The organism is Bartonella sp. AP150HLJHH (genome assembly GCF_042196385.1).
Classification (GTDB): Bacteria; Pseudomonadota; Alphaproteobacteria; order Rhizobiales; family Rhizobiaceae; genus Bartonella.
This window is the reverse complement of the sequence record NZ_JBHIQC010000011.1, coordinates 1-57,671: the sequence shown is the minus strand read 5'-3', so window position 1 is coordinate 57,671 and position 57,671 is coordinate 1. Positions and strand designations below refer to the sequence as shown.

41 protein-coding genes, 3 tRNA genes and 1 pseudogene are annotated in these 57,671 nt (G+C 36.8%); 23 read left to right on the top strand and 22 right to left on the bottom strand.

Features of this window, described 5'->3' with window-relative positions; genetic code table 11:
• Window positions 1–954 precede the first annotated feature (954 nt).
• From ACFING_RS06050 to ACFING_RS06030, 5 genes are all read right to left on the bottom strand, one after another.
• Window positions 955–1,031, bottom strand: a tRNA-Arg gene (locus ACFING_RS06050).
• 39 nt (window positions 1,032–1,070) lie between these two features.
• On the bottom strand, window positions 1,071–1,376 hold the full coding sequence (locus ACFING_RS06045) for an ETC complex I subunit (protein ID WP_375611556.1): 306 nt from the start codon (window positions 1,374–1,376) through the stop codon (window positions 1,071–1,073).
• An 89-nt stretch (window positions 1,377–1,465) separates the two neighbouring features.
• A tRNA-Pro gene (locus ACFING_RS06040) sits at window positions 1,466–1,542 on the bottom strand.
• Between the two features lie 712 nt (window positions 1,543–2,254).
• Entirely contained in the window at window positions 2,255–2,944 is a 690-nt protein-coding gene (hdaA, locus tag ACFING_RS06035) for a DnaA regulatory inactivator HdaA (RefSeq protein ID WP_375630183.1), read from the bottom strand.
• The gene (locus tag ACFING_RS06030; RefSeq protein ID WP_375630182.1) at window positions 2,941–4,152 is read right to left on the bottom strand and encodes an AI-2E family transporter; all 1,212 of its coding nucleotides are present in this window, start codon (window positions 4,150–4,152) and stop codon (window positions 2,941–2,943) included. The genes hdaA and ACFING_RS06030 overlap by 4 nt, the downstream gene beginning before the upstream one ends.
• Before the next feature lie 158 nt (window positions 4,153–4,310).
• Here ACFING_RS06030 and purM point away from each other — a divergent pair, with 158 nt between their 5' ends.
• Both purM and purN read left to right on the top strand, forming a co-directional pair.
• The gene (gene purM / locus ACFING_RS06025; RefSeq protein ID WP_375630181.1) at window positions 4,311–5,420 is read left to right on the top strand and encodes a phosphoribosylformylglycinamidine cyclo-ligase; all 1,110 of its coding nucleotides are present in this window, start codon (window positions 4,311–4,313) and stop codon (window positions 5,418–5,420) included.
• Entirely contained in the window at window positions 5,417–6,028 is a 612-nt protein-coding gene (gene purN / locus ACFING_RS06020) for a phosphoribosylglycinamide formyltransferase (RefSeq protein WP_375630180.1), read from the top strand. The genes purM and purN overlap by 4 nt, the downstream gene beginning before the upstream one ends.
• Before the next feature lie 282 nt (window positions 6,029–6,310).
• On the opposite strand, the gene ACFING_RS06015 is transcribed toward purN, so the two are convergent.
• A complete protein-coding gene (locus ACFING_RS06015) occupies window positions 6,311–8,845 on the bottom strand; it encodes a response regulator (protein ID WP_375630179.1) in 2,535 nt (844 codons plus the stop codon).
• A 218-nt stretch (window positions 8,846–9,063) separates the two neighbouring features.
• Between ACFING_RS06015 and ACFING_RS06010 the strand changes: the two genes are divergently transcribed.
• Complete coding sequence (locus ACFING_RS06010) at window positions 9,064–9,540, top strand: hypothetical protein (RefSeq protein WP_375611550.1); 477 nt, start codon at window positions 9,064–9,066, stop codon at window positions 9,538–9,540.
• 52 nt (window positions 9,541–9,592) lie between these two features.
• Here ACFING_RS06010 and dksA read toward each other — a convergent pair whose 3' ends face one another.
• Window positions 9,593–10,009, bottom strand: coding sequence for an RNA polymerase-binding protein DksA (gene dksA / locus ACFING_RS06005; RefSeq protein WP_015856486.1), 417 nt, complete (start codon window positions 10,007–10,009; stop codon window positions 9,593–9,595).
• A 315-nt stretch (window positions 10,010–10,324) separates the two neighbouring features.
• On the bottom strand, window positions 10,325–10,864 hold the full coding sequence (locus ACFING_RS06000) for a flavin reductase (protein ID WP_375611549.1): 540 nt from the start codon (window positions 10,862–10,864) through the stop codon (window positions 10,325–10,327).
• A gap of 146 nt (window positions 10,865–11,010) precedes the next feature.
• Between ACFING_RS06000 and rpe the strand changes: the two genes are divergently transcribed.
• From rpe to ACFING_RS05950, 10 genes are all read left to right on the top strand, one after another.
• Complete coding sequence (gene rpe, locus ACFING_RS05995; protein ID WP_375613084.1) at window positions 11,011–11,697, top strand: ribulose-phosphate 3-epimerase; 687 nt, start codon at window positions 11,011–11,013, stop codon at window positions 11,695–11,697.
• Complete coding sequence (purB, locus tag ACFING_RS05990) at window positions 11,697–13,004, top strand: adenylosuccinate lyase (RefSeq protein WP_375613148.1); 1,308 nt, start codon at window positions 11,697–11,699, stop codon at window positions 13,002–13,004. The genes rpe and purB overlap by 1 nt, the downstream gene beginning before the upstream one ends.
• Before the next feature lie 68 nt (window positions 13,005–13,072).
• Window positions 13,073–13,621, top strand: coding sequence for an RBBP9/YdeN family alpha/beta hydrolase (locus tag ACFING_RS05985; protein ID WP_375611547.1), 549 nt, complete (start codon window positions 13,073–13,075; stop codon window positions 13,619–13,621).
• A 173-nt stretch (window positions 13,622–13,794) separates the two neighbouring features.
• Complete coding sequence (gene purC, locus ACFING_RS05980; protein WP_273791179.1) at window positions 13,795–14,559, top strand: phosphoribosylaminoimidazolesuccinocarboxamide synthase; 765 nt, start codon at window positions 13,795–13,797, stop codon at window positions 14,557–14,559.
• Window positions 14,560–14,637: 78 nt separating this feature from the next.
• On the top strand, window positions 14,638–14,877 hold the full coding sequence (purS, locus tag ACFING_RS05975) for a phosphoribosylformylglycinamidine synthase subunit PurS (protein ID WP_375611546.1): 240 nt from the start codon (window positions 14,638–14,640) through the stop codon (window positions 14,875–14,877).
• 11 nt (window positions 14,878–14,888) lie between these two features.
• On the top strand, window positions 14,889–15,560 hold the full coding sequence (gene purQ / locus ACFING_RS05970) for a phosphoribosylformylglycinamidine synthase subunit PurQ (RefSeq protein ID WP_375613086.1): 672 nt from the start codon (window positions 14,889–14,891) through the stop codon (window positions 15,558–15,560).
• A gap of 293 nt (window positions 15,561–15,853) precedes the next feature.
• Window positions 15,854–18,064 carry a phosphoribosylformylglycinamidine synthase subunit PurL gene (purL, locus tag ACFING_RS05965; protein ID WP_375630178.1) on the top strand — a complete coding sequence of 737 codons (2,211 nt, stop codon included), beginning with the start codon at window positions 15,854–15,856 and terminating at the stop codon, window positions 18,062–18,064.
• A gap of 58 nt (window positions 18,065–18,122) precedes the next feature.
• Window positions 18,123–18,356, top strand: coding sequence for a BolA/IbaG family iron-sulfur metabolism protein (locus ACFING_RS05960; RefSeq protein ID WP_375611543.1), 234 nt, complete (start codon window positions 18,123–18,125; stop codon window positions 18,354–18,356).
• Window positions 18,357–18,454: 98 nt separating this feature from the next.
• Entirely contained in the window at window positions 18,455–18,787 is a 333-nt protein-coding gene (gene grxD / locus ACFING_RS05955) for a Grx4 family monothiol glutaredoxin (RefSeq protein ID WP_375606638.1), read from the top strand.
• Between the two features lie 71 nt (window positions 18,788–18,858).
• The gene (locus tag ACFING_RS05950) at window positions 18,859–20,115 is read left to right on the top strand and encodes a multidrug effflux MFS transporter (RefSeq protein WP_375611542.1); all 1,257 of its coding nucleotides are present in this window, start codon (window positions 18,859–18,861) and stop codon (window positions 20,113–20,115) included.
• A gap of 467 nt (window positions 20,116–20,582) precedes the next feature.
• Here ACFING_RS05950 and parC read toward each other — a convergent pair whose 3' ends face one another.
• Together parC and aspS are read right to left on the bottom strand one after the other, a co-directional pair.
• Complete coding sequence (gene parC, locus ACFING_RS05945; protein ID WP_375630177.1) at window positions 20,583–22,832, bottom strand: DNA topoisomerase IV subunit A; 2,250 nt, start codon at window positions 22,830–22,832, stop codon at window positions 20,583–20,585.
• 777 nt (window positions 22,833–23,609) lie between these two features.
• Entirely contained in the window at window positions 23,610–25,403 is a 1,794-nt protein-coding gene (gene aspS / locus ACFING_RS05940) for an aspartate--tRNA ligase (protein WP_375630176.1), read from the bottom strand.
• A 132-nt stretch (window positions 25,404–25,535) separates the two neighbouring features.
• On the opposite strand from aspS, the gene rnd reads away from it, so the two are divergent.
• Complete coding sequence (gene rnd, locus ACFING_RS05935) at window positions 25,536–26,690, top strand: ribonuclease D (RefSeq protein WP_375630175.1); 1,155 nt, start codon at window positions 25,536–25,538, stop codon at window positions 26,688–26,690.
• A gap of 643 nt (window positions 26,691–27,333) precedes the next feature.
• Window positions 27,334–27,518 (top strand): annotated as a pseudogene (locus ACFING_RS05930) (DNA-binding protein).
• A gap of 273 nt (window positions 27,519–27,791) precedes the next feature.
• On the opposite strand, the gene ppx reads toward ACFING_RS05930, so the two are convergent.
• Together ppx and ACFING_RS05920 are read right to left on the bottom strand one after the other, a co-directional pair.
• Window positions 27,792–29,309 (bottom strand): exopolyphosphatase, encoded by a 1,518-nt coding sequence (gene ppx, locus ACFING_RS05925; RefSeq protein ID WP_375611538.1) that lies wholly within the window; start codon window positions 29,307–29,309, stop codon window positions 27,792–27,794.
• A 6-nt stretch (window positions 29,310–29,315) separates the two neighbouring features.
• Complete coding sequence (locus ACFING_RS05920) at window positions 29,316–31,496, bottom strand: RNA degradosome polyphosphate kinase (RefSeq protein ID WP_375630174.1); 2,181 nt, start codon at window positions 31,494–31,496, stop codon at window positions 29,316–29,318.
• Between the two features lie 325 nt (window positions 31,497–31,821).
• Here ACFING_RS05920 and ACFING_RS05915 point away from each other — a divergent pair, with 325 nt between their 5' ends.
• Both ACFING_RS05915 and ACFING_RS05910 read left to right on the top strand, forming a co-directional pair.
• On the top strand, window positions 31,822–32,070 hold the full coding sequence (locus ACFING_RS05915; RefSeq protein ID WP_375611536.1) for a zinc-finger domain-containing protein: 249 nt from the start codon (window positions 31,822–31,824) through the stop codon (window positions 32,068–32,070).
• Window positions 32,071–32,122: 52 nt separating this feature from the next.
• The gene (locus ACFING_RS05910; RefSeq protein WP_375630173.1) at window positions 32,123–33,370 is read left to right on the top strand and encodes an FAD-binding protein; all 1,248 of its coding nucleotides are present in this window, start codon (window positions 32,123–32,125) and stop codon (window positions 33,368–33,370) included.
• Window positions 33,371–33,561: 191 nt separating this feature from the next.
• Here ACFING_RS05910 and dnaE read toward each other — a convergent pair whose 3' ends face one another.
• Window positions 33,562–37,029 (bottom strand): DNA polymerase III subunit alpha, encoded by a 3,468-nt coding sequence (gene dnaE, locus ACFING_RS05905; protein ID WP_375630186.1) that lies wholly within the window; start codon window positions 37,027–37,029, stop codon window positions 33,562–33,564.
• A gap of 402 nt (window positions 37,030–37,431) precedes the next feature.
• Here dnaE and recG point away from each other — a divergent pair, with 402 nt between their 5' ends.
• Window positions 37,432–39,540 (top strand): ATP-dependent DNA helicase RecG, encoded by a 2,109-nt coding sequence (recG, locus tag ACFING_RS05900; protein ID WP_375613094.1) that lies wholly within the window; start codon window positions 37,432–37,434, stop codon window positions 39,538–39,540.
• A gap of 356 nt (window positions 39,541–39,896) precedes the next feature.
• Here the strand turns inward: recG and glmS are convergent, their stop codons facing one another.
• The 5 genes from glmS to ACFING_RS05875 form a co-directional block, all read right to left on the bottom strand.
• The gene (glmS, locus tag ACFING_RS05895; RefSeq protein WP_375611533.1) at window positions 39,897–41,720 is read right to left on the bottom strand and encodes a glutamine--fructose-6-phosphate transaminase (isomerizing); all 1,824 of its coding nucleotides are present in this window, start codon (window positions 41,718–41,720) and stop codon (window positions 39,897–39,899) included.
• A 173-nt stretch (window positions 41,721–41,893) separates the two neighbouring features.
• A complete protein-coding gene (gene glmU, locus ACFING_RS05890; RefSeq protein ID WP_375630172.1) occupies window positions 41,894–43,243 on the bottom strand; it encodes a bifunctional UDP-N-acetylglucosamine diphosphorylase/glucosamine-1-phosphate N-acetyltransferase GlmU in 1,350 nt (449 codons plus the stop codon).
• A gap of 14 nt (window positions 43,244–43,257) precedes the next feature.
• On the bottom strand, window positions 43,258–44,046 hold the full coding sequence (locus tag ACFING_RS05885) for a cytochrome c biogenesis CcdA family protein (RefSeq protein WP_375630185.1): 789 nt from the start codon (window positions 44,044–44,046) through the stop codon (window positions 43,258–43,260).
• A 43-nt stretch (window positions 44,047–44,089) separates the two neighbouring features.
• Window positions 44,090–45,079: a carboxypeptidase regulatory-like domain-containing protein gene (locus ACFING_RS05880; protein WP_375630184.1), complete on the bottom strand. Its 990-nt coding sequence runs from the start codon at window positions 45,077–45,079 to the stop codon at window positions 44,090–44,092.
• A 39-nt stretch (window positions 45,080–45,118) separates the two neighbouring features.
• Entirely contained in the window at window positions 45,119–45,442 is a 324-nt protein-coding gene (locus ACFING_RS05875) for a HesB/IscA family protein (RefSeq protein WP_375613096.1), read from the bottom strand.
• Between the two features lie 108 nt (window positions 45,443–45,550).
• Here ACFING_RS05875 and ACFING_RS05870 point away from each other — a divergent pair, with 108 nt between their 5' ends.
• From ACFING_RS05870 to ACFING_RS05860, 3 genes are all read left to right on the top strand, one after another.
• Entirely contained in the window at window positions 45,551–46,753 is a 1,203-nt protein-coding gene (locus ACFING_RS05870; RefSeq protein ID WP_375630171.1) for a deoxyguanosinetriphosphate triphosphohydrolase, read from the top strand.
• A gap of 30 nt (window positions 46,754–46,783) precedes the next feature.
• Entirely contained in the window at window positions 46,784–48,541 is a 1,758-nt protein-coding gene (gene argS / locus ACFING_RS05865) for an arginine--tRNA ligase (RefSeq protein ID WP_375630170.1), read from the top strand.
• A gap of 151 nt (window positions 48,542–48,692) precedes the next feature.
• Complete coding sequence (locus ACFING_RS05860; protein ID WP_375630169.1) at window positions 48,693–51,209, top strand: SPOR domain-containing protein; 2,517 nt, start codon at window positions 48,693–48,695, stop codon at window positions 51,207–51,209.
• Between the two features lie 180 nt (window positions 51,210–51,389).
• Here ACFING_RS05860 and ACFING_RS05855 read toward each other — a convergent pair whose 3' ends face one another.
• A complete protein-coding gene (locus tag ACFING_RS05855; RefSeq protein ID WP_375630168.1) occupies window positions 51,390–51,665 on the bottom strand; it encodes a hypothetical protein in 276 nt (91 codons plus the stop codon).
• A gap of 304 nt (window positions 51,666–51,969) precedes the next feature.
• Here ACFING_RS05855 and ACFING_RS05850 point away from each other — a divergent pair, with 304 nt between their 5' ends.
• The gene (locus ACFING_RS05850; RefSeq protein ID WP_375630167.1) at window positions 51,970–53,076 is read left to right on the top strand and encodes a branched-chain amino acid aminotransferase; all 1,107 of its coding nucleotides are present in this window, start codon (window positions 51,970–51,972) and stop codon (window positions 53,074–53,076) included.
• A gap of 105 nt (window positions 53,077–53,181) precedes the next feature.
• On the opposite strand, the gene glpX is transcribed toward ACFING_RS05850, so the two are convergent.
• Together glpX and ACFING_RS05840 are read right to left on the bottom strand one after the other, a co-directional pair.
• Window positions 53,182–54,168, bottom strand: coding sequence for a class II fructose-bisphosphatase (gene glpX, locus ACFING_RS05845; protein WP_375630166.1), 987 nt, complete (start codon window positions 54,166–54,168; stop codon window positions 53,182–53,184).
• Between the two features lie 141 nt (window positions 54,169–54,309).
• Window positions 54,310–55,626 (bottom strand): homoserine dehydrogenase, encoded by a 1,317-nt coding sequence (locus ACFING_RS05840; RefSeq protein WP_375621331.1) that lies wholly within the window; start codon window positions 55,624–55,626, stop codon window positions 54,310–54,312.
• Window positions 55,627–56,967: 1,341 nt separating this feature from the next.
• On the opposite strand from ACFING_RS05840, the gene ACFING_RS05835 reads away from it, so the two are divergent.
• Window positions 56,968–57,042: transfer RNA gene (locus ACFING_RS05835), tRNA-Glu, on the top strand.
• Window positions 57,043–57,131: 89 nt separating this feature from the next.
• Here ACFING_RS05835 and ACFING_RS05830 read toward each other — a convergent pair.
• Window positions 57,132–57,524 carry a helix-turn-helix domain-containing protein gene (locus ACFING_RS05830; RefSeq protein WP_375611592.1) on the bottom strand — a complete coding sequence of 131 codons (393 nt, stop codon included), beginning with the start codon at window positions 57,522–57,524 and terminating at the stop codon, window positions 57,132–57,134.
• Window positions 57,525–57,671 lie beyond the last annotated feature (147 nt).

Sequence of the window (57,671 nt, the reverse complement as noted above, 5' to 3'; positions counted from 1 at the left end):
AGATCTTCAGAGCTCATCTGCATAACATTTTAATGTGATTGTTATCCAATATTAAACTACTTTTCACATGATGTACAAACTATAAAGAAATAAGAAAAAACATTTGAAAATGTAAATATGAAATCTAAAAGTTTAACTCTAAGATACAATCTATCTTCATTCATATAAATATACAGTATACATTCTTAAACCTATAAGACTAAGAAAACCTAAACATTGATGAAACCTATAACCCTACCTGAGAAACAGTGACAATCATGTTAAATCAAATTGTCCGCAAGTGTCTCTCATTGAAAAAAACAATATCTTATCTGGACGGCACATATAACATCTTTTTATACGAAAAAACTATAAAGAAGTAATTCGTTATGAATCACAGCTTCCAAGACAAGAAGATATTTTCCACCTCTTGTGCCATCTGTAAATTCTCATCATAAACAGATATCGTTTTTATTCTTCAATGTTTCATAAACTGTTCTAAATCGAATCCATCATGCCTTGTATCTAATCAAAATCGATCTTACCAAAGATCATGCTAAAAAACGTAATAATATTATTCATAAAAAATAAAAAAATCACAATAGATGTTTTTTGGCAATTTCACCAGCATTAACCGCAATGCTTAAATCTAATCCAAGAAATAAAATATTAATTTTCAGAAAGATGAAAAGAAGCTCATAAAAAAGAGTTTTTGTAATCTGTTTCCTAAAGCATGTGATATAGTAGCAACATGCGGCAAGAATATGCAATGCTAAAGTTTCAGCAATCAAAAGCAATTTTTACTGAAAAAAGAGAAAACAGCATCATTTTATACTAAAACAGTCAACAGAAAACGTGTAGCAACAAAATAAACCAAAAAACATCAAAAAGGTTCGGGATTATACAGAAAAATAAGCTAATAGAATAAAAGGAAAACTCTCTAACTTTTTATAGCCTATAAATATCATTTAAACATGGTGATCCCGACAGGATTCGAACCTGTGACCCACGGCTTAGAAGGCCGTTGCTCTATCCAGCTGAGCTACGGGACCCAACTGATTATTTTCTCAATTCAAAATAGCATCTTCAATTCAATGTGTCCAAGAATGCTGCCGATCACTGCGAAAATTATCAGAATAAGAAATAGCACGTCGAATCGATGTATGTTTCTTTTCTACACGGTAAGAGATAGCATTCTTACGTGCAAAAGCAATCGCTTCTTCCTTCCTATTAAATCGAATCTTTACCTGATTATTCATATCAGACGTTGCCGTATAGCCCATAAGAGGTTCAAGCATTTTTGCTTTCATTGGCTCATACTCTAGAATCCAAAAACCTGTATTCCCCTTACCTGACTGCATAGCTGTCTTAGCAGGACTATAAATACGTGCGATCATGCCTTTTTCCTTCAGATTACACAACGCTTGGATGATAGTTTCTCACCACACGTACCCAATTGGGTCATTCTCACACACTCAATCAAATATGGTCGGAGCGATAGGATTCGAACCTACGACCCCCTGATCCCAAATCAGGTGCGCTACCAAGCTGCGCTACGCTCCGCCATTTACATTTACTTGATGCACATTTCCTAAAATTTTCACAACAGAAGTGCAAGAGAAAAACACACTTTTTTTAAATTTTGTTGCATTTCTTTACAAAAAAGCACATTTTTTAATTTTTTCCCCTACTCAATAACAAATTTATTGACAAATAGTAGAAAATAACCTCCGTAAAAAATCCAATCTATATTAAAAAAGAATGAATTTCTCTATAAGGACTTCATAATTTTTATCCTGTTTTAAGCAAGCTCTCACTGTATCAAAACGCATTTCACAGATACAGTTTTAGAAAAAAACGACTTAAATATCATAGATAAATTTTCCCAAAGAGAACATAAGCCAAAGAATTCAGCTGTATTAAGCTTTTTTCCCCTCTTTTTCTATCTTCCCAAAGACTCTTTTATTAAAAATTCTAGAATCTTCTACAATCCAAATCCATAAACAACAAACATTTTTTCAAAGCACAAAGGTTTTATTATAAATAAAATAAAGCGCTCTTTTTAGAAAAATTTTCAAATGCGAAGATGGTAAGAATTCAACATCATACAATAAAATCTCAAAGCTATTTAAAATAAAAATACGACAAGAGTAAAAAAACACTATTTTTTACTCTTATATAGATATCCCAAAAGAAGAAAATTTAAATGACTTGTCTTTTCACATATTGAAACGATAATAGAAAAACAGAATAAGTAAGCCATGATAAGGAGTATTTACGGTTTTCTTCTATTTAAAACTTCAGCAATAACAGCACGTGTTATTTTTCTTTTTCTTTGTAATGCCAACTGATCAACAGAATCAATAACACGCTTCAATGAAAATAAAGAACGTTCACAACGGCTTACAAGATAATAAACCGTATCTGGATGTACAATAAGTTGCCTATCGGAAAAAAGCTTAAAAGCAACAGCTGTTAACAATGCATCATCAGGCTGATTAATTTCAACGAACATCACCGAATTAAGACGACTTTTTAGATCATTTAACGTTAAATTCCAAGCGGAAGGAAGTGTTCGTGCCGTCATCAATAAAGTAGCTTGTCGTGCATCAAGATTTGCTTGCTTAATACTGTTAATTAAATGAAAAAGTTCTGTCTCATTGATTTCACCTGTATCAATATCCTCTATTAAAAATGATCTGCCTAAAGAAGCCATAGTAACAGCCTGATCAAGTTCATTGTGCTGAATCCTGAAAGCATCTGCTTTTTGGAGCCATATATTAGAAAAATGCGTTTTTCCAGATCCTTCTTTACCAACCAAAACTGCAATAGGTAAGCTCCAATTGGGCCAGTGATCAATAAGCTGAAAAGCCATACGATTGCTTTCCGTTACCACTAAATCCTCAAATTGAAAAATCGGATCATAAGGAAAATTTAAAGATAATTGCGTTTCACGCCCATTCATTTTAGCGGCTCCGAATTTCCGCTTCGCGAATACATCTGAGAACTCAGATAAGTATGAAGAGCAAAACGAACTAAAACGCCAACAGCCGCTGCCGCAGGAACAGCAACAAGCATACCAGTAAAACCAAAGAGTGAAGAAAAAGCAAAAAGTGAAAACATCAACCATACGGGATGTAATCCCACTGATGAACCTACAAGCTTGGGTTGAAGAATATAACCTTCAATAAATTGACCAATTAAAAAAAGTGCCATCACAACAATGATTCCCCCCCAATTATTGGGATAAAACTGGACCCATGCAATACCAACAGAAAGGACCAAACCACTCATTGTGCCGATATAAGGAACAAAGCTAATAAGACCAATAAACATACCAATCAAAAGACTAAAATTGAGTCCTGCAATCGTTAAACCAATAGCATAATAGCCTCCCAATATGAGACAAACTGTTCCTTGTCCACGAACAAAGCCTGCAATAGCTCTATCCATTTCATGAAAAATACTACGGACGGTTTCAAGATGATCACGTGGTATTAACGAATCGATTGCTGTTACCATACGTGGCCAATCTAATAACATATAAAATGCCACCACAGGTGCCACAACAAATAGGCTAACGATATTAACGATTGATTTTCCTGACTTTAAAAGTGAATTCAAAAGAGACGTGATAAAATCCGAACCTTCTCCCAAAAATCCTTTAATATTATTCCGTAATTCATTTGGATCACTTCCAAAATAGCGCCTTAACCAATCAAAATCATGCTCAACAAAAAAGGTTTGAATACGATTAATGTAAACAGGTAAACCATCACTCATAAATTGCTGTATTTGCCAACTAATAACAGGAATCAAAATAATTAAAGCAGCAACAAAGGTAATAACAATAAATAGGGTGATAAGGACAGTCCCAAACACACGACGAATACCAAATTTTTCAAGTAATTGAACAATGGGATTGAGAAAATAAGCCAACACAATCCCTGCCACAAAAGGAAGCAAAATTGATCCAAAAACAAACATAAAAAGAATGAAAAAAATCAGCGTACCAAGCCAAAAAAAGATTTGTCTTTTCATATTATTCGGCAAAGGTAATTGAGTATACGCTGGCACATAAGTCTTATAACGATCACGAGATGTATTCTCACTCACTTTCTTTCTCATAAGCTGCCAAGAGGACTGTCCGTGATTATCTGATATCTTGCTCATAAAATATCCTAAAAAATTCTTCACAAAAAATTATAAACAACTTCAAAATAAGGTACAAGAAAAGTTGCTTATTTTCTTATCAATATCTCTTGCAGAGAGAACTCTATCATGGCATTGCATAATATCAAAACCTGATTTTCCATTAAAGGAAGGCTCCAATGAGCAATCAAGATCTTACAAATAATAAATCCAAGGCTGGGGATAAATCCAAAGCTGGTCTTACCTACGCAAAAGCCGGTGTAAACATCGATATGGGTAATGCCATGGTAGAAAAAATTAAACCCTTTATACGCGCAACAAAACGAGCCGGAACAGATGCAGAAATTGGCGGTTTTGGTGGACTTTTTGATTTAAAAGCAGCAGGCTTTACGGATCCTATCCTAGTAGCAGCCAATGATGGTGTGGGAACAAAATTAAAAATTGCCATTGAAGTAGGTCACCATAACACTGTAGGTATTGATCTTGTAGCTATGTGTGTCAATGATTTACTCGTACAAGGGGCTGAACCTCTCTTTTTTCTGGATTATTTTGCAACTGGAAAGCTTGACCCTGAACAAGGAGCTGCGATTGTTTCCGGTATTGCAGAAGGATGTAAACAAGCCGGTGCTGCCCTTATTGGAGGAGAAACTGCAGAAATGCCAGGAATGTATGCAGAGGGAGATTATGATCTAGCTGGTTTTGCTGTTGGAGCATGCGAACGTAGCAAGCTACTCCCTTCAAAAGATTTGACAGAAGGTGATATTATATTAGGTCTAAGCGCCTCTGGAATTCATTCCAATGGCTTTTCGCTTGTTCGACGAATCATCCAGCAAAATTATCTCAAATGGAATGACCCTGCCCCTTTTTCCCCCGAAAGCAGCCTTGGTATAGCACTTCTTACACCAACACGCATTTATGTAAAATCGCTTCTTCCCATCATGCGAAAATATGAAGGGATTAAAGCTCTTGCTCATATTACGGGTGGAGGTTTTCCTGAAAATATTCCACGTGTCCTTCCATCCTCTCTCTGCGCTGAAATTAATCTTTCTAGCATCAATGTTCCAGCAGTATTTTCATGGATTGCCAAACAAGGTAAAATAGAAGAAACAGAAATGTTAAGAACATTTAATTGTGGTATTGGCATGATCATTATCGTAGCACAGCATGCAGCTGAAACGATTACGCAAGCGCTTGAAAAAAAAAGAGAAACGGTGACTCCACTTGGCATTTTAACAAAACGCCAAGATCAAAATAAAGGGATACTTTATCAAGGAGTACTGAATTTATGAAACAAAAAATTGTCGTTTTTATTTCTGGTAATGGGTCCAATATGGTCGCCCTTGCTCAAGCAAGCCAACAAAAAGAATATCCTGCTGAAATTGTCGCTGTTATTTGCGATAATCCGCATGCAAATGGTATTGAAAAGGCCCAAAACTATAACTTACCCATTCATATTGTTGATCGTAAAATCTACAAAACAAAAGAAGAGCATGAAGAAGATATTTTTACGATTTTAGATCAATATAAGCCCGATTTTCTTTGCTTTGCAGGGTATATGCGCCTTATCTCATCGCGTTTCGTAAAACTTTACGAAGGACGGATTTTAAACATTCATCCTTCTCTTTTGCCTTCATTTAAAGGCTTAAACACACATGAAAAAGCTTTACAAGCAGGTGTAAAAATCACGGGTTGCACTGTTCACCTTGTTACAGAAGACATGGATGCAGGAAAAATCCTCGCCCAAGCAGCCGTCCCCGTCTGTATCCATGATACCGTTGAGTGTTTAGCACAGAGAGTTCTTAAAGTAGAACATAAACTCTACCCTGAAGCTTTAAAAGCATTTATTGAAGGAAAGAGCAAAATGATAGATACGCAACAACAGCTTTTATCTTTTTGAGTGTATCAACAATCTATTAATCAGCATATTTCAATGCTTTACACATAGTTTCTGCTCAGTATCTACAATTGAAAATCTCTATGAAATGTTGACATAATAGAGCCCATCTCTTCATAAATTTTTGCACAAAACATGTGATTTTTTGAATTTTATTTCATTTTCAAAATTCTTCTTCTTTATTTAGTTCTATGACATTATCATAAGCTCTATTTATCAAAATGCTCTCGTCTTTAGCCTAAAAAATCTTAAAATACGCAATTTTTCTATTGCATAAATTTTTTCTCATGATGAAAGTGTTTCTTTAACTGTTACAGCTAACTGTTTGAGTGTAAAAGGTTTAGATAAAAAACCAAAAACAGCATCTTGTGGAAGATTTTTAGCAAAAGCATCTTTTGCATATCCAGAAACGAAAAGAAATTTGATACCAGGATAGTTTTTACGGACTTCCTTCAATAAAGTGGGCCCATCCATTTCTGGCATCACCACATCGGAAACAATAATATCAACATCTCCTTTTTGTTCCTCAAGAATAGAGAGTGCTTCCGCCCCACTTGCTGCCTCTAAAACCGTATATCCTCTCATTTGAAGAGCTCTTACCCCCCCCATTCTGACCGCATCTTCATCTTCAACCAATAAAACAGTCGCAGATCCTGTTAAGTCTATATTTTTATCTTTCTCTTCATCTTTTTCAATCTTTTGAGAAATTTCTCCTTTTATATTGGGGATATAACGGGGAAGAAAAATATGAAATGTTGCTCCTTCACCTTCTTTACTTTCACAATAAATATACGCACCGCTCTGCTTGATAATTCCATAAACCATTGATAAACCAAGTCCTGTTCCTTTTCCAACTTCTTTTGTTGTAAAAAATGGCTCAAACATTTTTTCTTGTATAGCAGCAGATATACCAGCCCCTGTATCTGAAATAGTCAATTGCACATACTCGCCAATTGCTAATCCAAGATGATTAAATTCAGCACTTTGTTGCTTTGTAATATTATTTGTTGCAATCGTAACAATACCTCCATCTAACATGGCATCACGCGCATTAATAACCAAATTCATAATAACACGCTGAAAAGATGCTTGATCAACTTCAACGCTCCACAAATCTCTTCCATGGATAATTTTTAACTGAATATTATTCCCCAAAAGTGGTAAAATAAGATTGCGGATATCTGATAAAAATTCAGTAAAATCGACTTCTTCAGGTCGAAGTGTTTGCTTTCTAGAAAAAGCTAATAATTGCTGGACAAGAGCAGCTGCACGATTAGCATTGTTTTTAATATTGATCAGATCAGCATGAGCAGGATCAGAACTACGATGCGTATTTAAAAGAAGATCACACGACATTAAAATTGCTGTTAAAACATTATTAAAATCATGAGCAATGCCGCCAGCCAATTGTCCTACAGCTTGCATCTTCTGACTTTGCATCATTTTATCTTCAAGAGTTTTTTGTTCGGTTGTTTCAATCACAGAGATAATAAGCAAATCTTGCAATGCATCACCGTGATAGGGCGGTACAGACATAATATGGAGCCGTAAATGGCATTCTTCATTTTTTTCTAAAACAGTTTCTAGAGAAACAAAATAATTTTTATTTGTCGCAATTCTCTGAAAAGAACGCTCTAACTGCACACAATCACGACGAGAAATAACATCATAAAAATTGACAGCTTTGTCCATACATCCCGTGAGTGATGAAAAAGCTTTATTCATATGAACCAATTGCCCTGCATGATCCACCACGGCTATTGCAAAAGGACTCGCATCAAAATATTCTCCTAATATACTGGGTAATTTTAATTGATCATCCTCTTCTTTTTGTATTTGTTGTGGAATGATCACAACACGATAAATGGCTTCCTCTTCTAAGAGAGAAGAAACAGATATAAGACAATGGAATATTTTCTCACAAGTCGTGTGTGAATTTAAACATAACGAAAACCTATAAGGTAAAAAGTAACCTGAACTTTGATATCTGTTGGTTTGTAAACAGATATCACTCCATGAGCTCTTAGCGCCAACGCTATCAAATAACGAATCAAAATTATATTGACCAATTGAGAAATTCGCTAAATCAATTGAAAACCATTCGGCAAAAGTCGCATTGGCATAAAGAATAGTTCCTTGTCTATTAACGGATACAAAACCAATAGAAGCTTGATCCAAGTGATTGATAGCCTCTTGAAGGTTCGAGAAAAAAACTTCTCGCGTTTGTTGTAAGTGCGAAATATCAGTAATACGCCAAAATAAAAGCTTTTTTTTCTGTTTTGTGATAGGTTGAACGGAAATATTATACCAAACAGATTTTTTTGGTGTAGAATCGGTAAAAATTGGTTGTTCTACTCTCAATTCCTCTTGCGCTGCAAGATTATTACAGGCTGCAACCTTTAAGCGGTACGAGAGTGCACCAGCTCCTGGAAGATCCGCAATAACCCTATAACAAGACACTTCAGGCTTATAGGTCAGAATTTTTCGATAGTTTTGATTAGAATAATAAACAAAACCAGAAAGATCAGAGATTACAATTGCATCATCGCTCCTATTAAAGATGCTAAAATCAAAATCTTCATGCGACCACACATGATATCTTAAAATTCCCATTCCACACAAAACGAGTGTTGCAACACCGATCATTGCTAGAATCAAAAAAGATATTGATATCGCCTGTTGCAAATAGTTTTGTGGATAAAAAAAACCTAAAATACCCACAATGAAAAGAAAACCTAATACAAAAACAACACCAAAAATCACAACTCTCCGATGAAACGAAGACGCTGATCTTTCATTATTCTCAAAATCTTTATCCATCTCTCTTTGCCTTAGCTTATAGCTATTTCTTATGTCACAAAACTTCCTTTATATTCGTTGTTATGTTGTTATAAAGTATATACTATGATATTATCTAAGATAAGCTCGCTTAATATTCAAAAGTTTATTTCTTACATTATAAGTGAACCTTTTGAGGGTATGTTTATAAATTTATCTCAATAAAAAATAATATTTCCATCCAAAATGGGAGAAAATCTATGTATATCTGGTTATCAGAGCAGATAGGTGTATCTGCTGCAAACATAACGATAAGCTTTTTGCTTTTTATAATAACAATCGCAGCTATTACCGTAATTATCGTGTTTTTACGTCGCTTAAGTACAGGAAGATACAGCATTAATAGAAAAAAAAGTCTATCACGATTAGCATTATGTGAAGTAATTTCTATAGATCGAGCACGCCGCCTTGTTTTAGTCCGTTGCGATAATAAAGAACATTTGCTCCTTATTGGCGGATTAACAGATGTGGTTGTAGAATCCGATATTACTGGTACATCAAAAATACAAAAAAGAGAAACACACACACATCTAAATTCCGCCCCTCCAGAAAGAAACGATGTATCGGATAAAAGTCCCTCTCCTTTTACGAATCAAGCGGTAAAAGATTCAGCCATCACCGCCGAAATTGAGGGGCGGCAAGAACCATCTTTATTCATTCCTACCCCTCAAAAATAAAAATATACAATTTCATCACCACGAATTTCGTTTGTTTATCATCTCAATAACCTTAATCATCGCGATAAACTCTTTCACGTCGTTCGTGACGTTCTTGCGCTTCCAATGACAAAACGGCTATCGGCCGAGCCTCAAGACGCTTGATACTAATGGGTTCGCCGGTTTCTTCACAAAAACCGTATGTCCCATTATCAATGCGCTCTAAAGCAGCATCTATTTTTGAAATAAGTTTCCTCTGACGATCACGAGCACGTAATTCGATTGTACGATCAGTTTCACAAGAAGCCCGATCAGTCAAATCGGGCTGACCAACATTCTCTTCCTGCAAATTTTCCAAAGTCTCACGAGCTTCTTTTAATATATCATTCTTCCAAGAAACCAATTTAGCACGAAAATACGCCTTTTGCCGCTCATTCATAAAAGGCTCATCTTCACTAGGGCGATATTGACCATCAATCTCTTCGCTCATGCAATAAAAAACCTCCACATATGCTATGTGCGGTCTATATATTGTGCAATACCCATCAACACAAGAGTAAAATGTTTTTTCATAATAATCGACGAATATATCTAAATGCACTGTTTAGGTTTGATCGCTTTTTTATGTAGATTGAATTCTTGATCAAATCTCATCCAGAATCATTTTTTTCGCTTATTGAAAAACTTTAAAAAGAAGGAAATCTAATATCAGATATCAGAGCCATCCCTCCCCTACTCTCTACATTGTTTAAAATCTAAATGAAGCAACAATAAATCATTTCATCAATGCAAAAAAATAAAATCTTTATAAAGGCAAAGTGTGATATTCACGTTTCAAATACATCAAAGCATCTTTTTCTTTATTACAGTTGATTGCAACAACCTCACCAATCAAAACACAATGGGTTGCGTGTTCGTGCCAACAAATCAAACGACAATCAAACGACGCTAGAGCGTCTGAAAGACTAGGCGCCCCCGTTTGCAAAGCTCCCCATTGAGCAACATCAAAACGCTCATTTTGTGTAGAATTGCAACGCCTCGAAAAAACATCCGCTAATGAGCGATGTTTTCCTGCCAAGCTATTAACACAAAAATTTCCATTCTCCATAAACACCTGATTCTTTAAATTATGGCGCATGAGACAAACAAGAAGGGTTGGAGGATCATCAGATAAAGAACAACACGCCGAAACAGTCACCCCACGTCTTCCCTTAATACCATTTGTTGTCACAATATGCACAGCTCCTGCAAAAAGACTCATGGCATCTCGATATTCTTGAGAAGAAACCGCAATAGTATGTTTATGTTGAAGTTCAGGCATCAAATATGTTTTATGATTCGACATATCTTTCACTTATAAAGCTTTAAAATTTCAAGCAATCTTTCCATAAAAAGACCTATAATACATATTTTTTCTTTTCCGTCATAACACAAAAAATATTTGTGTATACACAGCGATATGATAAAAACTGCCAATCTAAGGAGATTTTAATGCCTCATTTTCATCTCATTTCGCCTTCTCTCTTGGCTTCTGATTTTTCTAAACTTGGACAAGAAATGTTAGATGTTGTTGATGCTGGTGCAGATTGGCTTCATCTTGATATTATGGATGGGCACTTTGTTCCTAACATCACCTTTGGTCCTGAAATCGTCAAAGCTCTACGCCCATTAACAAAAGCAATATTTGATGTCCACCTGATGATCGCACCAGTAGACCCTTATTTAGAAGCTTTTGCAAAAGCAGGTTCAGATATTATAACTATTCATGCTGAAGCAGGTCCACATCTTCATCGTTCATTACAAACAATCAAAAAAATGGGGAAAAAAGCAGGAATCGCACTCAATCCAAGCACCCCTGAACATGTACTTGAATATTTGCTTGATCAATTAGATCTCATTCTCATCATGACGGTCAATCCCGGTTTTGGTGGACAAAGTTTTATTCCAGAAATAAAAAATAAAATTAAGCGCGTTAAAAACATGATTGCAAACCGCCCTATTGATCTTGAAGTTGATGGTGGTATCACCGTTGATACAATTGGGATAGCTGCAAAAGCTGGTGCAAATGTATTTGTCGCAGGCTCTGCAATTTATAAAGATGGAAATAAAGAGCTTTACAAAACACGTATTAGTGCATTGCGCCAAGCCGCAATCCTCTCACAACAAGGAAAAAAATGATGATCGCACGTTATTCCCGCCCTGCAATGGTAACAATTTGGTCTCCCGAAACAAAATATCGTATTTGGTTTGAAATTGAAGCCCATGCCTGTGATGCCCTTGCTCACTTAGGGATTATTCCGAAAGAAGCCGCCAAAGTCATTTGGGAAAAAGGGGCAGCAGCTAAATTTGATGTCAATCGCATTGATGAAATTGAAGCAATTACCAAACATGATGTTATCGCATTTCTAACCCACCTAGCTGAATTCATTGGACCAGAGGCACGTTTTATCCACCAAGGCATGACATCATCTGATGTTCTCGATACAACGCTGAACATTCAATTGATGCGTGCGAGTGATATTTTGCTAGAGGATATAGATCAACTTCTTGAAGCATTAAAAAGACGTGCTTTTGAGCATAAAGAGACAATCACCATTGGGCGGAGTCATGGCATTCATGCTGAACCGACAACATTTGGAATCAAGTTTGCTCTTGCATACGCTGAATTTTCCCGTTGTCGCAAACGTCTTCTTGCTGCACGAGAAGAAATTTCTACTTGCGCGATTTCAGGAGCTGTAGGAACTTTTGCTAATATCGATCCACGCGTTGAAGAACATGTAGCAAAAGCCTTGAAGATGCGTACTGAACCGGTTTCCACCCAAGTAATACCAAGAGATCGTCATGCTATGTTTTTTGCAACACTTGGTGTTATTGCTTCCTCTATTGAAAGGCTAGCAATAGAAATACGCCACTTACAACGAACAGAAGTTCTTGAAGCAGAGGAACATTTCTCACCTGGGCAAAAAGGTTCATCGGCAATGCCTCATAAACGTAATCCAGTTTTAACAGAAAATTTAACTGGATTAGCCCGTATGGTACGTGCATTTGCACTCCCAGCCATGGAAAATGTAGCTCTTTGGCATGAACGTGATATTTCCCATTCATCTGTTGAGCGTTATATTGCTCCAGATGCGACTATTACACTTGATTTTGCTCTTTCTCGCCTCACATCTGTCATTGAAAATCTCATTGTCTATCCAGAAAATATGCAAAAAAATCTCAATAAATTCCGCGGTCTTGTTCACTCACAACGGGTTCTTTTAGCACTCACACAAGCAGGGATTAGTCGTGAAGATTCTTATCGGATTGTACAACGAAATGCGATGAAAGTTTGGGAACAAGGAAAAGATTTTTTAGAAGAACTCCTCAACGACAAAGATGTTACCAAAGCTTTAAGTGAAGAAGAACTTCGCGAAAAATTTGATCTTTCTTACCACACCAAACATATCAATACGATTTTTAAACGTGTTTTTGAAGAACAATAAAGCGACATAGAAAACCAAAATCCATTCAACCTATGATCAAAAATCTGTTGTAACAAAGAAAACAATTCATGAAAGCAAATCAACTCGATATTCTTATTGTTCCTGGTTACAAAGGATCTGGTCCAGATCATTGGCAAACACGCTGGGAAAAAAAATTGTCGACAGCCAGCCGCATTGAACAACTCCATTGGTCAAAGCCTGTTTGTGAAGAGTGGGTTAACAAAGTTAAAACCGCCATCGCAAAAGCTCAAAGGCCTGTTATGCTTATTGCTCATTCATTAGGAGTTCCCAGTGTTATTCATGCAACTGTACAAAATACAGAAAAAATTTGTGGCGCTTTCTTTGTTGCACCTCCAGATGTCGCCAATGAAAAAATACGTCCCAAACATTTAATGACATTTGGCCCCTATCATCGCCAAAAGCTTCCTTTTCCTTCTATTGTCATAGCCAGTCGCAACGATGAGTTTTGTCAATTTTCAGTAGCAGAAAAAATTGCCAATGATTGGGGATCACTCTTTGTTGATGCTGGGTATTCTGGCCATATTAACGCAGAATCCGGACACGGACCTTGGCCTGAAGGGCTTATGGTCCTCTCTCACTTTCTTGCAAAAATTTGATCCAAAAGAGGTGATCTTCTTTCTCATCGCTTATGTATCTTCACCTTTGGGTAAACGTGTAATGATAAAAATTATAAAAGTATCATAGCAATATCATTGAGAAATTCTATCAATTAGGATAGTATCATTTATCAATGTTATTAAAAACCTCTCAAGATAAATAGAGAATCATGATGAATCGTCGCCACCGTATTTATGAAGGCAAGGCTAAAATTTTATATGAAGGACCTGAACCAGGGACTTATATTCAATTTTTTAAAGATGATGCAACTGCCTTTAATGCAAAAAAACATGAAATTATCGACGGAAAGGGCGTTTTAAACAACCGAATTTCGGAACATATTTTTAGCCATCTTGGACGTTTAGGCATCCCAACACATTTTATCAAACGTATAAACATGCGCGAACAGCTTATTAAAGCGGTGGAAATCATTCCGTTGGAAGTTGTTGTTCGCAATGTTGCTGCCGGCTCTCTTGCTAAGCGTTTAGGACTGGAAGAAGGAACCCCGCTTCCGCAATCCATCATTGAATTCTACTATAAAAATGATTCTCTCGATGATCCTATGGTAACGGAAGAACATATCACAGCTTTTGGATGGGCTGTGCCACAAGAGATAGAAGATATCATGCAACTTTCAATTCGTATTAATGATTTTCTTTCTGGGCTTTTTGCCGGTGTTAACATCCAATTAATTGATTTTAAAATGGAATTTGGTCGCCTGTGGGAAGATGAAACAATGCGCATTGTTCTTGCTGATGAAATCTCTCCTGATTCTGCACGACTATGGGATATGCACACACAAGAAAAAATGGATAAAGACCGTTTTCGTCGTGATATGGGAGGGCTTATTAATGCCTATCAAGAAGTTGCCAAACGTCTTGGTATTATGAATGAAAACGAACCAACACGACCAAGTGGTCCCGTTCTCGTAAAGTAAAAACAAGGTAAAAAACATCACCTTATACAACCCCCCCTCTTCAAAGGAGAGGTTCTTTTAACAAGCAGGAAGCAAAAAATGAAAGCACGCATTACGGTTACTTTAAGAGAAAGCGTTCTTGATCCACAAGGAGAAGCAATTGTCGGTGCTTTAAAAAGTTTGGCTTTCGAAGGCATTCAATCTATTCGTCAAGGAAAGGTTTTTGATATTGTTCTTGATGATTTACCTTCTGAAACTGCAAAGAAAAAACTTGAACAAATGTGTGAAGAGTTACTCGCAAATACTGTCATCGAAAATTATACAATCGAACTTCTGTAAGTGAAACGCTCATGAAAACTGCCATCATTCAACTTCCTGGATTAAATCGTGATCGAGATATGGTTGCAGCATTACATCATATAACGGGAGTTGAGCCACTAAAAATTTGGCAAACAGAAACAACAATTCCAGATGTAGATGTTATTATTATTCCTGGTGGTTTTTCCTATGGCGACTACTTAAGATGTGGTGCGATTGGAGCGCGAACTCCCGTCTTAAAAGCCATTCGTGAAAAAGCACAAGAAGGTACGACAATTATAGGTATCTGTAATGGATTTCAAATTTTGTTGGAAGCAGGATTATTACCCGGTACTTTAATGCGTAACGCTTCTTTAAAATTTGTTTGTCGTGAAATCAAGCTTGAAGTCGTCAACGCCAAGACAAAATTTTCTCGATATTATTCTAAAGGACAAATTATTCGTTGTCCTGTTGCCCATCATGACGGAAATTATTTTGTTGATAGTGAAACATTGAAACAAATGGAAGACAATGAACAAATTGTTTTTCGCTATGCAGAAAATACAAACCCGAACGGCTCAATGAAAGATATTGCTGGTATTGTTAATAAAGCTGGTAATATTCTTGGTATGATGCCCCATCCTGAAAACTTTATTGAACCCGCCCACGGAGGTACTGACGGTCGTTTACTTTTTCAAAGTGCTTTAGAGTTAGTAAATGGATAATGCTGCAAAAATACTCGCGCTCCATAATTTAAAAAAATAAGGATTTATACCATTTCTTGCTTCATAAAGCTATAAACAAAGCTCTTCACAAACAACAATGGATATTATTTTCTAAACACATAATTATTTAAGACCATTTTTAGTCTTAAATCCCACCAAACAAACGGACAAAATCTTCAGCTTACTGTCTATAAATATTTTTATTATTAAACAACATGATTGTTTATAATATAAGCTGCTAGGTTAAAAAAATAAAAATACTAAATTTCGATTAATTTGACGGATAAATACTCATGAAGCCTTGCAATAACATCACTATTACATCAGAACTCATTGCACAACACGGGCTAAAAGAAGATGAATATCAACGTATCCTAACGTTAATTGGTAGAGAACCAACATTTACTGAACTAGGAATTTTTTCTGCGATGTGGAACGAACATTGTTCCTATAAATCATCTAAAAAATGGCTAAAAACTCTTCCGACAGAAGGAAAATGTGTCATCCAAGGACCTGGTGAAAATGCTGGTGTTGTCGATATTGGCGAAGGACAATGTGTTGTTTTCAAAATGGAAAGCCATAACCACCCTTCTTATATTGAACCTTATCAAGGTGCAGCGACAGGTGTTGGTGGTATTTTACGTGATGTCTTTACAATGGGAGCCCGTCCTGTTGCTGCTATGAATGCATTGCGATTTGGTGCTCCTGATCACCCACGAACACGCCATCTTGTTTCTGGTGTTGTTTCTGGAATAGGTGGTTACAGCAATTCTTTTGGTGTTCCAACGGTTGGTGGAGAAGTAAATTTTGATGAGCGTTATAATGGCAATATCCTTGTTAACGCTTTTGTCGCCGGTATTGCAAAGACAGACGCCCTTTTTTATTCTAAAGCACAAGGTATTGGACTCCCTGTTGTTTATCTGGGTGCAAAAACAGGACGTGATGGTGTCGGTGGAGCAACAATGGCTTCTGCTGAATTTGATTCTTCAATCAGTGAAAAACGTCCAACCGTTCAAGTCGGTGATCCTTTTACAGAAAAATGTCTCCTTGAAGCATGTTTAGAGCTCATGGAACTTGGAGCCGTGGTTGCTATCCAAGATATGGGGGCAGCAGGACTCACCTCTTCTGCCGTTGAAATGGGAGCAAAAGGAAATCTGGGGATACAGCTTAATCTTGATACAGTTCCTGTTCGAGAAGAAAACATGACAGCCTATGAAATGATGCTTTCTGAAAGTCAAGAGCGTATGCTCATGGTCCTTAAACCAGAACTAGAAAAGCAAGCAGAAGCAATTTTTCATAAGTGGGGACTACATTTTTCTATCATTGGAAAAACAACCGATGATTTACGTTTTCGTGTATTTCATCAAGGGGAAGAAGTTGTCAATCTTCCCATCAAAGAGCTTGGTGATGAAGCGCCTGTTTATGATCGTCCTTGGAGTGAGCCGGCAAAAAAAACACCCTTGAAAGCAGAAGACGTCAAAAAAGTTGAAAATCTTGGTGATGCGCTTCTGTGCTTATTGAATTCTGCTGATCAAAGTTCTCGGCGATGGGTTTATGAACAATATGATACCCTTATCCAAGGAAATAGCCTTGTTTGTCCAGGAGGTGATGCAGGCGTTATCCGTGTAGGAAACAACAGCAAACGTGCTCTTGCTTTTTCTTCTGATGTAACACCTCGCTATTGTGAAGCAGACCCTTATGAAGGGGGGAAACAAGCTGTCGCAGAATGCTGGCGAAACATTAGTACGACAGGTGCAACACCACTGGCTGCTACAGATAATCTCAATTTTGGTAACCCTGAAAAACCTGAAATTATGGGACAGCTGGTTTTTGCTATTAAAGGTATAGGAGAAGCTTGTAGAATCCTTGATTTTCCTATCGTTTCAGGCAATGTTTCTCTTTACAACGAAACAAATGGGGAAGCCATTCTTCCAACCCCCACAATTGCTGGTGTAGGCCTTCTTAATGATTGGTCTAAAATGGTAACAATAAGTGGTATGCAAAATGGAGATATTCTTGTTTTAGTAGGAAATTGCGGCTCCCATTTAGGACAATCAATCTATGCACGTAACATTTTAAATATTGATGCAGGCGCCCCCCCACCTGTAGATTTACAACTTGAAAAAAAGCATGGTCAATTTGTTCGAGATGTCATACATCGTGGTTTTATTCACGCCGCCCATGACCTTTCTGACGGAGGATTAGCGATAGCACTTGCTGAAATGGTGATTAAAGCAGGTAAAGGAATCAAAGTAAAATTAAGCAATAAATCACTCCATCATGCAGAACTTTTTGGAGAAGACCAAGGACGTTATCTTTTAGCCGTCAAACCTCACTCTCTTAATAGTCTTAAAGAGCTCGCACAAATCAATACAGTTTCTTTAACAAAGCTAGGTCAAGTTGCAGGTGATGCACTTGATATAGATGGAATACTAAAACTTTCTATAGACAAACTCACAAAAGCCTATGAAAACTGGTTTCCACAATTTATGGGTGAAGAGTAAAAATTGTTTTTTCTCTTAAACAGCCTTTATAAAAAATGAACAACATAGGAGAATAATGATGGCAATGAGTGCCCATGCAATTGAAACGCTTATTCGTGAAGGCATTCCTGATGCTACAGTAAGAATTCGTGATCTTGCTGGAGATGGGGAACATTATGCTGCAGAAGTTATTTCTGAAAGTTTTCGTGGTAAAACCCGTGTTCAACAACATAAAATGGTCTATGATGCCCTTAAAGGCAATATGGGAAATGACCTTCACGCCTTAATGTTGCAAACAAATGTCCCAAAATAATCTAAAATTTCTTCTTGCATTCACACATTTAATACGATTAAAAGCAGTATGAATATAAATTACACACTGATAAGAATCTGAAATATCGAGGGATAAAAATGACCACTGTTCATGATTTTATTGACAACGAAATTAAAACAAACGACGTCATTTTATTCATGAAAGGAACACCTGACGCTCCGCAATGCGGGTTTTCGGGACAAGTTGTTCAAATTCTTGATTATTTAGGATTGAATTATAAAGGGATTAATATCTTAACTTCTAACGAATTGCGTCAAGGGATTAAAGATTACTCAAATTGGCCAACAATTCCACAGCTTTATATCAAAGGTGAATTTATCGGAGGCTGTGATATTGTTAAAGAGATGTTTCAAAACAATGAGTTACAGGAACTTTTGAAAGAAAAAAATATTCCATGTAATCAATCATAGGTATCTTTCATTTTATTCAGACTCTTAAAAAGAGCTGTTTTCAGACGAAATTTTTATTTCAAGGATGCCATATGTCATATTCAGTCGATGAACAAACGCATAGAGATGCGATTAGAAACAAAATTGGCTATAAAGAATTTGTTATTCTTATTGCTTCGCTCATGGCTATTAACGCTATAGCTGTTGATATTATGCTGCCAGCTATGCCCGATATTTTAGACGGCTTAAATGTTCTCAATGAAAATGATCAACATTATATCATTTCGAGTTATCTTATTAGCTATGGTATTGCTCAAATATTTTTCGGTCCAATAAGCGATAGGTATGGACGACGTAAACTTATTCTTCTCGGGCTCGCTTTTTATTCATTTACGGCGATTGGCTGTGCCTTTGTAACTGATTTTTCTCTCTTACTTATTTTACGTATCTTGCAAGGTATTGGAGGGGCTGCTATGCGAGTTCTTACAGTTTCCGTCGTACGTGATCTTTACAGTGGTCGAAAAATGGCAGAAGTTATGTCTATTGTTATGATGGTTTTTCTTGTTGCACCAATGGTTGGTCCCGCAACAGGACAGATCATTTTACTTCTTGGACATTGGCAATATATTTTTATTTTCATGGCAATGATTGGTTTAGGACTGATGATTTGGATTCAACTGCGCTTGCCTGAAACTCTTTATGCGCAACGCTCTCTTTCCTTTTCTTCAGTTAAACACAACTTATGGATTGTAATAACCAATCGCACAACACTTTGCTATACACTTGCAACTTCCATTATTTTAGGCTGTATCTTTACCGCCGTTAATACATCACAACAAACATATGAAGGGATCTATAATCTAGGACTTTGGTTCCCTATTGCTTTTGCAGTTGGTGCTGCATTTCAAGCTCTATCATCATTCTTTAACTCTCAACTCGTTGGACGCCTTGGAATGCGGCGTATTGCTCATACTATGCTTTTGCTCTTTTGTGCCACTTCATGCATTTGGTTTATTGGGTCCATCTTAGCAGGTGGTGTTATCCCTTTTCCTTTTTATATGACGTTATATTGTATATTAATGTTTACCTGCGGTGGTATTATGGCCAATTTCAATACACTCGCTCTTGAACCTGTAGGAGAAATAGCTGGAACAGCTTCTTCTGTATCCGGCTTTCTTCAAACATCTATCGGCGCAGGACTTAGCTTTTTTATTGCCCAACAATTCGATGAAACAACCATCCCAAACTCAGCAGGATTTTTCTTTCTGAGTCTCACTGCCATACTTCTCGTCTTATGGGCTGAACGTGGTCATCTTTTTAGGCAATATCATAGTAATCCTAACGAATAAATATTACTACGAAAGATTAATAACATCTCTCTTGAACAATAAGAAAATAAACCTATCAGACAAAATAAAACATCTCCAAATAGAACACTCTTGTGTTAAACATTCACATTGTTTGTTTAAAGGTACAGCTCTCGAAATATCAAATCATTTCACGACAGCACCCATAAATGGTATAATGTAAAAAAACAAACATACCTATTGTTGCAACAACTCTTGTCTGTGAAACGGTTTATTAAAAAATATTTTGATTCTTTTCTTCAATAGTTTTTATGAAGACGGGCTAGTCTCTCATCTCATGACAGGCAAACAAACAGTTTTGATTGGTTTAACCTAAACAAGATCGAAATAAGAGAAAAACTTACGCTTTAGGTCTTTCGTTCAATATAAAAAATAATAAATTATCTTTATAAATTAATATCTTACACAATCATAAAACCATAGGAAACTTTCCCATTTATAAAATACATTTAATTGATAAATTTTCCTGATTTTGGAAATCCTCTTGGAACCAAACGCCCGACGCCCGCACGCATTCCCATCCATTCAATGAGATCATCAGCTTGACGGTTAAAGATTCGTTCAGCTATATCTTGCCAACTTAAGCCTTCTGATAAATTAAAAGTCTTGGCATCAACAACACCACCTTCTTTATAACGCTGTAAACGAACACCTTTACCGCGATTCATTTCTGGTATTTGTTCAATAGAAAAAATAAGCATTTTACGGTTTTCACCGACTACAGCAACATGATCACCATTTACCGGAACACAAAGCTTTACCTTATCAGGAGCTTTCACATTCATCACTTGCTTTCCTTTTCGTGTATTGGCGATCACTTCTGCAGAAGAAACAATAAAACCATTACCGTGAGATGAAACCAAGAGCAATTTTTCCTCGGCGTGATGCACAAACGCTGTGAGAACATCGTGCTCATCATCCATATCAACTAAGAGACGAATAGGTTCACCATGTCCCCGCCCTCCAGGTAAATTATTTGCACCAATAGCAAAAAACTTCCCCCCCGTACTGATCAGCACAATCTTGTCGGTCGTAAATGCTGGAAAGGCTAACTTTAAACTGTCTCCTTCTTTAAAAGAAAGTGCTTTATAATCGTTCAAGTGTCCCTTCAAAGCACGCATCCACCCCTTTTCAGAAATAACAATAGTAATCGGTTCTTTTTCGATCATTGCTTGTTGAATATCATCAAGATCATGTCTTGGTGCCTCTTCAAACGTCGTACGTCTTTTCCCCAAGAGTGTTTCAGGACCAAAAGTGTTTCGAACTTTTTTGATTTCTTCTGAAATTATTTTCCACTGTTTTATAGGAGAAGCTAATAAATTCTGTAGTTTTTCTTTTTCAACTTTCAAACTTTCAAATTCTTTACGAATTTCAAATTCCTCAAGTTTACGCAAAGAACGCAAGCGCATATTAAGAATAGCTTCAGCTTGATTTTCTGTTAATTCAAACCGATTAATCAGCTTCTTTTTCGGTTCATCCTCTTCACGAATAATCTGAATGACCTCATCGAGATTTAAATAGGCAATAAGATATCCATGAAGAATTTCCAATCGGCTATCAATTTGATCAAGCCGATAATAAGAGCGACGAATAAGCACTTCTTGACGATGTTCAAGCCATTGCTGCAAACTTTCTCGCAAAGAAAGAACATTGGGTATTTTTCCCAAAGACAAAACATTCAGATTAAGGGGAAATCTTACTTCAAAGTCAGTCAATTTAAAAAGAGACTCCATAAGGAGCTCCGGATCAACCGACCGATTTTTAGGAACAAGCACGATTCTGATATCTTCTGCTGATTCATCTTGAATATCCTCAAGCATTGGCAACCGACGTGCAAGCAACAATTCCGCAGTTTTTTCAATAAGGCGTGACTTTTGAACTTGGTAGGGAATTTCAGTTACAACGATCACATAAGAACCACGGCTACCAGGTTCCTGATGCCAACGTGAACGCAAGCGAAAGAATCCACGCCCAACACGATAGGATTCCTCAATACTTTTTTTAGGTTCAACTAAAATTCCCCCCGTCGGAAAATCAGGACCAAGAACGAATTGATTTAATGCCTCATCATTTACATCGGGATGCGCAATCAAATGGAGTGCTGCATCACAAAGCTCAGCAACATTATGGGGTGGAATAGATGTTGCCATACCAACAGCAATACCAGAAGAACCATTTGCTAAAAGATTAGGGAAAGCTCCTGGTAAAACAACCGGCTCTTCATCTTCCTCATTATAGGTTAAACGAAAATCAATAGCATTCTCATTAATTCCTTCAAGTAACAATGCAGCCACTTCAGTCATACGTGCTTCCGTATAACGCATGGCAGCAGCATTATCACCATCAATATTACCAAAATTGCCTTGCCCATCAACCAACGGATAACGAACAGCAAAACTTTGAGCCAAGCGCACCAAGGCATCATAAATAGACGCATCCCCATGAGGATGAAATTTTCCCATGACATCACCAACAATCCGCGCACATTTCGCATAAGACTGTCCAGGATTTAGTTTGAGAAGACGCATCGCATGAACAATCCGCCGGTGGACCGGCTTCAATCCATCACGTACATCAGGCAATGCACGGTGTGTAATCGTAGAAAGTGCATAAGCCAAATAACGTTCCTGTAAAGCAGAACGTAATTCTATTGGTTCAATATGTTCTTTATCAAAAGGTAAATTCATTTTATCAGACATAGATTAAAACAACAATTCCCACAATAATAAGAAATTATTTTATAGGATTTATTTAATGAAATCTTCTATGAGTCGACTTTTTTATTAAAAGTCAATTACATAAAAACAAACGCTGCAATTAGAACATGAACAGAAAATTATATCAATTTGAAAAATTTATACATGTCCTTCCCCCCTTGTCCTAAGTAATTTATTGAAAGCTTTGTCAAATTCGACGATAATTTAACTGCCCACAAAGAGTTATTTCATCTTTTTCTGAAATGACAAAAGCACCTTTCAAACATCATCTTTTATTATAAAGATAAATTGTATAACAACCCCATTCAGTTTTTCTACGAAAAACCAAAAAAATGTTCAAAGCTTATGAAATTTAAACTTTTCAGAGTAAGTCCATAGAATGGAAAACCACATTATTCTCATAAAAACGAAGAGACACAATTCTCTGCTACAACGTTGTAAAAACTTCAATAAAAAATAAATAATATATTGACATATAAAGATAATTAATTTTTTTCAACTAAAATGAGGCTCCCGAATATTATAGAATTCTTTTATTTCTAATTTATTCATGATCAAGCAATTATAATTATTTCCTCACCTATCACAAGGGGAAAAGCCACTATAGAAACAAGGAATAAAAATGCCTCGTAAAGAATCAACACAATAGCGTTTTGCCTATCTAAATTTCACAAACAGTACACGCACACACCGTTGACTCTTGAAAGGCATCAAAACTTCACTCTACGTAGAAAAGATGAAACCAATCCATTATCAACTTTATGAGCTATTTTTGTGAGTAGGAGCCATGCGGATTCCTAAATCACGTAATTGTGTAGGAGAAACATCAGACGGAGCGCTCATTAAAAGATCAAGCGCCTGTTGGTTCATAGGGAATAAAGCAACTTCACGCAAATTTTTAACACCTTGTAACAGCATAATAATGCGGTCAATTCCCGCAGCCATACCACCATGTGGTGGAGCCCCATAATGGAATGCACGATAAAGACCACCAAAACGATCTTTCACAACTTCCTTAGAAAGTCCTACAAGTTCAAAAACTTTAAGCATCATTTCTGGTAAGTGATTACGAATTCCACCTGATGCAATTTCATAACCATTGCAAACAAGATCATATTGAAAAGCTTTAATAGTAAGAGGATCTTGACAGGCAAGGGCATTTTCTCCCCCTTGAGGCATGGAAAAAGGATTATGTGCAAAATCAATCTTTTTTTCATCTTCATTCCATTCAAAAAATGGAAAATCAACAATCCACGCCAAAGAGAAACTATCTCTATCAAGAAGATCTAATTCTTCCCCTATCCTTGTGCGTGCTGCTCCGGCAAAAGATGAAAACTTTTTTGGATCGCCAGCTACAAAAAAACAGGCATCCCCACTTTCAAGACCAAGCTGTATACGGATTGCTTCAGTCCTCTGTTCACCAATATTTTTGGCGATAGGCCCTGCTCCTTCAAATTTTCCTTCTTCTTCACGCCAAAAAATATAACCGAGCCCTGGTTGCCCCTCGCCTTGTGCCCATACATTCATACGATCACAAAAAGCACGACTTCCACCCGTTTTAGCTGGAATAGCCCACACTTGTGCATTCTCATCATTCGCTAAAATTTGAGCAAAGACTTTGAAACCAGAATTATAAAAATGCTGAGAAACATCTTCCATAATGATCGGATTACGTAGATCAGGCTGATCAGAACCATATTTTTGCATTGCTTCATCATAGGAAATGCGAGGAAAGCTTTGTGTCACAGTCTTTCCATCTGCAAATTCTTCAAAAATAGAACGCATAATAGGTTCCATAGTTGCTAAAACATCTTCTTGCTCAACAAAACTCATTTCAACATCTAATTGATAAAATTCACCAGGAAGACGGTCGGCCCTTGGATCTTCATCTCTAAAACATGGAGCAATCTGAAAATAACGATCAAAACCTGACATCATCAACAATTGTTTATATTGCTGTGGCGCTTGCGGTAGCGCATAAAATTTTCCCTGATGAACACGACTTGGAACCAAAAAATCACGCGCTCCTTCCGGCGATGAAGCTGTCAAAAGTGGCGTCGTAAATTCCGTAAAACCATTATTTTGCATAGCCCGTCTCATAGCCGCAATAATTTCAGTCCGACGCATGATATTTTTGTGCATAGTCTCCCGACGCAAATCAAGAAAACGATATTTTAATCGAATATCTTCTGGATAATCAGGCTCACCAAAAACCGGTAAAGGAAGCTCATCAGATTTTGAAAGAATTTCTACCTCTTGTGCAAAAATTTCAATCTCACCTGTTGGAAGCGTTGCATTAATAACCTCATCAGAACGAGCACATACCTCCCCATCCACACGAATAACCCATTCAGAACGCACTTTTTCAATAACTTTAAAAGCTGGTGAAGCAGGGTCAGCAACAATTTGTGTGATTCCAAAATGATCACGTAAATCCACAAAAAGAATCCCTCCATGATCACGAACACGATGAACCCACCCCGAAAGACGAACTTGTGTTCCTACATCACATCTACGGAGAGCCGCACAATGATGACTGCGATAACGATGCATGTTTTTTGCCTTTGATTATAATATTCACATGCGCTACAAACGCTTTTTAATAACCATTTGTCAAGATATGAGAATAAAAACTCAAAAATAAAGTCAACAAAGGACAAATTTAATTTATCGAATTATAATAAAATGATGAATCTTATTACACAAACAACAGATCTTGAAATTGCACTTAACGCTCTACGTACCTCTGATTTTGTAACAGTCGATACTGAGTTTATCCGCGAAACAACTTTTTGGCCTCAACTGTGTTTAATCCAGCTCGCATCACCAGATGTCACAGTTTTGATTGATCCCATAGCACCAGATATTGATTTACAACCTTTTTTTGACCTTATGATCGATAAAAAAGTTGTAAAAGTTTTTCATGCTGCGCGCCAAGATATTGAAACAATTTATCATCTTGGAGGTGTTATTCCTTCCCCTCTCTTTGATACGCAAATAGCAGGATCAATTTGTGGATTTGGTGATTCTATCTCCTATGATCAAATTGTACAACGCTGTACAGGGCATCATCTTGATAAATCCTCCCGCTTTACAGACTGGAGTTACCGCCCTTTGTCGGAAAAACAACTGCTCTATGCACTTTCCGATGTAACTTACTTAAGAGATGTTTACTTGTTATTGAAAAAAAGGTTAGAGAAAAATCAACGAGCTCACTGGATGGATGATGAAATAACAATCCTTTTAAATCCTAAAACCTATGATATGCCAGAAGATGAAGCATGGAAAAAAGTGAAAGGAAAAATTAAAAAGCCACGTGAACTTGCTGTATTACAAAAGATAGCAGCTTGGCGGGAACGTGAAGCACGAAAATACAATATGCCACGTCGTCATATCATAAAAGATGAATGTCTTATAGAAATAGCAACCCAACAACCAAAAGATGAATCTGCATTAAAACGGTTGCGCAGTCTTAATAAGAATTGGGATAAACTCTCAATTGCTCAATCATTAATCAAAGCTGTCCACGAAGGATTAGAGGTGGATCTTTCTACTTTACCCCCCATTCCTAAACATAATCCACTCAATGATACGACAGCCGCTGTTATCGATCTGCTCAAAGTGTTATTAAAAATTGTTGCAAATGAAAACAGCATTGCCCCTAAAATTATTGCAACATCTAATGATTTAGAAAAAATTGCCAATGGAGGAATAAAGAAAAATATTCCCGCTATGAATGGCTGGCGCTATGAAATATTTGGTAAAAAAGCCGAACAACTGCTAAAGGGCCAGATAGGGTTTTACTTTAACGATGGAAAAATAAGCACAAAACAGCTTTAATTTACATTTTCATTTTGAAAAATCCATTACGCTACTCATTATCTACATCAATTGGTATGCCCTATAGGCCAACGCAAACAGGATAAATAAAGCCTACTTCTGACAAAGTTAAAAAATTAAATAGTAAACTCTTATTAAAATGATAGCTAAATCTTTATCAGGTCAATTAAATAGAAATCCCATTAAAAATAATCTAAAAAAACAGACAGTTCCTTATTTAAAAGTTTTGAAAAAAAAAGTTCTGATAATAAAAGCGCATTCATTACAAAAATAGCAGCCTAGAAATAGGAACAAACAAAGATATAATGCCTCACGTCACCATATCGTATTAAAAACTACCAAGATTGCAATCTAACAATCAAAAACGAGCCAGCATAACAACTAAAATACCTAACAAAAGCAATATATTGATTTCTAACGATAATCTAGCGTTATTTATATTGAATTAGACCTCCGAATATCGTAAGATTCTCTCATTCCATCTCAATAAGACTCATAAAGTTTCACATAAGAAATTATATGATAAAGCGCTGTTTTTTATAAATTAAACACCTTTCAAAGGATTCGAAAATCATGGTTAATAAATAGTTGTGATTTATTTCTATTTTTTATAGTGAAAGGATTTTATAATGACTGAAATGATATTCTTTTGACAGACCGTGAAAGTGCAAAACTGTTTCATATGAGTATTTCAACATTCCAGCGTCATGTAACCAATAGATCTCTCCCAAAATCTTTAAAACTTGTTTTTTATCGCGTTGGTTACAATCGAATCTTATCAAGATAATCGAGCAAGCTAAACAGAAACGTTATAACGACGCAGCATAAAAAGAAAACCCTTTCACGTAAAAATGGACAAAACTTTTCATTTTCACATGAAGCTTATGAAGTGAAAAATCCATCCTGTGATGCAAGTAACAGAATAAAAAATTATGTTTTCTTTTATGAATGCTCAGGCATTACAAATGCTTTGCGTGGTGTCTAGCAGGGGCGTTATGGAACAAGTCCTATTGTCCAGCTCATGATGATAGGCTACCTAGTTTATCCCTCGTCAATGGCCCTATTATTAAGACATAAAACACGAATAAATTAGGAAAAAAATCAAAAAATTTCAAAAGCGAGAGGTTGTTTTATTATTTTTGATAACTTCTGTAATCGTCCAAGAGGACGTTCTCCTAATAACCCAGCGTAATTCTTTGGGATCTGCAGGATAATATGATCTGCTTTTTTATGCCACAATAAATGAGGTAAAATTCCTGCAACAGAAGCACTAAAAAGATGAGCAATACGCATAGTTTCGCCAAGAATACGTGCTTTTTCAATTATATTTTGAGTTGCTAATTGAAAAATGGGAAGAGATTCTTTATCAACCAATAAACTCGTATTGCGAAAAAAAACAGCAAGTGCCGCATAAAGGCGCCCTTCATGAGAAATTCCTGGATAAGATCCTAAAGCTATTTGATTTGCTGCTTCATTGCCTCGATAATCTGGATGTATACGCCAACCAATATCCGCAAGAAGACAAGCGGCTTGACGATAACGGCATTCATTTTCGGTTTCTGAAATTCCAAAAACTTCAAAAGCATTCGTCGTAAAATCAATGAGTTCTTCTGCTTGTTTTGGTGAACGTGCCCGTAAAATAGCCATTTCTGTGCATGCTGCAATGAGAGGATCTGAAAGTCGAATCGCCTGCGGCAATCGTGAATAAAGAAAACCTTCACGAACGCCAGCACCAGAAAAGATTATCTTTTCAAACTCCATACACTGAATGAGTTCAATAAGAACTATTGCCCCATAAGATAAAAGTTTTCGACGGTTCTGAGAAACCGCTGCAATCCCTCTCATATTATCAATATTGCCACGTGCTACAAGACGTAAAAAGTTCTCCATTTCAACAGCATCAACTTCATAGCCATGCATAACAGGGAGCCGATAGTGTTTCATTGCCATATGGAGTTTTGCCAAATTACGCCATGTCCCCCCTACTGCATAAAAATAACGTGCTATACCTTTACGAGCACGAACAACAGACGATTTATAAAATTGCTCATGTACAATTTTTGTAGCTACAGCACTATCATTATTTGACATATACTGTAGCCTTAAACCACCCAATGGGAGCGTTATCCCTTCACCAACATCAGAATGATCAATATCAATCAGCTCAAGACTTCCACCACCAAGATCCCCAGAAATACCTTTTGGTTGATAAAAAGTAGACACAACTCCATATGCTGAATACATAGCTTCTTCACTTCCTGAAAGAAGATATATTTTATTTTGCAAAATATCTTCAGCATGCTGAATAAATGCTACGCCATTCTGTGCATCTCGTGCTGCTGCTGTTGCTAAAGTATAGACCTCATCTGCCCCAATCTGTCGACAAAGCGTACGAAACCGTTTCAGTGTTTGCAACGCCATTTTCATCGATTTTTCTTCTAAAAATCCTGTTTTCGCCACACCATGACCGAGACCACAAAGAATCTTTTCATTAAATAAAACTGTTGGTGACCGAACAAGCCCCTCATAAATAACCAACCGAACAGAATTTGAGCCAATGTCAATAACAGCAACAGGCTTACGCCCTTTTAACCGACCTTGAGCATCTCTATATGTCATTGGATTTTAGTCTTTATGTATTTCGGCTTGTTGCCGATGCAACGCAACCAAGCGCGAAACAGAAGACTCAAAAGACTCATTTTCCCCCGCAAAACTTGTATTGGCCATAAAATACTCCTGCGCATTAAATAGACTTTCACCTATCTGCGGTGTAATACGTTTTGATGTTCCATCCTTAAGTATATCAAAGCTTTGTTGATTATCAATGATATTAGCTAACATAATCTGTAAAAGAATTTTTTGACGCACTATTTTATTAAAAACCGGAACCAATATTTCAATACGATAGTCCAAATTACGAGGCATCATATCAGCAGAGCCTAAGTAAACGAGTGCATTTTCATTAGGCAAATCTTGACCATTCCCAAAACAAAAAATGCGACTATGTTCAAGAAAACGCCCAACAATTGATTTTACACGAATATTATCCGAAATTCCTAGAATACCAGGCCGTAAACAACATATCCCCCGCACAACCAAATCAATTTGCACCCCTGCTTGACTGGCACGATATAAAGCATCAATAATTTCAGGATCAACCAATGCATTAACTTTCATCCAAATAGCAGCAAACCTTCCCTGTTGTGCATGAACAATTTCTCCCTCAATATGCTCTAAGATACGACCACGCAGTGTTAAGGGTGAAAAAGCAATCTTCATTGTTTCATTTGGACGCTCATATTGCGCAATATAATTGAATAATAACGCAACATCATGAGCGATATCATCATCCGTGGAAAAAAAAGAAAGATCGGTATAAGTTTTAGCATTAATGGGATGATAATTTCCTGTTCCAAGATGAACATAAGAGCGAAGACGTTTTCCCTCACGTCTCACAACTAATGACATCTTAGCATGCGTTTTTAATGCAATAAAACCAAAAATAACTTGAACTCCAGCACATTCAAGATCCCGGGCCCAACGAATATTTGCTTCCTCATCAAAACGTGCTTTAAGTTCTACCAAAGCAGTCACAGACTTTCCCTGTTCAGCTGCTTTAATCAAAGCGCCAACAATTGGACTATCATTTGATGTACGATAAAGTGTTTGTTTTATTTCTACAACATCAGGATCGCAAGCAGCTTGACGTAAAAATTGGACAACAACATCAAATGTCTCATAGGGGTGATGAATCACAATATCATTTTCACGAATAGCCGCAAAACAATCCCCATGATGTTCACGAATACATTCTGGAACACGAGAAATATAAGGAATAAATTTAAGATCATCGCGGGGAATAGAAACAATTTCTGATACCGTATTAAGCGCTAAAAATCCGTCAAGGACATTAATACAATTATCAGGAACAGCGAGACTATTCGCTATAAATTGGCGTAAACTCTCTGGCATTTTTGCGTCAAACTCAACTCGAATAACCTGCCCACGGCGCCGCCTTTTTAGAGCAGTTTCAAAAAAATGAACAAGATCCTCAGCTTCTTCTTCTACTTCAATATCGCTATCTCGGATTATTCTAAATGTACCAATTCCTTTAACCTCATAGTTAGGAAATACATGTTTAATAAAAAGGCAAATAACATCTTCAGATGCGATAAAACGAAAATGATTACCTTCTTGAGGAAGAAGAACGAAACGCCTTAAAAGCATTGAAATAGACAACAATACTGTGTGTGAATTCTGATCAGTTTCTCCAGACAATTGAAGCCCAATAGAAAGCCCTAAATTAGGAATAAACGGAAAAGGATGAGTAGAATCAACAGGTAAAGGTTTTAAAACAGGAAAAATTGTCTCAAGAAAATATTTTTCAAGCCATGATTTTTCAATTTCTGAAAGATCATCAGAACAAATAATTTCAATATCATTCTTTTTTAATTCATCACGTAAAACATTCAATTCTCGTAGTTGGTGAGCCTGCAGCTTTGAAATCTCAGCTAATACAATATCAAGTTGTTCCTGTGGAGTGTGCCCATCTGCACTGCACGCTGTAACGCGAGCACGAATTTGAGCTGCTAGTCCTGCAACACGAACCATAAAAAACTCATCAAGATTTGCAGCTGAAATAGAAAGAAATTGTAGACGTTCTAATAAAGGATGTTTCGAATTAGCCGCTTCCATCAAAACACGATTATTAAATTGTAGCCATGAAAACTCTCGATTAATAAATCGTACCGGATTTTTCATTGTTATATTCGATATAGAAATTTTATCTACCACCCTCTGTTCCATATATCCTAAATAATTTTCTTTTATATTTTCTAAAATCCTTGACGAAATATCTCACATAACATTTGATAATATGTTATCATCATAATAATATATCAATGCCTAACTTCCCTCATCATTTTTCCATTTAATATTTAAAAGTACTTGGAATTATTGCTATGCGCAAAGCACTAAAAGTAAGACAACTATTCTAATATAGCATAAAAGAAGAGAAATTTGTCTTAAAAAGCATCTTGCATTATTATACGCTTTATTACAAACTCACGCCTATAAAATAGAAGAGCCCAATCATAGCTGATGAGAAAATTTATTCTGGAGTTTGTATGCCATGGCTGATCACAATATTCCTCATTTCCAAAATGACCTTGGATATAAAACAATCGAAATTGGTGTGAAAGAATTTATGTGTGTAGGCGCTACACACCCATTCGATCATCCTCATATCTTTATCGATATGGGAGCAGCAGATGAGAAAATTTGCCCTTACTGCTCAACCCTTTATCGTTATGTTCCCTCGCTATCATACGATCAAACAAACCCAACAGGATGCTTATATCATCCAGAAAAGCTATTATAATTGCGTTTTTTGGCTTTCTTAATAACCCCTCTTTTAATTCTGCTTGTTTAATATGAAATCATTTGTGGAACAATCACCCATCATCGTTGGAGGAGGAATTGCTGGTTTAAGCACTGCTTTAGCACTCGCTCATAAAGGAATTGCAAGCACCATTATCGAAAAGTGTAAGCAACTTGAAACGATAGGCGCTGGTATTCAACTGACACCAAATGCAACATCTATTCTTGCTCGCTGGAAACTTCTTAACAAACTCACTGAAGTCGCGACAATCCCATATTTTTTTGAGTTAAAAGATGGATTATCTTTAAAAATACATCTACGGGCTCATCTTATTAATCTAACAGAAAAATATTGGAAAGCCCCTTATATGACGATTCACCGCGCGGCTTTACAAAAAATTTTATATAATGCAGTGATTGAAAATCCTTTGATCAAATACAAAGCAGGCGAAACGATTGTATCTTCTACCCAATCGGCAACCAACATTAAAATCACGACAATAAAAATAGATACGGCAACAGAACAGCTTTATTCAACGCCCCTCCTGATCGGATGTGATGGCGTTTGGTCAACATTACGGCAACAATCTCCTTTTCATGAAAAAGCAAATTTTAGTGGCTTTATTGCTTGGCGTGCAACAACAACATCTGATAATCTTCCTCAAAACTTTCGTTCTTCATTGCAAAATATGAAGACAATTACGGCTTGGATGGGACCCAAAAATCATCTTGTTGTCTACCCTATTCAATCGTCAGAAAAAATTTTTAATTTTGTCGCCATTACGCATGGAGAAAATTCAAAAGAAGGATGGGCCCATAAAGGAGATAAAGAAAAACTCAAATCTCTTTTTAAAGATTGGAATTCAAAAATCTTACAAATCTTCGATCATATTGATGAATGGAGTTATTGGCCACTTTTTCAAATGAAACAAAATCGTTTTATCGGTTTAGAGAGACAAGTATTTGTTGGCGATTGCGCACATGCTGCCTTACCTTTTGCAGCACAAGGCGCCGCTATGGCAATCGAAGATGCCGCCACATTAGCAAAAGCACTTTCATTGAAAGATTTTTCATTAACGAAAGCACTTTCGCTTTACGAAACAACACGCACCCCGCGTATTGCAGCAGTAAAAAAACGCGGAGATTTCAATAGATTAGCCTATCACGCAACCGGTCCCATAGCAATTGCACGCAATCTCATGATGAAAATTCGTACACCAGAGAGCATTATGTCAGATCTCAATTGGCTTTACATGTATGATGCGATGAATTCTATAAAAAATAATGATAAAAACTTATAAAATTCTTCCGGCACTTTGAATATTACGAAAGAACGAGATTTTTTTAATTTTATGACACTAAAAAATATCATAATTTACTCTAATAAAAGCAATACTTTTCGAAACCTACAATCTAATTTTAAAAGCTTAATTTTTAGCTCTCCTAAAAGCAAAAACACCACTCAAAATCAGCTCCCATCTTTAATCTTTCTTTAACTCAATTCTACATCAACAACACCCTGAATTAATTTCATAGCATTTGCGACATGTGAATTTACCTTATATCGCTTAGGAAGCGCAATTTCGACTTCTCGCAATCCATCCTCTTGAATTAAAATAAGCCCAACCTCTCCATTCCCCCCAAGATTTAAATTTTGTTCAATTTGTGGAAGCATATCAACTGTTTTTATAAAGAGACGCATCATTTTATGCTGTTGTAATGATTCATTTTCCAAAGACTGAATTGTTTCAATTCGCAAACTAACTCCTTCAGAACGATTTTCTGCGCTCACCGTAATAATAAAAGATTTTCCGGGTTCTAGCATCTCTTCATAATCCGAGAGTGCCTCAGAAAAGAGAACTGCTTCATATTGTCCACTTGTATCAGAAAAATGAATAATTCCCATTTTTTTACCAGATTTTGTTTTGCGCACGTTTTTTGCCACAACAGTTCCAGCAAGCCGTGCAGCCGTTGCTCCCCCTTTAACGGCATTAGCAAAATTACCCCAAGTCTGAATGCGTTTTTTGTTTAGAATAGCTTGATATTCCTCCAAAGGATGCGCAGAAAAGTAAAAACCTATAGCTTGAAATTCTCGATAAAGTTTCTCAGCCGGCAACCAAGGGGTTGTTTGCGATAAAATCAATGGTTCTTTTAATCCGCCTGCCATTCCAAATATATCAACCTGCCCGCTAGAATTGTCATCGAGAATACGAAGTGCACGCGCATGAAGGGTTCCAAGATTGGCTAATAAAACCTCACGTGCAATGTTAAAACAATCAAAAGCACCAGCACAAACTAAACTTTCCATCGCACGCTTATTAACAATACGAGGATCAACACGCGCACAAAAATCTTCCAAATCCTTAAAAACCTTATTCCCACGACAAGAAACAATATGATCTACAACAGTTTCTCCCACACCTTTAATGGCAGCAAGAGAATAATAAATACAGTTATCACCAACCTCAAAAACACGATGAGATGTTTGTATAGAAGGTGCAATAACTTCAATACCCAACCTTAATGCTTCACGCCGAAAATCATTGAGCTTATCTGTATTCGTCATATCATATGTCATTGAAGCAGCTAAAAACTCAACGGGATAGTTTGCTTTCATATAAGCTGTTTGGTAAGAAACAATTGCATAAGCAGCAGCGTGCGATTTATTAAAACCATAATCGGCAAATTTTGCTAAAAGATCAAAGATAATATCAGCTTGATCTTTATCCACACCACCTGCAACGGCTCCATTAACAAAACGCGTACGCTGTTTTTGCATTTCAGCATGAATTTTTTTTCCCATAGCACGACGTAATAAATCGGCTTCCCCAAGCGAATAGCCAGCAAGCACCTGAGCAATCTGCATCACCTGTTCTTGATAAACAATAACACCTTGTGTTTCTTTGATCAGATGATCTATTTTAGGATGAATAGAAGCAATTTCCTCTTCCCCATGTTTGCGTGCATTATAGGTTGGAATATTCTCCATTGGACCTGGACGATAAAGTGCAACCAGCGCAATAATATCTTCAATACGGTCTGGCTTCATTCCAATCAACGCCTTGCGCATACCAGAACTTTCCACCTGAAACACGCCAACCGTTTCACCACGTGCCATCATAGCGTAGGTTGCTTCATCATTCAGAGGAATATTTGATAAATCTATTTTAATCCCCTTTCTGGCAACAAAATCGACTGCCATTTTCAAAACAGTAAGCGTTTTTAATCCAAGAAAATCAAATTTTACCAGCCCCGCTTGTTCAACATATTTCATGTTAAATTGTGTAACAGGCATATCAGAACGAGGATCACGATACATCGGGACAAGCTCCCAAAGTGGACGATCTCCGATAACAATCCCAGCAGCATGAGTTGAAGCATGACGATAAAGTCCCTCCAACTGAAGCGCTATATCTAATGCGCGTCCAACAACGGGATCTTTTTTCTTTTCTTCTTCAAATTTAGGTTCATCCTTAATAGCATCTGCTAATTCTACCTGACTTCCTGGGGTGGCAGGAATTAATTTTGTAAGATAATCCACCTGACGATAAGGAACTTCTAAAACACGCCCCACATCACGCAAAACTGCACGTGCCTGTAACTTACCAAAAGTAATAATTTGAGCAACTTGATCACGTCCATATTTTTTTTGAACATATTGAATAACTTCTTCGCGCCGCTCTTGACAAAAGTCGATATCAAAATCTGGCATCGAAACACGATCTGGATTCAGAAAACGTTCAAAGAGAAGAGAAAACCGCAAGGGATCCACATCAGTAATCGTCAATGCATAAGCAACAAGTGAACCAGCACCAGAACCCCGGCCTGGTCCAACGGGAATGTCATGAACCTTTGCCCATTTTATGAAATCTGAAACGATAAGAAAATATCCAGAAAATTGCATACGCGTAATAACTAAAATTTCATAATCAAGCCGCTGTTCATAATCTGCAATCGTATACCCTTCAGCCAACCCTATTGTTTCAAGCCGAATCTTCAAACCATCTTTAGCCTGATTTAATAACTCACTATCTTCTATTTCTAAAGTAGTTTCTGAATTAACAGATTGTTCTATAAAACGAGGCAATATCGGTTTTCGAAGAGGCGAGGCAATATGACAACGCAATGCAATTTCAACACTATTTTCCAAAGCTTCTGGAAGATCAGAAAACAGTGTAACCATTTCATCTTGTGACTTCAAATAATGATCTGGTGTCACACGTTTGCGATCTGGATTAGAGACAATTTGTCCTTCTGAAACAGCCATCAGCGCATCATGCGCTTCATACCCTTCTCTTTGCAGAAAAAAAGCTTCATTCGTTGCTACAAGAGGAATTTCATGCGCATAAGCCAATTCAATAAGATCAGCTTCTACTCTCCGGTCATAAGAGCCATGCCGTTGTAACTCCACATAAAGACGATCAGCAAAAGATTTTTTCAAATAAATTAAGCGCTCAACAGCATGTTCTTTTTTCTCTTCTGCCAAAGAAAGATTAATAGGTCCTCCCTTTCCACCCGTTAAAGCGATTATGCCTTCACTGTGTTCTGACAACCAATCAGCTTTAATATGAGGAGGATCAGTATCACACTTATCAAGATAAGCACGGCTCACAAGACGAACCAAATGAGCATAACCGGTTTCGCTAGCAGCCAAAAGAACAATAGAGCAAAAATCAGAAGGATTACGCCATTTAGCCAAACGTGAATGATCATTTTCATCACAAAAATCAACAGTAAGCTGACAACCAATAATAGGTTGGACCCCATGAGAAAGACAATGCTGTGAAAATTCCAAAGCACCAAATAAATTATTGGTATCGGTAATAGCAACCGCTGGTGCATGATCTGAAATCGTCTGTTGAATAATTTGGGGGATTTTTAAAGCTCCTTCGAGCAAGGAATAAGCTGAATGCACTCTCAAATGAATAAAGCGAGGAAGAGAATTTTTGTTCTCTTGCATTTGCATTTTATTTTTTACCACTCTCACAATTTCCCACTACAAAATAAATGCTAAACAGCACCCCTTATAAAAGAAAAAACTTCTGTTTATCATCAAACTTTAAAGCTATAAATTCATCATCCTACATAGGAGCAATATCCCAATTTTATTAATATTTATAAGAGAGTTCTATCAAGAAAATGCTTCTATTCACAGCAAATAAACACCTAAAATAAAAAGAAAAACAATATACCTCATCTAAGCACTTTAATTTTTGACCATTTAATTGTATTTTTCTTTAAATATTAATTTCTCTTCCTAAAGTTCAATGTGTAAATAAAGCAACCTCCTCTTTATGACTTTATCCCCAAAAAGCTCTTCTAAAGGTCTAGAAAAAACAAAAAGGGCAGGTTAAATTTGCTCATGCCTCCAAGTCTTCTTACCCCACTTTTTAATTCTATCCGAACTCTTTCTGGTATTACACCTAAAGTCTATGGTTTATTGACCAAACTCTTAGATGTTAATCCCACACAACGCGAAGCAACCCTTATTGACCTTCTTCAATTAATGCCCCATTCCGTTATAGACCGCAGAATGCGTCCCAACATTACTTGTGCAAAAGAAGGAGATACTGTTACGCTCGAAATTATCATCGATCAGCATCAACCACCACCCCGTGGTCACAACCGAATTCCCTATCGTGTTATTGCCCATGATCACACAGGAAAAATAAATTTAGTCTTTTTTCATGCTCAACCTCTTTGGCTAAAAAAACAACTCCCCGAAGGAAAAAAAGTCATTATATCAGGAAAAGTTGAATGGTTTAATGGACAGCTTTCAATGGCGCATCCAGACTATATTGCCCCAAGCGAACAATCAAATCAGATACCTCTCATCGAACCTGTCTATCCCTCTACTGCAGGACTAACTGTAAAGACACTAAGACGCGCCATACAAAACACTCTTGATTTTATTCCTCTCCTCCCAGAATGGATAGATGAAAATGTAAAAAAGCAGCAAAATTTTCCTTCTTTTTCTGTTGCTTTACGCCGTATCCATGCGCCCATTAACCCCAATGATCTATCCTTAGAAAGTACAGCACGCAAACGTCTTGCCTATGATGAATTGCTCGCTTGTCAATTGGCACTAGGACTCGTGCGTTTGAAAACTAAATCTCTTGTTGGCACTTCTCGACCATCAACAGGAATTTATACTAAAAAATTGCTTAATATCCTCCCCTTTCAACTCACAACCGGACAAAAAAAAGCAGTAGAAGATATCGCAAATGATCTTGCTTCACCAGAACCGATGCTAAGACTACTTCAAGGTGATGTAGGCGCAGGAAAAACTGTTGTTGCATTGATGGCAATGGCACAAATTGCTGAAAATTCAGGACAATCAGCTTTAATGGCACCAACTGAAGTGCTTGCTAGGCAACATTTTGCCACCATCGCTCCTCTTGCCGAAAAGGTCGGATTACAAACAACGCTTTTAACAGGACGAGAAAAAGGAAAATTGCGGACAAATATCGTGAATGATATTCTGTCAGGTCAAGTTTCTATTGTTATCGGAACTCATGCTCTCATACAAAACAGCGTTACTTATAATAATCTCGCTTTAACCATTATCGATGAACAACACCGTTTTGGTGTCCATCAACGTATCGCTCTTACAGAAAAAGGCAATAAAGCTGATATGCTGGTTATGACCGCCACGCCCATTCCGCGCACACTTGTCTTAACAGCTTTTGGTGATATGGATGTCTCTAAAATTACCGAAAAACCAATGGGACGACAACCCATTACAACAGCAACGCTTTCTTTGAAACGTCTTCATGAGCTTATAGCGAGAATCGCAATTGCATTAGAAAAAGGAGAAAAGCTCTATTGGATTTGTCCTTTAGTAGAGGAATCGACAGCTCTTGATCTCACTTCAATTGAAAACCGCTTTGCATTTCTCCATGAGCGCTTTGGAGCACACGTTGGTATGATCCATGGAAAAATGTCTACAGCAGAAAAAGAAGCCGCTATGGCATCTTTTAAATGTGGAAATACACGTATTTTAGTTGCAACCACCGTCATTGAAGTGGGAGTAGATATTCCAGATGCTTCGATCATTATCATCGAACACGCGGAACATTTTGGCCTTTCACAATTGCACCAATTACGTGGACGTGTAGGACGAGGCGATAAAAAATCTTCCTGCATTTTGCTCTATAAAGATCCACTGACTAAAACAGCAGCAACACGCCTTAATATTATCCGCAATACAGAAGATGGTTTTGAAATTGCTGAAGAAGATTGGCGCCTACGAGGCGAAGGAGAGCTTTTAGGTACAAAACAATCTGGAGTCCCTGAATTTCATATAGCAAACCTTGCAGTTCATAGCGATCTTTTGTCAATGGCAAGAAAAGATGCTCGTTTATTTTTACAACGCGATCCTCATCTTTCTTCTGAGCAAGGACAAGCTTTACGGTTGCTCCTTTATCTTTTCGGACACAACGATGCTGCACGCCTCTTACGAGCAGGATAACAAAAACCCTCTAATAAAAAACTTAAATACCTCTCTGTTCAAATATGATTTTCTCTTAGAATTACCCATAAATGATCTACGCAGTCTCTTACCATCTTTATGCTTCATGAACGAATAACAAATCAACTGCATTAAAACAGTAGAAGCAATATTGCGTCTTTTTTTACCATTATATTCACATAACTGATCTATTTTTTGATAGGTAAGAAAATATTTTTCGTTTTATCGTAAAGGATTTAGGAATAAAAAACCTTTCTTCAGTATTCTCGTTCAACAGAGAAAAATGAAAAAATAAGTTTCATTATAAATCAATTTCTTACACTTGATTATTCTCCAAAAGATTCAGAAATATACTTTTATTCAACCGTGACTGATTTTGCTAAATTACGGGGTTGATCAACATCTGTTCCTAATAAAACAGCCGTATGATAAGCGATTAACTGAACAGGGAGTGCATAAATAATAGGAGAAATAAATTCTGGAACATCTGGCAAAGTGATCGTTGATAAAGTCTTAAGACAAGCTACTTCTGCTCCCTTTTTATCGGTTATTAAAATAATACGACCATTACGCGCTACCACTTCTTGCATATTAGAAAAAGTTTTTTCAAACCACCGATCATAAGGTGCAACAACAATAACGGGTATTGTCTCATCCACCAGAGCAATTGGTCCATGCTTTAATTCACCTGCCGCATAACCTTCAGCATGAATATAAGAAAGCTCTTTCAGTTTAAGAGCTCCCTCCAAAGCAATCGGATAAGAAGTTCCACGTCCCAGATAAAGAACACTTTTTGCATTCACCAAATCACGACAAATACATTCAATTTTTCTCTCTAATTTTAAGACCTCATTTAAAATACGTGGAACTTCTGCCAACTGTTGAACCAGTTGCTTTTCTATTTGAGCCGAAAGATAGCCACGTTGTTTAGCCGCACTAAGAGCGAGTGAAGCAAGCGTTGCCAATTGACAGGTAAAAGCTTTTGTTGAAGCAACACCTATTTCCGGTCCGGCAAGTGTTGGGAGAATAAAATCAGCCTCCCTTGCCATTGTTGATTGCTCTACATTCACAATTGTTGCTGTTTTTACACCCCGCTCACGACAATAACGCAAAGAAGCCAATGTATCAGCTGTCTCACCAGATTGAGAAACAAACAGCGATAACACATCAGACGTTATAGGAGGTTCACGATAACGAAACTCGGAAGCAACATCATTATCAACACTTAAAGCGGCAAATTTCTCAAACCAATAGCGCGCAACTAAGGTTGAATAATATGCCGTTCCACAACTCGCAAAAAGAAGCCGATGAATATTTTTCCAATCAATCAAATTCTCAAGCGGTCGAACCGCATAATTTCCAAGATCAAGATAATGCGCCAAATTATGAGAAATCACTTCAGGTTGTTCAAACATTTCCTTGTGCATAAAATGACGATGATTACCCTTAGAAATCAATAAAGCCCCTTCGAGTAATGTCGTCACAGGACGTTTTACCGGTTGGTTGTTAGCATCATAAATTGTAACACCTTCCCGTGTGAGAACAGCCCAATCCCCATCTTCCATATAGCTAATATAATCAACGAATGGTGCCAAAGCAATCGCATCTGACCCCACAAAAAATTCATCTTTTCCATAACCAATTGCCAGAGGTGGACCAGAACAAGCCGCAATCATAAGGTTATCTTCACCTTCGAAAATAAGAGCAATAGCAAAAGCCCCCTGCAGCCTTTTCCAACTGGTACGTATGGCTTCTTGCGGAGAAAGACCATCTTTTAATGCACGCGTTATTAAATGTGCAATAACTTCCGTATCCGTCTCTGTTTCAAAGATACAACCATCCTCTATGAGTTCCTTTTGCAGTTCTACAAAATTTTCAATAATACCATTATGAACAATCGCAAGCTTTTCAGTCACATGGGGATGCGCATTGCGTTCAACAGCAATTCCATGCGTAGCCCAACGGGTATGACCAATCCCTAAACTTCCCTCCAGAGGTGTTTTTTTTAATTTTTCTTCTAAATGAACAAGCTTCCCCTCAGCACGTACACGATAAAGATGCCCATTATGGACCGTTGCCACCCCAGATGAATCATACCCTCTATATTCAAGACGTTTTAACCCCTCAACCAAAGAGGACGTAACACACCTCTTTCCAAGAACTCCAATAATTCCACACATTAAAAAGCTCCAACCCACATCTTAAGATTCAAATTTTACAAAACAATCCAACAGCCTTTATTTAAAACTATAAATAATAAAAATAATTCAAACATGGAATACGGCAATCTTTAAGAATAAATCTTCCATCCATCGTTAGATTAACACGAAACAAAAGAATAAGCTGAAAATAATCATTTTTTCTGTTTGTTTTCTAACAAACGCTCTCGAAATTTTGTCGCATAGCCCTCTTTTATAACCTGTCGTGCACGCCCAAAAGCCATACTGTTCATAGGAATATTTTCAGTAATAACACTTCCTGAAGCAACATAAGAGCCATCCCCTATTACCAATGGGGAAACAAGTGCCGTATTAGACCCAACAAAAGCATGATCACCAATCATGGTTTTATATTTGTTAAATCCATCATAATTGCAAGTAATCGTACCGGCTCCAATATTGGTATGTGCACCAATTTCGGCATCACCAATATAACTTAAATGATTGATTTTAGAAGATTCTCCTACCTTAGCTTGTTTGACTTCACAAAAATTTCCAATCTTTACGGACTTTGCCAACTCTGTTCCAGGACGCAAACGTGCATAGGGACCAATCTGTGCATCTCTACCAACCACAGCACCTTCGAGATAACTAAATGCATGAATAACCACACCAGATTGTACTTTTACGTTTAACCCAAAATAAACATTTGGTTCTATCACCACCCCTGGTGCAATTTCTGTATCATAAGAAAAATAGAGTGTTTCTGGCTTTAAGAGTGTAACACCCGATAACATTAAATCGCGCGCTTTACGTTTTTGCCACAAAGAATCAGCCTCAGAAAGCTCAAAACCGTTGTTAATTCCTACAATATCTTCAAAAGGAACTTCAACAACACGCACATCTAATCCTTCGCGTGTTGCAAGAGAAGCAATATCTGTTAAGTAATATTCTTTTTTCACATTATTATTACCAACTTTCTCTAAAAGAGAAAGTGCATGTTTTCCACGCATAGCGAGTATTCCACCGTTACAAAAAGAAATCTTTTTTTCTTCATCGCTAGCGTCTTTTTCTTCTACAATTGCAATCAATTGACCATTTTTCTCGAGAAGACGTCCATAACCTGTTGGATGTTTGGTATGAAAACCTGCAAAAACAACATCTGCTCCATCAGCAAGCTGTGCACGCATTTGGTGCAATGAATCTTGCTGAATGAGAGGAGTATCCCCAAAAACAATGAGCACATCATCCACCTCCTTTTGCAAAGCTAAACGAGCAGACAAAACAGCATGGGCAGTTCCTAAACGCTCTTTTTGTTCAAAAATCATTACATCTTTTACAAATGACTGAACAACGTGCATAACCTCCTTAGCACCATATCCCACAACAACCGCTAATTGTGAAGAGCCTGCCAATTCTATTTGTTTTAGAACATGGCATATAAGAGGCAATCCAGCAATTTTATGAAGTACCTTAGGCAGAGACGATTTCATGCGCGTCCCCTCACCTGCGGCAAGAACAATAGAAAGACAACTTCTAACCATAAAAACACATAAGACTAACGAGAAAATCCAAAAAAATTCATAATACTGTGCCAACGAATATCTTCAATATAACTCAACGAAGGATAATGTTCTAAAAGCCAAAATGAAAGATCCTGCATAGAGCCTGTCAAAAACAAAATACCCGTAACAACCAAAAAAAATCCAATAACTTTTTCAACTTTTCCTAAATGAATACGAAAAACTCCCAAAAATTTCATAAAACTGCTTGAAAATAAAGCCGCCAGCACAAAAGGCACGCCAAGACCTAACGCATAAATCCCTAAAAGGACAGCACCCTCACCTACAGTTTCTTTTGTTCCAGCAAGAGTTATGACAGGTCCTAAAATAGGGCCAATACACGGTGTCCAACCAAAGGCAAAAGCTAAACCGATAATATACGCGCCTAAAGGACCAGCAGGTGTTTTTTTGGTCTGAAAACGCGCCTCACGAAATAAAAAAGCGATCTTGAAAATCCCCAAAAAATTTAAACCAAAAATAATAATGATAATACCAGCAGCAAGCGCAAACCAATCACGATAATAACCAATGAACTTGCCGATTGTGCTTGCACTAGCACCTAAAGCAACAAAAACGGTTGTAAAACCTAGCACAAAAGCAATAACAGAAGATAAAAGCGCCCGCCGTATAAATACTTTCTCATTCTGCTTTTCTGAACGAAAATCGTTAATACCAATCCCTGCCATATAGCACAAATAAGGAGGAACTAACGGCAAAACGCATGGTGACAAAAAAGAGAGTGCCCCAGCAAAAAACACACCAACTGTTGAAATTTCAATCAAAATTCATACCCCGTCTTTCATCATAGTTTACCCCCATGAACAATGATCAATCCACATCTTCATCAATTTGTTGCATATTTTCTTCATTCGCTATCACACTTATATCTTCATCATGACCAGAAACGACTGAAAAAACTTTTTGATAGATTTTATCTTTATTTTTAGCAATTGCAATATACTCTCCCTCTGCTAACACGAGTGAAACATACGCACCAACTGTTTCATAAACGATATCACCAGAATCATTGGCAAGAGACCAACTTGTATCTGCAAGCGCTTCTCCTCCTTCTTGTCGCACCAACTTTAAGACAATCTGAGCGGCCTGATGTTCAAGAGTAACTTCTGTTATTTTACCCGCATCCACTTGAATATCGGAACGAGCCGTCGCATTAATAGAACCATAATGGGAAGCAACATGGTAGCGGCCAGCTTTTAAACGCACAACTGAGTGGGGTTTAACATTTGATATAATCACTCCCGTATCATCATTTTCTTTTTCATCCTCATAAATGGTAAAACGGAGTTCCTTTTCATTCATTACGCCATTGAGCAGTGTTGCATTTAAAATGACACCACCAGCCTCAAGATTAAAGTTTTTTACAAGACTCTGCCCATTTTCTAAACGAATATGGCGCACAGCACTCATATGACCAAATGAGACATGAACAAGATAATTTCCTGGTTCGAGATTAAAACGTGCACCTCCCCCCTTATAGGTTGCCACTAATGGTAACTTATTATCAATCCCTAGAATAGGGGCATAAACCCGCCAGACAAGCCCTTTTTCAATATCCGGATGACTATTTGTTAATCGAGCATTCAAAATGAGTTGTGTTTGAGATGCTAAGTTTTCATTTTCCTGCTCTTGAGTCTTTACAATAAAACTCCTTGATTGTCTCTGCTGCAGATCTTGCCCTTCTCCTGCTTCAGAAAAAGCACAGTGACTCCAAGTCAATAAAGCAAGCACCACGCACAACCATACACATCGGTGCACTATTTTTATAAGAATACCCATTTTTGCATTGTTGACCAACATGATCTTTTTTTCAAGAAACAATATCACACAGCCATCATTTTAAATTGAGAAACTTACACCACAACCACACGATGAAACAGCATTGGGATTGTGGATTTGAAAAGACTGCCCCATAAGATCATCAACAAAATCAATCTCAGCTCCTTCCATAAAAGGAAGTGATAGTAAATCAATAAACACAACTGCCCCGTCTTTTTTGAGAACGAGGTCATCTTCACACATTTCAGAAACCAAGTCATATTTATAAGAAAAACCAGAACACCCACCACCTTCAACAGAAATACGTAATGCTATTTTATCGGTTTCACGCAAAAGTATCTGTGCAATTTTTTTGGCAGCAACATCTGAAATTTTCACATTCATTTTATATATCCTTGCATTAAACCATCAAGAAAGAGTATCCTACACTCAAAGAGCAGTTTATTTCTCATAAACCACTCTCAATTTTAAGATGATAATAGACAGCTTGCAATGGATATAGGAAATATCAACTTCAATTACCAATCTCGAGCAGTATACAGTGCTCATCCACAAACAAGCCGTGGTCGATTATACCATGAAACGATGAGCACCACACGCTCACCTTTTCAACGAGATAGAGATCGTATTATCCATTCTAATGCATTTCGACGTCTTAAACATAAAACGCAAGTGTTTATTGCTGATGAAAGCGATCATTACCGTACTCGCCTAACCCATTCCATAGAGGTTTCTCAAATTGCAAGAACATTAGCCCGTGCCCTGTGTCTTGATGAAGACCTTGCCGAAGCCATTGCCCTTGTTCACGACTTTGGACACACACCCTTTGGCCATGCAGGAGAAGATGCTCTTAATGAAGCCATGGTACATTATGGCGGCTTTGATCATAATGCACAAGCATTACGCATTGTAACAAAACTAGAACAGCGCTATGCAAATTTTGATGGACTTAACCTTACATGGGAAACCCTCGAAGGACTTGTAAAGCATAATGGTCCCCTTTTAGGTCCTCACGCGAAGAATAAGGAGGTTCCTATCGATATTTTACAATACAATGTAAAGCAAGACCTTGCACTCGATTGTTTTGCAGGACTAGAAGCGCAATGTGCTGCTATTGCAGATGATATCGCATACAATGCGCATGATATTGATGATGGTCTACGTTCGCAATTTTTAACACTCGATCAATTTGAACATGTTTCACTAACAGCAGCAATATTAAAAGATATAACAGATGAGCATCCCCAGCTCGACCAAACGCGTCGCGGTTACACGCTTGTACGAAGACAAATAACAACCATGGTTGAAGATGTTATCAAACAGTCACAAAAAAATTTAGCACGCATCAAACCAACAAGCATAAACGATATTCACCAAGCAAAACAAACTATTGTCACCTTTTCACCGACAATGACCGTTTATGAAAAAGAACTAAAAAACTTTTTATTTAAAAATCTTTACTACCATGAACAAGTTCTTAGTCGTCGCAATGCAGCAAAATGCATTGTACAAAAATTATTCAATTGTTATTATGAAAATCCAAATACAATGCCTGAAAGTTGGCAGAGCAAAACAGTGCACTTAAAAAATCAAGAGTTAGCACGTTTGATTGCAGACTTTCTTTCAGGCATGACGGATCACTACGCTCTACGTGAATATCAGCGTTTATTTGACCATACAGATAATTTCGTTTAATGGCTTTTGGCATCATCATGGAAGCTAAATATGAATATCTTTAAAAACTTCGAAAAAAAAATTAAGAGATCAATTGAATTATCTGATATAAAAGGAAAAAATGGAGAATCTCTAGATTTATCAAAAATCACTGTTGATCCTCCGCGTGATTCCTCCCATGGTCATTTATCAACCAATGCTGCTATGGTGCTTGCAAAATCTATTGGAAACAATCCACGTGCACTTGCAGATAAAATCATAGAACTTCTTAAAAATGATTCCTCTATCGAAAATATAGATGTTGCCGGTCCTGGTTTTATAAACATAAAACTTACAAAATTATTTTGGCAAGATGCTATAAAATCTATGCTTGAATTAGGCACTTCTTATGGTCGTATTCCAATGGGACAAGGAAAATGCGTCAATGTTGAATATGTCTCAGCAAATCCGACAGGACCAATGCATGTAGGACATTGCCGCGGAGCGGTTGTTGGGGATGTTCTCTCCAATTTGCTACAATTTACGGGCTATAACATTACAAAAGAGTATTATATCAATGATGCGGGTCAACAAATCGAAGTCCTCGCCCATTCGGTACTATTGCGCTATCGTGAAGCTCTTGGGCAAAAAATTAATGAAATTCCAGAAGGACTCTATCCTGGAGAATACTTGATACCATTGGGTCAATCGCTTGCTCAAGAGTTTGGTGACCAACTCCTCACGATGGATAAAGATGAAGCCTTATCTCTTGTGAAAGAACGTGCAATTCATGCAATGATGTCCATGATTCGCGAAGATTTGGCTGCTCTTAATATTTATCATGATATCTTTTTCTCTGAGCGAATGCTTTATGCAGATAATGCACGCGCCATTCGTAACACCATCAATGACCTCACTTTAAATGGTTATATCTACAAAGGAAAACTCCCCCCTCCCAAAGGACAAAATACAGAAGACTGGGAACCAAGCGAACAAACTTTGTTCCGTTCAACAAATGTCGGTGATGACCAAGACCGTGTTTTAGTCAAATCTGACGGTTCTTACACTTATTTTGCTGCTGATGTTGCTTATTTTCGGGATAAATTTAATCGTCATTTTGATGAAATGATTTATATTCTAGGCGCAGACCATGCTGGCTATGTAAAGCGGCTAGAGGCAATGGCAAAAGCGATTTCTGGTGATAAAGCCAAATTAAGTGTTTTCTTATGTCAATTGGTAAAACTTTTTCGCAACGGTCATCCTGTACGCATGTCAAAAAGAGCAGGATCTTTTGTCACTCTACGGGATGTTGTCGAAGAGGTTGGGCGTGATCCTGTGCGTTTTATGATGCTATACCGTAAGTGTGAAGCACCTCTTGATTTTGATTTTGCAAAAGTAACAGAACAATCAAAAGATAACCCCATCTTTTACGTACAATATGCAAGTGCACGTTGTCACTCAGTCTTTCGTCAAGCACAAGAAGCGCTTCATATTAAAAGCTTTTCAAATAATACATTGATTGCCCATCTTCATCGATTAACAGATGACCATGAAATATTGTTAATACGCAAACTTTCTGAATATCCACGTATCATTGAACAGGCCGTAATTCATAAAGAACCGCATCGATTAGCGTTTTACCTTTATGACCTTGCCTCCAGCTTTCACACCCATTGGAATAAAGGGAGTGAAAATCTCAATTTACGCTTTATTCAACCTGATGATAAAGAGTTATCCTTTGCAAGATTAGGATTGATACAAGCTGTTATCAATATTTTATCATCAGGGCTTACCATCATAGGAGTCGAAGCACCCATAGAAATGCGTTGAAAAAGTTCTATAAATACATACAATAGGTACTCTATTGATAAACTTTTTCATGTATCCTTGCATGAGAGGGGGAAAATTTATAATTTTAATATAACAAATCAAAATCAACCAGTGATTGCACGTAAGTGCAAACCATCATGTGAGAAAAGCTATGAGCGATAACGATCGCAAAAATCTACACGAAACAAAACACGATCATGAACACCATGATCCTTTAGAAAGGCTTACGCGCATTTTTAATCCGCACAAACAAAGCGGAAACCAAAATGAGCAATCTTCTTTAAAAACAGAACGATCAACATCTCACCCCGAAACATCATCCCATGATGATGATTTTGATTTCTCCTTTCTAGAAGAGGAACTTGAAAAAAATTTAGCACATGACTTACCGTTTGATGATCAAAAAAAACAATGGGACTTGCATGCAACCAGCAACGCAACAGCCTCAGATATTGCACAATCTTCTTCTTTCAACCATTCAAAACAAAATAATTTATCTGAAGAGAAATATTCTTCACCTAGCAGTCATGATGAAGAACAAATTTTAGATGAGCTTTCTCCATTACCAATCCCAAAGAATCAATCACATCAACAGAAAAAAACAGCAACCAATGCTGATCCTTTTCTTGAAAAAAGTAATCTTATGTCACAATCAGAATCAGAAAATTTCTTTTTTGATAAATCTGAAAGGCACGAAAATAAGAGAGAGACGCCAGAAGATGTTGAACAAACCAATCGTTTTTCACAAATAAATTCACAACAACCTGAGACTACGAATATACAAAAAACTTATGAGGACAATCAAAACCTCTATGACACTCCTATAAACCATCCCTATAAAATTTCAGCTGATCAAGAAAATTGGATTAAAAAGGATTATCCTAATGTCTCCTCTTCTACAGAGGAAAATGAGTTTTTCTCATCTTCTAATCTTGTGTCAAAAAGACAAAACACTGCAAGAAATCAAACAACAAGTACCTTCTCCTCACCTTTAGATTCTCCACCAGTTGATAGACAATCTTATTTAAAGGGGGCTTCACAAGAAGATCATACAACCAATTATCCCCATTTTTTTGCAGAAAACCCCTCACAACAAGAAACTTATGGCGAAAAAGTTCCGATATATGATGAGGCTCGAGCCCAATACATCAATAACGGCGAAGGTGCCTCTAACCCAAATAGAGAAATTTCATATAATGAAAATAATTTAGATGAGTTTCTTTCCTCATCCCCCTCTTTAAATACAAAACAAACGGATGGCTTTTTTGCCCATAACTATACGCACAGAGATACTCCCCCTCCCAATGTTGATACTTATAAATTTTCAGAGGAAATCGTAGAAAAAACTGGTCCTATTATGGTTCCAGAAGTCCCGTACGAAGCGCCAGAATATGATGTGCCAACTAATGGTGGTTTAGAAGAAGAATTTGCTGATGTACTCAATGTAGGGAATGTCCCAACGGATAATTTTTCTCAAAAACAACAGAAAAATGAGGTTTTTAGTGAAGTTTTTCATCAGTCTATGCAAAATTCAAAAGAAGGTGTTTATATAAACTCTAAAGAACAAAATTCCGACTATTTTTCTTCTGCCAATATGGAATATAATTTTCCCTCTTTTAGCGAGAATTCATCATACACAAGCTCAGATGAGGTTCCCACGCCTCCATCAGCTCCTCCTCCCTTAAAAAGTTTTATTTTTGGTAAAACTTTCATTAAAGGTTTTTTTATACTTATTTTAATAGGACTTGGGTTTGCTGGTTATTCTCATTTTTTTATGCCATCACAAAAAAATGAAGAAACGATCATTATCCACGCTGATAATACGCCTTTTAAATTCAAACCAGAAACAACTGGAACGAAAAATGATGTTGCACATAATTTAGATATCTATAAACAAACAACTGAACAAAATGAGAAACAAGAAAATACACAACAATTTCTTATTGATAACTCTGAACAACCTGAAAATTTAAAAGAATTAAACCCTGAAGAATCTTCAAACGTTTCCTCATCGTCTTTAAATGAATCTGATGTTGAAGATGCAGTCACAGAAGCCATAAACCATACTATTCCAATGCGAGAAATACAAACTGTTATTGTCAATCAAGATGGTACAGTTACACTAGCCCCCGCGCATCAAACAAACAGCAAAACTGCTGCTCAATCTGAAGAAAGCATTGATCAAACTTCTAATGAACTTCAAGATCCGTCCCTTGTTTCGTCGCATGATTCTGATATAAACGACCAAGAAAGAGATCATGATCTCAAAAATAATATTGATAAAATAATCGCAGAAAATAATTCTAGCTCAAATATTGAAGAAAAATTTATCCCTATCCCTTCTCATGCAGAAAGAAATACACAAGTTGAAACACCAGCCGCGTCTCGCCCCATATCACCAAACAGAGTCGCAGCACAAAATTCAGAAAGTTATTACGTACAACTTGCATCTCAACCAACGTATGAGCTCGCTAGAAATTCTTTAAAAAATATGAAATCTAAATTTGGATTCCTTATCGGTGCCCGTTCTTTAAATATTCAATCCGCTTTTATACCAGGAAAAGGTACTTATTACCGTGTTCGACTTCAAGCGCAAGACCGTAATGAAGCCATAATCCTTTGTGAATCCATTAAAAGTTCTGGTGGAAGCTGCTTCATCACACGCTAAACCAATAATGCAACGGTTTTAACAACCGTTGCATTATTTATTTCCATACCATTTAATTACTTATCAAAAACTTCAGAAATTAAAATCGTCCTATCTTTTTCGCTTATCTGTTTGCACTGACTTTATTCTTTAATCTACGTCGATTTTCGCCCTATCTAAAAGATTATATTTACGAAAAAATTACTCCGTACCCTTATAGGTATAAGGTACAGGAGGAAGCGAATTTAAATCTTTTTTGGGCGTTGTTACACTTTGGCTTGTTTCTGGGGTATTATAACGCGAACTATGTTCAGGAGATTTTGCAAAAAAAGATCCTAAAAAACCAAAAATAAACCAGATAATAACCATCGCAAGAAGAATAGCAAAAATACCCTTAGCGATTGAAACACGTTGTTCACTATCTCTTCTTTCTGCTGCCATACGTTCTTCATATGTGTGATAATTTTTATCAATCATAGTGGATTCCTTTTCTCAATTCCCTTACCTTTAAATTTCTAGAAAATATGCATATATGAAATTATTCAGATACTTATTGTGAGAAAACGATAATTATAGACAAAAGTTCCAGCTTACTTCATAAAGTTGAGAAAAAGAGGTAGGGATAGAATTAAAATACTTACCATACCTTTGAATTCTATAATAAACTCCTTTATGTTCTATAATAAAACATTGACACAAAGGTTTTGTTAATAATAGAGTTATAATCAAAATATTTCATTATTTTTATTAATAAAAATGAAACATACTCAAAAGGTTTTTTATGAAATCTCCCATATCATCGCTTCCCTTTAAAATAGAAAAACACCCATCTCCTCTGTCAGAAGAAAAATATGAAGAAATTTTAAAAAGTCCCGGTTTTGGTCAATTTTTTACAGACCACATGTGTACTATTCAATGGACTGAAGACAAAGGCTGGCACAATGCCATCATTTCTCAATACAAAGCTTTAGAAATTAACCCTGCAAGTACCGTTTTACATTACGGACAGGAAATTTTTGAGGGTTTAAAAGCATATCGTGCAAAAGATGGACGCATCTTGCTCTTCCGTCCTGATGCCAATGCACAACGCTTTATAGAATCAGCACAACGTTTAGCTATGCCAGAATTGCCAAAAGATATTTTTCTGGATGCCGTTCATCAATTAGTAAAAATTGATCAAAAATGGGTTTCTGATCAGCCCAACGCTAGCCTCTATATCCGTCCATTTATGTTTGGCAATGAAAACTTTTTGGGAGTCCGCCCTTCTCAAGAATATCTTTTTTGTGTCATAGCCTCTCCAGTTGAATCCTATTTCAAAGGAGAAGAAAAATCTGTCAGCGTCTGGATTGAAACAGATTATAGTCGTGCTGGTCCAAGAGGAACAGGGGCTGCCAAATGTGGTGGAAACTATGCAGCAAGCTTACTTGCACAAAAAACTGCAACTGAAAATAATTGTAGCCAAGTACTCTTCCTTGATATGATTGAACATAAATGGATTGAAGAACTTGGTGGTATGAATGTCTGCTTTATTATGGACAATAATACACTTGTAACCCCCCCACTTAATGGAACTATCCTTCCAGGGATAACCCGTGATTCAATCTTAAGGTTAGCTCAACAAATGGGATTAAAAATAGAAGAGCGTCCTTATTCTTTTGCAGCGCTTCAAGAAGATGCAAAGAGTGGACACCTTAAAGAAGCCTTTGCTTGTGGTACAGCTGCCGTTGTCACATCAATTGGTCGTTTTAGATATAAAGGGGGAGAATTTATTATTGGAAATGAAACAGTTGGAGAAGTTACAAAGCAGCTTCGTACACAATTGGTTGGCATTCAAAAAGGGAACATAGAAGATAAAAATGGCTGGGTACATTCTGTCCAGCTCTCATAATATTTAAGGTATTCTCATATCTATAAACGCTTCCATGAAAGTAAATTCATGGAAGCGTTTTTCCTAGAAAAACTCCCTCTATTTTTAGTGGCAAAAAAGAAAGCACTAATCAAATTTCGAATGATTTCTATGCTTTGCTTTAATATTACGGACTGTACCCGTATGGGAGCGCATTACGAGAGTTTCCGTTTGAATGTAACGAGATGTAAATTTAACACCAGAAAGCATATTGCCATCTGTCACCCCTGTTGCTGAAAACAAAACATCACCCTTTGCCATTTCTTCCATTGTATAAACCTTATTGGGATCACTAATCCCCATTTTAGCTGCACGAGCAATTTTCTCTTCTGTATCTAGCAGCAAACGACCTTGCATCTGTCCTCCAATGCAGCGCAAAGCAGCAGAAGCTAAGACACCTTCAGGTGCTCCACCAATCCCCATATAGATATCAATACCTGTTTCTTCTGGATCAGTTGTATCAATAACAGCAGCCACATCTCCATCCCCAATCAAGCGAATCGACGCCCCTGTCGCTCGTACTTCATTAACCAATTTTTCATGACGAGGTCTATCCATAATACAAACAACAATCTGATTAACAGTCACTCCTTTAGCCTTCGCAAGAGCATGTATATTATCGGTAGGACAAGCATTTATATCGACTACTCCCTTTGGATAACCAGGACCAATAGCAATTTTGTTCATATAAACATCAGGGGCATAAAGGAGATTACCCTTTTCAGCAATTGCAACTACTGCCAAAGAATTGGCAATATTTTTAGCACAAAGTGTTGTACCCTCTAGTGGATCAAGTGCAATATCGATCGCCAATCCACTTTGAAAACCTACTTTTTCTCCAATATAAAGCATAGGCGCTTCATCCCGCTCACCTTCACCAATCACCACTGTACCATCAATAGGCAATCGATTAAGTTCTTGCCGCATTGCATCTACAGCAGCCTGATCCGCTGCCTTTTCATCGCCACGTCCGCGCCAGCGTGCAGCAGCAACAGCAGCACGTTCAGTAACACGTACCAATTCAAGCGTCAAAATACGATCAAGTCCATTTAAAATCTTCTGAGTTGTGGGCATATGAAAAAATCCTACCGAATGAATACCAGAAAAATATGAGTCCTTATTAAATACTAAGAATAAAGTTTTTTGGCAAAGATGAAAATTTTCCACAAGAGATAAAAGAACTCAAGCGTGCTTTTTTTATTATCAAGAAAGTTATCAATTCTTTGCCATAGGTTCAATACGAATAAATTGAGATTTTGCAACAAGATGTCCATCTTTTTCAATTTCTGCAAGTGCCTGTCGTACATTCACCTCTGTTGTTTCATGCGTAATTAAAATAATTGTTTTTTCAATTTGATCTTCTACAAAAGATCTTTGAACAATCGACTCCAATGAGATGTGATTATCAGCCATATGCCTTGCGACCGCGGCAAAAACACCAGTACGATCATGAACATTTAAACGAATAAAATAACCACCTGCATGATGCGAAATACGTGCTTTTTTATGAGGAGTAAGTTCTAATGCTGGACGTCTTAAAACAGGTGCATACTGAAAACCAGAACGCGCTTTTGCTATATCAGCCAAATCACCAATAACGGCTGATGCTGTTGCCTTTCCTCCGGCGCCAGGACCAGAAAACAGTAATTCACCTAATAAATCACTTTGAATAGAAAGAGCATTGGTTACACCATTTATCTGTGCAATCATTGAGGAAGCTGGTACCATTGTTGGATGAACACGTTGCTCTATTCCAGAATCCGTTTTTAATGCAACCCCTAAAAGCTTAATCCGATACCCCAATTCATCAGCTGCTCTAATATCAATTTGCGAAATATTATGAATTCCTTCAACATAAACATCATCTAACGAAACAGCTGTTCCAAATGCCAAGCTTGTCAACAAAGCTAATTTATGAGCAGTATCATTTCCCTCAATATCAAAAGCTGGATCTGCTTCAGCATACCCAAGTCTCTGTGCATCTGCTAAACAATCTTTAAATGAAAGACCTTCCGTAAACATGCGTGTTAATATATAATTACAGGTTCCATTGAGAATACCATAAATTCGCGATATGCGATTACTAACAAGTGATTCTCTCATCGCTTTGATGACAGGAATCCCCCCTGCAACAGCTGCTTCAAAATGAAGAAAAACACCTTTTTTTTCTGCAATTATAGCCAGCTCTACTCCATGTCGAGCAAGAAGAGCTTTATTGGCTGTTACAACATGATGTCCCGCCTCAAGCGCTCTCTTAACAGCGGTATACACCACATCCAATTCACCACCAATTAACTCTACAAAAACATCAATCTCATCAGAAGCAGCCAACTCCACAGGTGAATCAAACCATTTTATATCACTGAGATCAAGTCCACGATTGCGGCCTTTATCGCGCGCACTAACAGCAACAACTTTGATGAATCGCCCACATTGACAAGCTAAACTATTCGCTTTTTCACATAGAGTTCGAACAACTGAAGTACCAACTGTACCAAGTCCCGCAACACCAACTTTTAAAGCTTCTGCCATTATTAACCACTGATCCCTATCTTCACTGAAAAATCGTTTAAATGATGTGCCAATCAACACAAAAAGTACTTATGTTCATAAGAACAAAAGAAATACCCTGCTCTATTCACTTCATGTTCTCCAATAGAATGATCCCCGCTTGTTCAATCAACATTCCTAAAAATATAATATTTATTGTCTTCAAAGATTTCAGAATCTTTATAAAACATCTAATTCAGAATGAAAATCTGTAAAACTGATAAATGCAAGTTGCCATAAAGAAAAGTTCTAAAAAATAATCAATAACAAGTTAAAGAATATTAAGGATTAGTAAGAAAGAATAAAAACATCTCTTCTAAATTAACAAATACGGAACAAAAAACATTCTTTCATATGATAAATTAAAAGAATGGATAAAACAAATTAGATCAGTAAATAATAACACATTCCTTCCTACCATTCCATAGTTTGAAATATAAATCTTTAATGCAAAAATATTAATGAACCCATATATCAAAATAGAACCTTACATTAAATTAAAAAACAAGAATTAATATTTGTATACCATAATTCTGAAATATTATAAATATGGAGAATAAATTTACAAAACTCGAATATTTTATCTAAACTTATTGCCACCTCTTTGAAAAACTAGCGAATTGAAATGAGAAAAAACTCAATCTACCCTTTATCCACGCTAATTCATTTTCAAATCAAGAACCTTCTCAATATGTAAAAGAGCAAATGAATGGTTTTTAATTTTAAAAATTTTACAGACATGTAAAAGTAAATATAAAAAAATATTTTTTTCATATATTCTATAAAAATTGCTTTAATATTTTCATTTTTATCATACAAATATCTATTTATATTTTTTTAAACTGCAAATAATCTATGGATTATTCATCAAAAAAATTTTATATGATTGGTATTATTTATTAATTTGGTAATAAATATTGTCTTTCTACTTCATAAATTATACAGTTTTTGTTTTATGATAAGCTCAAATGAGAAATCTTCTGTATAAAGGCTCTTTCAAGCAAGTTAAATAATATTCTCATGTGGTGAGCAAAGATAACAAGCGATAAAATATGCAAAAAATAAATACATAAAAATGCTGTTTTTGATCATTTTTGCCTACTCCTCAAACTGAAAATATCATTCCCTGAGATGATTCCCACATCAAAATTTTCTATCAATCATGATAACTTTATATTTTTTCTACAAAAAATCTTAGAAAATAAAATGATCCAAACAGGAATCGCTCAAAAATTATTCAATAAAACACTCTTTTTTCAAAAAAAATGACACAGAGGGCTTGCGAAGTAAAAAGATCCTCTCTATAAGCCTCATCATTGGTTTGCGCCCATCGTCTAGCGGTTAGGACATCGCCCTTTCACGGCGGAAACAGGGGTTCGATTCCCCTTGGGCGTACCATGTTTCTTTTTTCTGTACATAATCTATTGATTTTATATATCTTTTTAAAAGTACGGGATACGTAAATAAAAGTTAGGGAATAGGATTTTCTAACATTTGTCTACAACAGTAGCATTTTCTTTTCTTTGCGCTTCGCTAATCATCTCTAATAATGTTTTGAATGCTTCTAAATCCTCTTGTGAAAAATCTTTTAAAGTTCTAAAAAACATGCCAACAGTTTTACGCCTCAACGGATCAGAAGTCTTGATTGTAAAACTTTTGCGACAAGCATCCGATTCTCTTCTCAAAATTTCTGCTACCTCTTGATCTAAAGCATAGAGTTCAATTATCTTTTCCTCCAGTCCTACAGGAACAGATTTTTTGCCAATTTCTACAGCAGATAAAAATGATACAGATATGTCTAATTTCTTAGCCATATCTAAGAGGCGTTCGGAGTGATCAATGCGAAGTTTCCGTAAAATTTTACCAAAAGATGTAACCATATAAAAAGTCCTATTAGAGAAGAAATATTTCTTCTGATTCTAACAAATCTTTTTATGATTTTCTTCAATTATTGCGAATCAAGAGTTCTTTTCGGGGTGGTTTTTTAGCAAAACCAGAGGTCCAAAGGGTCTCTAATTCTAAAAAGT

Bases quoted from the DNA above. Each gene is read 5' to 3' on its own strand.
- ACFING_RS06045 (WP_375611556.1), bottom strand. From the start codon at position 1,376: ATGATCGCACGTATTTATAGTCCTGCTAAGACAGCTATGCAGTCAGGT.
- hdaA (WP_375630183.1), bottom strand. From the start codon at position 2,944: ATGAATGGGCGTGAAACGCAATTATCTTTAAATTTTCCTTATGATCCG.
- ACFING_RS06030 (WP_375630182.1), bottom strand. From the start codon at position 4,152: ATGAGCAAGATATCAGATAATCACGGACAGTCCTCTTGGCAGCTTATG.
- purM (WP_375630181.1), top strand. From the start codon at position 4,311: ATGAGCAATCAAGATCTTACAAATAATAAATCCAAGGCTGGGGATAAA.
- purN (WP_375630180.1), top strand. From the start codon at position 5,417: ATGAAACAAAAAATTGTCGTTTTTATTTCTGGTAATGGGTCCAATATG.
- ACFING_RS06015 (WP_375630179.1), bottom strand. From the start codon at position 8,845: ATGGATAAAGATTTTGAGAATAATGAAAGATCAGCGTCTTCGTTTCAT.
- ACFING_RS06010 (WP_375611550.1), top strand. From the start codon at position 9,064: ATGTATATCTGGTTATCAGAGCAGATAGGTGTATCTGCTGCAAACATA.
- dksA (WP_015856486.1), bottom strand. From the start codon at position 10,009: ATGAGCGAAGAGATTGATGGTCAATATCGCCCTAGTGAAGATGAGCCT.
- ACFING_RS06000 (WP_375611549.1), bottom strand. From the start codon at position 10,864: ATGTCGAATCATAAAACATATTTGATGCCTGAACTTCAACATAAACAT.
- rpe (WP_375613084.1), top strand. From the start codon at position 11,011: ATGCCTCATTTTCATCTCATTTCGCCTTCTCTCTTGGCTTCTGATTTT.
- purB (WP_375613148.1), top strand. From the start codon at position 11,697: ATGATCGCACGTTATTCCCGCCCTGCAATGGTAACAATTTGGTCTCCC.
- ACFING_RS05985 (WP_375611547.1), top strand. From the start codon at position 13,073: ATGAAAGCAAATCAACTCGATATTCTTATTGTTCCTGGTTACAAAGGA.
- purC (WP_273791179.1), top strand. From the start codon at position 13,795: ATGAATCGTCGCCACCGTATTTATGAAGGCAAGGCTAAAATTTTATAT.
- purS (WP_375611546.1), top strand. From the start codon at position 14,638: ATGAAAGCACGCATTACGGTTACTTTAAGAGAAAGCGTTCTTGATCCA.
- purQ (WP_375613086.1), top strand. From the start codon at position 14,889: ATGAAAACTGCCATCATTCAACTTCCTGGATTAAATCGTGATCGAGAT.
- purL (WP_375630178.1), top strand. From the start codon at position 15,854: ATGAAGCCTTGCAATAACATCACTATTACATCAGAACTCATTGCACAA.
- ACFING_RS05960 (WP_375611543.1), top strand. From the start codon at position 18,123: ATGGCAATGAGTGCCCATGCAATTGAAACGCTTATTCGTGAAGGCATT.
- grxD (WP_375606638.1), top strand. From the start codon at position 18,455: ATGACCACTGTTCATGATTTTATTGACAACGAAATTAAAACAAACGAC.
- ACFING_RS05950 (WP_375611542.1), top strand. From the start codon at position 18,859: ATGTCATATTCAGTCGATGAACAAACGCATAGAGATGCGATTAGAAAC.
- parC (WP_375630177.1), bottom strand. From the start codon at position 22,832: ATGTCTGATAAAATGAATTTACCTTTTGATAAAGAACATATTGAACCA.
- aspS (WP_375630176.1), bottom strand. From the start codon at position 25,403: ATGCATCGTTATCGCAGTCATCATTGTGCGGCTCTCCGTAGATGTGAT.
- rnd (WP_375630175.1), top strand. From the start codon at position 25,536: ATGATGAATCTTATTACACAAACAACAGATCTTGAAATTGCACTTAAC.
- ppx (WP_375611538.1), bottom strand. From the start codon at position 29,309: ATGACATATAGAGATGCTCAAGGTCGGTTAAAAGGGCGTAAGCCTGTT.
- ACFING_RS05920 (WP_375630174.1), bottom strand. From the start codon at position 31,496: ATGGAACAGAGGGTGGTAGATAAAATTTCTATATCGAATATAACAATG.
- ACFING_RS05915 (WP_375611536.1), top strand. From the start codon at position 31,822: ATGGCTGATCACAATATTCCTCATTTCCAAAATGACCTTGGATATAAA.
- ACFING_RS05910 (WP_375630173.1), top strand. From the start codon at position 32,123: ATGAAATCATTTGTGGAACAATCACCCATCATCGTTGGAGGAGGAATT.
- dnaE (WP_375630186.1), bottom strand. From the start codon at position 37,029: ATGCAAGAGAACAAAAATTCTCTTCCTCGCTTTATTCATTTGAGAGTG.
- recG (WP_375613094.1), top strand. From the start codon at position 37,432: ATGCCTCCAAGTCTTCTTACCCCACTTTTTAATTCTATCCGAACTCTT.
- glmS (WP_375611533.1), bottom strand. From the start codon at position 41,720: ATGTGTGGAATTATTGGAGTTCTTGGAAAGAGGTGTGTTACGTCCTCT.
- glmU (WP_375630172.1), bottom strand. From the start codon at position 43,243: ATGGTTAGAAGTTGTCTTTCTATTGTTCTTGCCGCAGGTGAGGGGACG.
- ACFING_RS05880 (WP_375630184.1), bottom strand. From the start codon at position 45,079: ATGTTGGTCAACAATGCAAAAATGGGTATTCTTATAAAAATAGTGCAC.
- ACFING_RS05875 (WP_375613096.1), bottom strand. From the start codon at position 45,442: ATGAATGTGAAAATTTCAGATGTTGCTGCCAAAAAAATTGCACAGATA.
- ACFING_RS05870 (WP_375630171.1), top strand. From the start codon at position 45,551: ATGGATATAGGAAATATCAACTTCAATTACCAATCTCGAGCAGTATAC.
- argS (WP_375630170.1), top strand. From the start codon at position 46,784: ATGAATATCTTTAAAAACTTCGAAAAAAAAATTAAGAGATCAATTGAA.
- ACFING_RS05860 (WP_375630169.1), top strand. From the start codon at position 48,693: ATGAGCGATAACGATCGCAAAAATCTACACGAAACAAAACACGATCAT.
- ACFING_RS05855 (WP_375630168.1), bottom strand. From the start codon at position 51,665: ATGATTGATAAAAATTATCACACATATGAAGAACGTATGGCAGCAGAA.
- ACFING_RS05850 (WP_375630167.1), top strand. From the start codon at position 51,970: ATGAAATCTCCCATATCATCGCTTCCCTTTAAAATAGAAAAACACCCA.
- glpX (WP_375630166.1), bottom strand. From the start codon at position 54,168: ATGCCCACAACTCAGAAGATTTTAAATGGACTTGATCGTATTTTGACG.
- ACFING_RS05840 (WP_375621331.1), bottom strand. From the start codon at position 55,626: ATGGCAGAAGCTTTAAAAGTTGGTGTTGCGGGACTTGGTACAGTTGGT.
- ACFING_RS05830 (WP_375611592.1), bottom strand. From the start codon at position 57,524: ATGGTTACATCTTTTGGTAAAATTTTACGGAAACTTCGCATTGATCAC.